The following is a 57,671-nucleotide window of genomic DNA, read 5'->3' on the forward strand; positions in this document are numbered from 1 at the left end:
CTGGTTTGTCCAGTAAAGGGGGTACATATCACAATCGTAGCGCTTTTTTATTTAAGTGATAACTATGACTAACTTGAGATGAAGATAGTCCACTTTCAAAATGTTCAATTGGATTCATTTATTTTTCTTTGTTTTCTATTGTTACCAAAGAATTTCGCATTGAGCGCCCACCGTATCTTGAAAGGATTCGACAGGAGCTTGATTGGTTACAATATAGTCAATAGCATTGTAATTAGATAACTTGAAGTAATGACTCGTATTAAACTTTGAGTGATCCGCAAGTAGTATCGCAACATCAGAATTTGCAATCATCTGTTGCTTAAAAAGTGCTTGACTATGATTAGCTTCATAAGCAGCGAAACGGTCAAGCCCTCGACAGCTCATAAAGCAAATATCAGCATGGAAATTATTGATAAAACCCGTCGCAAAATCTCCCAAAGCCGAGTTTGTTCCATAGCCGATATGTCCTCCGCAGAAGAACAAAGTTATATTTTCATAATTGTTCAACTTACGTGCAATTTCGATCCCATTTGTAATCACACGTAAATTCTGAAGAGTTCCTAAGTGAGGAGCGAGTGTGGCGCACGTGGATGAACTATCGATAAAAATCGATTGGTTATCCGTTAAAAAAGTGGAGGCTGTTTCCGCTATTTGTTGTTTTCCCTGAGTTTCTTCATGGCTTCTGCTATCGTAAGCGTATTCAATATTGTTTGTAGTAACAAGTCGAACTTCACCATGAGATCGAATGATTTTTCCTTCTTTTTCCAATTTAATCAGGTCACGCCTCAATGTAGAGGTGGAGCAGTACATCAACGCTTCCAATTGAAAGGTTGAGATGATTTTCCTTTTCGTTAGAATATCCATAATACGGGACATTCGCTCGAAAGATACCATAATAAAACCCCCTAGTTGAACGTTTTTGAACATTTATGAACAAATTATAGCACAATACTTGAAGGATGTTCAATAGTTCATCCACGTATTGTATCCGCTTTCTTCAGTTGCTAATATATTAATCAGAAAGGGATGATACTATGACTTTTGATGAACAAGTAGTACGCGAACAAATTTGTGATGTGTGTCATAAAATGTGGCAACTAGGATGGGTAGCTGCCAATGACGGAAATGTCTCAGTTCGTATTGATGAGGATACCATCATCGCAACACCAACAGGTATCAGTAAGAGTTTTATCACTCCTGAAAAACTCGTTAAATTAAATATGAAAGGGGAAGTAATTGAAGCCAACGAAGGCTATCGTCCTTCAAGCGAAATTAAAATGCATATTCGCTGTTATGAAGAACGTGACGATGTGAAATCTGTTGTTCATGCTCATCCGCCAATTGCAACTGGATTTACATTGGCACATATTCCATTAGATACTTATTCACTAATTGAAAGTGCGATTGTTATCGGTTCAATTCCAATTACACCATTCGGGGTTCCTTCAACAATGGAAGTTCCAGATGCGATTACACCATACTTACAAGAACACGATGTGATGTTACTTGAAAACCATGGTGCATTAACAGTGGGTAGTGATGTCATTACAGCATACTACAGAATGGAAACATTAGAACTCGTGGCTAAATCAACATTCCACGGAAGAATGTTATTACTAACAAAAGGCATTGAAGAAAAAGAAATCTCAAGAGAAAAATTAGAGCAAATGTTCAAGATGCGCGAAAACTACAAAGTTACAGGACGCCACCCAGGATACAAGAAATACAATCCTGACGGAACGGTTCGTGAAGTGTAGAAGAATAGGAGGAACAAAAATGATTCAACATCCACGCATTGGGATTCGCCCAACTATTGACGGTCGTCGCCAAGGAGTTCGCGAGTCTTTAGAAGTTCAAACAATGAATATGGCGAAGAGTGTCGCTGCTTTAATCGAGTCCACATTGAAATATCCTGATGGACAACCGGTTGAATGTGTGATTTCACCATCAACAATTGGTCGTGTACCAGAAGCAGCAGCATCTCACGAACTATTCAAAAAATCAAACGTTTCTGCAACGATTACAGTAACACCTTGCTGGTGCTATGGTAGTGAAACAATGGATATGTCTCCTGATATTCCACATGCTATTTGGGGATTCAATGGAACTGAAAGACCAGGGGCTGTATATTTAGCAGCAGTTCTTGCTTCTCATGCTCAAAAAGGAATTCCAGCATTCGGAATTTACGGTAAAGACGTACAAGAAGCTACAGATACAGAAATTCCTGAGGACGTTAAAGAAAAAATCTTACGTTACGCAAGAGCAGCTCTTGCTACAGGTTTAATGAGAGATACAGCTTACTTATCTATGGGTAGCGTATCAATGGGTATCGGTGGTTCTATCGTAGATCCTAACTTCTTCCAAGAATACTTAGGAATGCGTAATGAATCAGTAGATATGACAGAATTTACTCGCCGTATCGACCGTGGCATTTATGATCACGAAGAATTCGAACGTGCGCTTAAATGGGTGAAAGAAAACGTTAAAGAAGGATTCGACCACAACCGTGAAGACCTTGTTTTGAGCCGTGAAGAAAAAGATAAACAATGGGAATTCGTGATTAAGATGTTCTTAATTGGACGTGACTTAATGATTGGAAACCCAAGACTTGCTGAACTAGGCTTCGAAGAAGAAGCGGTTGGTCACTACGCTCTTGTGGGAGGATTCCAAGGTCAACGTCAATGGACAGACCACTTCCCTAACGGAGACTTCATGGAAACATTCCTAAACACTCAATTTGACTGGAACGGAATTCGCAGACCATACATCTTCGCAACTGAAAATGATGCGTTAAACGGTGTATCAATGCTATTCAACTACTTATTAACAAACACTCCACAAATCTTTGCGGATGTTCGTACTTACTGGAGTCCAGAAGCAGTTGAACGTGTAACAGGACATAAACTTGAAGGCCATGCTGAAAATGGATTCTTACACTTAATCAACTCTGGTTCTTGTACATTAGATGGTACTGGTCAAGCTACAAGAAACGGTGAGCCAGTGATTAAACCATTCTGGGAATTAGAACAAAGTGAAGTAGATGCAATGCTTGCAAATACTGATTTCCCAGCAGCAAACCGCGAATACTTCCGTGGTGGCGGTTACTCAACTCGCTTCTTATCTAAAGGAAACATGCCTGTGACAATGGTTCGCTTGAACTTATTGAAAGGCGTTGGACCTGTATTACAAATCGCAGAAGGATACACACTTGAATTACCTGAAGATGTACACCATACATTGGATAACCGTACAGATCCAGGCTGGCCAACAACTTGGTTTGCTCCTCGCTTAACAGGTAAAGGCGCATTCAAGTCAGTATACGATGTAATGAATAACTGGGGTGCAAACCACGGTGCTATCACTTATGGACATATTGGGGCTGACCTTATCACTCTTGCTTCAATGTTACGCATTCCTGTAAATATGCATAACGTTGCTGAAGAAGATATCTTCAGACCTAAGAACTGGTCATTATTCGGAACAGAAGATTTAGAATCAGCTGACTACCGTGCATGCCAATTATTAGGACCTATCCATAAGTAATAGAAAGGAGAGACTAAAATGACAAAAACAATTATTTTAGCCTGTGTCGGTGGGTTAACAACAAGTATGCTCGTTGAACGCATTCAAGAAGTAATTTACCGTGATAAATTAGATTACTCATTCTACTCAGTAGGGATTACTGGGATTGATACTCTAAAAAATATTGATGTCTTATTATTAGGACCTCAATTAGCTTATTTAGAAGAAAAAGCAAAAGCTTCACTTCATGTTCCAGTTGCTGTAATTTCAGACGATGACTTTGAAAACATGCGCGGAGAAGAAGTTCTAAAACAAGCGATTGAATTATTAGGTTAAGCCAATGAGCGAGACAAAAAAAGTAGATACGCAACGATTGATGCAACTCATTGTCAAAAGTAGCAAAGTAACGACTTTAGCAATGCAATCCGTTAAGAGTGCTCTTGCAGGTGATATTTCATCTGCAAGAAGCCTCCTTGATGAAGCAAGAGTTAAAGGAGTTGAAGCGCATAATGTTCAAACAGAAATGATTCAGCAAGAAATTAGAGGCGAGGGAGATAGCCCTACACTTCTTTCCGTTCATGCGCAAGATCATTTTATGAACAGCCACTTGCTGCTAGAAGTTGTAGACATCATTGTAAATCAACAAGAACAAATAGAAACGCTAAAAGAGCGTATTACAAAACTGGAACAGGTAGGTGAAATGCATGAGTAATCCAGTTATTCTTGAAATGAAGGGAATTGTGAAATCGTTTGGACCTGTAAAAGCCTTAAAAGGTGTAGACTTCGACCTAAGAGCAGGTGAAGTACACGCACTAATGGGTGAAAACGGGGCTGGTAAATCCACTTTGATGAAAGTTTTGACAGGTATTTACGGCGCGAACGAAGGAACGATTCACTATAACGGAAAACAAGTAGAATATTCAAAGCCAAAAGAGGCTATGGACGATGGGATTGTAATCGTGCACCAAGAGTTGAATATGATGAACCACTTAACAGTGGCTCAAAACATCTTCATCGGTCGTGAAGAAATTAATCAAGGTCTCTTCATCAACGATAATGCCGGAAATAAAAAGGCAAAAGAATTATTCAAATTGTTGAAACTGGATATTAATCCACAAGAAAAAGTGGGAAACTTAACAGTTGGTAAACAACAAATGGTTGAAATTGCCAAAGCATTGTCAATGGATGCTAAGATTATTGTTTTCGACGAACCAACAGCAGCGTTAACAGAATCAGAAATTAATGAATTATTCGCAATTATTGATGACTTACGTGCTAAAGGTGTAGGAATTATCTATATTTCTCACCGTATGGACGAAATTGCCCGTATTACGGACCGTGTAACGGTTATGAGGGACGGGGAATATGTTGGAACTGTAAATACAAAAGAAACTACAAAGGACGAGATCATCGCAATGATGGTTGGTCGTACTATTTACGAAGATCCGAAAGCGGTTTCTGCAGTACCAGAAGGAGCACCTGTTGTATTAGAAGTGGAACACTTAAACTCAGGAAGCCACGTAAAAGATGTTAGCTTTGTGCTTCATAAAGGTGAAATCTTAGGTTTCTCTGGATTAATGGGAGCGGGCCGAACAGAAGTAGCTCGTTTACTATTCGGAGCGGATAAGAAAGATAGCGGAACAATTAAAATTAATGGTAAAGAGGTTGATATTAAAAATCCTCAAGATGCTATTAGAGAAGGTATTGGTTATCTTTCAGAAGACCGTAAACGTTATGGATGTATCGTTGATATGACCATTGCCAATAACACAGTAATGACAAACCTTGATAAGTACATTAAAGGTGGTTTAATTGATGACGGTGAAATTGTGAAAGTCAGTGATGAATTCGTTAAACAATTAAGAACGAAAACACCATCATCGAAACAACTAGTTCGTAACTTATCAGGTGGTAACCAACAAAAAGTTGTTATTGCGAAATGGCTAGAACAAAATAGCGATATTCTAATTTTTGACGAACCAACTCGAGGAATTGACGTTGGTGCGAAAAGTGAAATCTACTCATTAATGAATGAACTAGTAGCTCAAGGAAAATCAATCATTATGATTTCTTCAGAGCTTACAGAAATTTTACGTATGAGCGATCGTATTGTTGTCATGTGTGAAGGACGTAAAACAGGGGAACTTGATATCAGTCAAGCAACTCAAGAACGTATCCTCGCTTTAGCAACGGATCGATAATCGAAGAGAGGTATTGATATGGAAGAGAAAAAGTCCCTATGGACGAAACTGGTACAATCAGTTGGATTACAAAAATTAATTGCATTAATCGCGTTGATCGTGATTTTCACATTCTTTGCAGTCTCAAGTGAATCGTTCCGTTCGTTTGATACAGCGGTAAGCATTTTAGACGCATCTTATTACATTGGTTTCTTAGCAATTGGGGTAACATTCGTTATTATCACCGGTGGTATTGACTTATCAATCGGTACAGTAATGATGTGTTCTGCCATCGTTGGTGGAGTACTCCATACAAAAATGGGTTGGCCATTATGGCTAGCATTGTTGGCAATATTAGTGATTGGGGGTGTATTTGGATTATTCAACGGAATTTTAATTGCGAAATTTGGATTGCCACCATTCATCGCAACACTTGGTACAATGATGATTTCACGTGGTTTAAGCTCAATCGTATCAAACGTACAAAGTGTAACGTTCCCATTACGTGGAACTGGTGAAGGCTGGTACAAAGACTTATTCAGAACGCAAGATAATTTTCCGACCGGGTTGATCGTCTTGATTGTCGTAGCGATTATTGCAGCCATTGTTTTAAACAAAACAAAAATTGGTCGTTACATCTTTGCTATCGGTTCAAATAAAGAAGCTACTAGACTTTCAGGTGTAAACGTTATCAAATGGGAAGGTATGGCTTATGTTATCAGTGGACTTCTAGCAGGTCTAGCTGGTATTGCATATGCTGCAACATATTCAACAATCCTTCCTGGTACAGGGAACGGTATGGAACTTGATGCCATCGCCGGAGTAGTAGTTGGTGGTACTTCACTTGCTGGTGGGGTTGGTTCTGTTGTTGGTACAATCATCGGGGTATTCATTATGTCTGTCTTGAAGATCGGTTTACCATACATCGACTTACAACCACACTATCAATTATTCATTACAGGTTTTGTTGTAATCGTTGCCGTTTACTCAGATATCTTAATCCGCATGAATAAGAAAAAATAAGTTTGATATTGTACACAATGAGTTGGGAAGACTCCTTCTTGGAAGGATCAAAAGGGACATATAAAGGAGAAAACATTATGAAAAAGTCATTCAAATATGCTATTGCAACTCTAGCTTGTGCTTCTGCATTATTAGCAGGATGTACTTCAAATAAATCAAATGCTGATGGTGGAAAAACTCAATCAGGCGGCGACTTCAAAGTAGAAGTAATCGCGAAAGGTTTCCAACATGACTTCTGGAAAGCAGTTAACAAAGGAGCTGAAAAAGCAGCTCAAGAATTAGGGGCTAAAGTTACTTTCGTAGGACCTCAAAATGAAACAGCTATCGCAGAACAATTGGAACAATTAAATAACGCGATCAACAAAAATCCAAAAGCAATCGCTTTAGCTGCATTAGATACTGAAGCAGAATTAGATGCGATTAAACAAGCACAATCTAAAAACATTCCTATTATCGGGTTTGACTCAGGGGTTCCTGGGGCACCAGAAGGAGCAATTAAAGCTACTGCCTCAACAGATAACCATGCTGCTGGTGGTAATGCCGCTGAACACTTATTCCCATTACTAGAAAAGAAAATCGGCGACAAGAAAGTTCGTATCGGGGTTGTTTCTCAAGAAGTAAACTCACTTTCAATCACTCAAAGAACAAGTGGTTTCATTGATAAAATGGTTGAATTATTAAATAAAAAAGGCATTAAAACTGCTGTAACTGGACATGACAAGTTCAAAAACGATGTAAACGAAGCGGATGCAAAAGTTGTAATCGAAGTTCGTGTTCCAGCACAAGTAGATGATGCTGCAGGTAAGACTGAAGCTTCTACAGTTCTTGAAAAAGAAGATACTGTTGCAATCTATGGTTCTAATGAATTCGCTGCAAAAGCAATCATCAATGCTAACGGCGGCTTCAAAGAATCTAAACTTGGCGCAGACAAGATCTTAGCTGTTGGGTTCGACTCAGGTGCATTACAACAAGATGCTATCCGTAAAGGAATCTTCGTTGGTTCTGTAACTCAAGACCCAGTTCAAATTGGTTACCAAGCTGTTAAATTAGCAGTTGCCGCAGCTAAAGGTGAAACAGTGAAAGACGTGGATACTGGTTCTAAATGGTATGACGCTAAGAACATCGATAGCGATGAAATCAAAGCTTTACTATACGAATAAAAAATAGGGATTAGTAATGGAGGAGAAAACATGAGCTTGATTAAATTATTAGCCATTGATTTAGGTGCAAGTTCAGGACGTGTTATGCAGGCGATTTATGACGGACGCTCCCTCCAATTATCAGAGGTTCATCGGTTCAAAAACGAACCGGTGAATCTTAATGATGGTTTGTATTGGAATTTGTTGCACTTGTTTGGAGAAATTAAGCAAGGAATCAAGAAGGCTTCCAAAGATTCGATTCCGATTCGTTCCATCTCTGTTGATACATGGGGAGTAGACTATGCCTATCTAGATCAAAATGGAGATTTGCTCTATCAACCACATTGTTACAGAGATAACCGGATGGGTCGATATGAGGAGTCATTTTATAACGCTATCTCGAAGAAAGAATTATTCCAAAAAACAGGTGTGCAGCCTGCAACCATTAATACGGTCTTACAAATCTACTCAGATTTGCAAGAAAAACCACAACTTAAAAATATCGTTCAACGCGTGTTGTTTATCCCAGATTTAATCAACTACTTACTTTCAGGGGTGCTTTCAAATGAATATACCATTGCAAGTACAAGTGGGTTACTGGATATCTTCACACAAGATTTCTCTGATGAAGTATTTGAACGCTTAGATATTCCACGTAAATGGTTTACAACACCAACGAAGAATGGTGCAGTTTTAAGACAATTATCACCTCGCATCACTCAACAGTTGAAAGTTGATTCATTTGACGTGATTGCAGGAGCTGGACATGATACAGCTGCTGCAGTACTTGCGATTCCATATGAACATGAAAAAGGGACTGTCTTTATTTCATGTGGTACTTGGTCGCTTGTCGGAACGGAATCCGACGAACCTGTTGTAACCGATGAAGCATTTGCCTCGGGACTTACAAATGAAGGATGTTTTGATGGTAAATATCGTCTCTTACAAAACACAACAGGAATGTGGATTATTCAAGAATTACAACGCGACTGGCGCTTACAAGGGGAAGAAGTTGGCTTTGGCGAAATGGTCACATTAGCCGAAGAAGTAACGGACAACCAAACTTGGATTCATCCAAACGACCCAGTTTTCGCTTCTCCTGGAGAAATGGAAACAAAAATTAAAGAATGGTGTAAAGTGAGTGGGCAAAAAGTTCCACAAACGAAAGGTCAAATCGTTCGTGTCGTTCTAGAAAGTTTAGCATTAACTTATCTAGAAACGATTACGCAATTAGAACAATTGACAAAATATGAAATGACAACTGTTCAAATGGTTGGCGGAGGCATTCAAAACAAATTGCTTTGCCAGTTAACGGCAGACTTTACAGGACGTACAGTCATCACAGGACCAATCGAAGCGAGTGCACTTGGAAATATCTTGTCACAAATGCTAACTCTTGGAGTGATTTCAAGTCGCAAAGAAGCACAAGACATTATCAAGGCTTCAGAACCTGTAACGCGTTATGAAAGTCGCGCGATTGCAAATTTAGAAGAAATTCGCTTGAATTTCAATAAAGTGAAGAGAGGAATTCAGTAATGTTAAAACAAATTCCTAAAATTTTAAGCCCAGAACTTGTGAAATATTTAATGGAGATGGGACATGGAGATGAATTGGTACTTGCGGATGCAAACTTCCCAGCTCATCGTATTGGCCAACGAGTGATTCGTATGGACGGACATGGGGTGCCTGTTGCTTTAGAAGCGATTCTACAAGTATTGCCATTAGATACTTACAGTTCATATCAAGCAGGATTAATGCAAGTCGTTCCGGGAGATCCAACTGTTCCGGTGATTTGGGATGAATATAAACTTCTCTTAGAAGAAAGTCACCCAGGAGCAGCAATTAAAGAGTTTGAACGATTTGAGTTTTACGAACAAGCAAAAGACGCCTATCTTGTCATTCAAACAGGAGAAGGTGCCTTGTACGGAAACATCATCTTGAAAAAAGGTGTTTTATAAATTTACTAGTTAGGAGAGAAAAATTATGTCAACATTTTATGTACCAGCAATTAACTTAATTGGAAGAGGAGTCGTTAAAGAAATTGGACCTTACGTAAAAGATCTAGGATATCATAAAGCTCTTTTAGTAACGGATAAATTTATCGAATCAAGTGATATTCTTCCTAAAGTCACAGAACCTTTAAAAGAAGCAGGTGTAGACTTCGTTGTTTACTCTGATGTAGAACCAAACCCTACTTGTAAAAACGTTAATGACGGGGTTGCTGCATTAAAAGAAAATAACTGCGACTTCATCATCAGCTTAGGTGGTGGATCACCTCAAGACTGTGCAAGCTGTATTTCAGTGATCGCTACAAACGGTGGCAAACCACAAGACTACGAAGGATTGCATAAATCTGCTAAAAAAGGATTACCAGTTGTTGCTATTAACACAACTGCAGGTACTTCAGCTGAAATTACAATCAACTATGTAATTACAGACGAAGAAAGAAAAGTTAAAATGGTAATGGTTGATAAAAACAGCCTAGCTTTAATTTCAGTAAATGATCCTGAATTAATGGTTTCTAAACCAGCAGCATTAACTGCAGCAACAGGTATGGATGCTTTAACTCACGCCGTTGAAGCTTTAGTAACTCCAGGTGCTTACGGCGTTACTAAGAAATTATCAATTGGTGCTATTGAATTAATTAAAGAATACTTACCACGTGCGGTTAAAGATGGTCACGATATCGAAGCTCGTGAAGGGATGGTGAACGCAATCTTCTTAGGCGGTATGTCATTCAACAACGCTGGACTTGGTTATGTTCACTCAATGGCTCACCAATTAGGTGCTGTTTACAAACTTCCACACGGAGTATGCTGTGCAATGTTATTACCAATTATCGAACGTGAAAATGCAAAACGTGTTCCAGCTGCATTCCGTGATGTTGCAAAAGCTTTAGGTTTACAAACTGAAGGTAAATCTGATGAAGAATGTGCAGCATACGCTATTAAAGAAATCGAAAAACTCTCTGAAACAGTGGGTATTCCTAAGAAATTAACAGAATTAGGAATTGAAGAAAAAGATTTCGACTTCGACTATCTATCTAAGAATGCGTTAATCGATGCTTGTGCACCTGGTAACCCATTCATGCCAACATTAGAAGAAACAATTGCTATCTACAAAGAATTGTTCTAATTGGTAAAATAAAAATTCGTATAGCTTTTAGACCTAGGAGTATTGTTCCCCCCAGTATTTGGACAATACTCCTTGTTTATTTATGGATAATATTTTATGAAAACGCATAAATTGTGCTTGAAATTTCATTTTAGCTGGTCTAGTATTAAGATATAGAACAAAAATAGGAGGAAATAGAATGATAGGGTTAATTCTTACAGGACATGGGGAGTTTGCAATTGGAGTAGGACACGCTTTAGAAATGATTGCAGGAAAACAAACTGCTTATAAAGTAGTGCCTTTCTTAGAAAGCGATTCAATAGAAACTCTTGAAAATAATCTAAGAGACGCTATGAAAGAGTTGCAAGAGAAAACAGAAGGAATTGTTGTATTTGCTGACCTTTTGGGAGGAAGTCCTTTCAAATCAGCAATGGTAGCTTCAATGGATTTCGAAAATGTTGAGGTTGTTGTAGGTACAAACTTACCAATGTTAATTGAAATCGCGATGTTACGCGAGTTTGCTTCAAGCGCTCAAGATGTAGTGACTCAAAGTTTAACAGCAGGTCGAGAAGCCATTCAACAGGTGAGTCTTCCAACCCCTCAAGATAAAGTGGTCGAAGAAGACGGAGATGGAATTTAATGACAGCAGAAATTATTTTAGTGAGTTCACTGACATTTATCGTTTTTGTTGCTGTTATTTTAGGGGTTTATTATTTCTTCTCTAGAAAGAATATGAAGCGCCAGCAACAATATTTCGAAAAATTGCACGGTGATTTGCAGGTAGGAAAAAGAGTTATTTGTGCAAATGGTCTATACGGGACTGTGAAAAAAATTGATGAAGAAAAGACTGAAGTAGAAATTGCTAAAGGGGTTATCATTACCGTTTCTCGATATGCAATTTCTGAAGTCTTATAAAGGTGAATCTATGAAGTCTTTCTTTGGTGAATTCTATACGGGAAAAGATGGAGAAAAGTATTTTTATTTACCTTTATTAGAGAGTGTTTATAAAATTCCAGATGAGGATTTAGTAACTTTTAACGCGTTTAGACATCGCCTCATTATTGCCTTAGCAATGGGTGCCATTATCTATAGCTTTTATCCGGAGAGTATCCTCCTAAGTATTTTAGCAGCACTGCTTTTTTACGCATTGTCAACAATTGCATATGTTAAAAGTATTTTGCCAAAATATCTTGTGAAAAAAGAGGTTTTTATTTCGGAAATAGAGAAAGAAACAGTAGAGGATTCAACCGTCCCAATTGTTAAAACTTGGATGGTAAGTCTGGTTGGAATACTGATTATTGCTGGAAGTTTCTTTGTATCTGGAGAGATACTGAATCGAATGATAGTAATTGCGTTTGGATTAGTCGTCACTTTCAGTGGAACAAGTGCAATGATTAAAAATACCAAAAAATAATTTTTTCTGAAGCTTGAAGTTCAAGCTTCTTTTTTTATATAAAAAACATGTTAAAAAATGGGGGAATTTAAAACATATCATTCTTTTTTCTATTGAAAGAATGAATGAAAATGATAAAGAAGAAACGATGAAGAAAATATTAAAAATATTTTTTGTTAAACGCTTCCAAAAATGATTAGAATTAGATATAATGAACTTAGCTTTTTATGAAAGGAGAGCGAACAATGCCAAATATTTTATTAACACGAATTGACAATCGTTTAATCCATGGTCAAGTGGCGACTCAATGGTCTTCTTATTTAGGGGCCAACTTATTATTAGTAGCCAATGACAAAGTGGCGGGAGATCCGATGCGTCAAGGGTTAATGGATATGGCTGCTCCTGCTGGTGCACAGACTCGTTACTTCACGATTGAAAAAACGATTAACATCATCGGTAAGGCAGCAGATCGTCAGTTGATTTTCATTATTTGTGAAAATCCACAAGACGTTTTAAAACTAGTAGAAGGGGGGGTACCGATTAAAAAAGTCAACATTGGGAACATGCATATGGCGGAGGGTAAACGTCAAGTTGCAGGTGTTGTCGCAGTGGATGATGCAGATGTAGCTGCATTTAAGAAACTGCAAGAGTTAGGAGTCGAACTTGAAATTCAGAAAGTTCCAACTGAAGGAAAAGAAGACGTATCGAAATTATTTCAATAATTTATATTTATAAAAGGGGTCAATGAATATGCAAGCAAGTTTTATTCAAATTTTATTAGTATTCCTAGTAACGTTTGTAGCTGCGATTGACCAATTTAGCTTTTTAGAATCACTTTATCAACCAATCGTTATGGGTCCTGTGATTGGAGCTATTTTGGGAGATCTCCAAACTGGTTTAATTGTTGGGGGTACTTATCAATTAATGACAATCGGTAACATGCCAGTCGGTGGGGCACAACCACCTAATGCCGTAATCGGTGGAATTATGGCGACAGTTTTGGCTATCAGTCTTAAATTAGATCCAGCTGCTGCAGTAGGTGCGGCTGTTCCATTTGCACTTTTAGGTCAATATGGCGTTACTTTGATTTTTGCTTTAATGTCACCAATGATGGCAGTAGCCGATGGATATGCACATGATGCTAATCCAAAAGGTATTGTTCGCTTGAACTACTTAGCGATGGCTGCTCTTGGGGCTATCTTTGGTCTTGTAGTTGTATTATTCTTTATCGGTGGACAAACAATCGGGGATACTTTAACGAAATCTATTCCTGAATGGTTTATGGCTGGTTTAGGTGCAGCAGGGGGTATGATGCGCTTTGTTGGGTTTGCAATCTTACTTAAAGTAATGGTTTCTAAAGAACTATGGGGCTTCTACTTCTTAGGTTTTGCTTTAGCAAACATTGTTTCTGCAAGTGAAAGCTTAGGTGGCTCTGCATTAGTATTATTAGCGTTTGTTGGTTTTGCAATTGCATACTGGGATTTCCAAATCCATACAAAATTCAAAACAGCTGGTGCTAGCATTGTGAACGATGGAGGTGAAGAAGATGGCATATAATATTCCAGATTCTTATAAAAACCAAACGCCTGCTCCACGCTTAGATAAAGCGACTTTAAATAAAATGGCATGGCGTTCAATTTTCCTACAAGCTTCTTTCAACTATGAACGTATGCAAGCAGCTGGTTGGTTATACGGTATTTTACCAGGGTTAGAAAAAATCCATACAGATAAAGATGACTTAGCGGCATCAATGTCTCATAACTTAGAGTTCTTTAATACTCACCCATTCTTAGTAACATTCGTAATGGGGATTGTATTATCTCTTGAACAAAACAAAGCGGATATCCAAACAATCCGTGCGGTACGTGTTGCGGCAATGGGACCATTGGGTGGTATCGGTGATGCTTTATTCTGGTTCACATTAGTGCCAATTGTAGCCGGTATTTCTTCAAACTTTGCTTTACAAGGAAGCGTTGCTGGACCATTACTATTCTTGGCAGTATTCAATATTGCACAATTTGCAATTCGTTACTGGTTAATGCACTGGTCTTATAATTTAGGAACAGACGCAATTGGTATCTTTACTGCAAATGCCAAAGAATTCACTCGTGCTGCTTCAATCCTTGGAGTATTCGTTGTTGGGGCTTTAACTAGCCTTTACGGTGGTACTAAATTAGGGATTCAAATCGCAAACGGTGAAAAACCAATCGTTATCCAAACAATCTTAGATGGTGTATTACCAAAATTAATTCCACTTGGAATTACTTTAGGACTATATTACTTATTAGCGCGAAAAAAATGGACGCCATTACGTTGTATCGTTCTTCTATTAGTTGCCGGAATCGGTTTTGCGTTCTTAGGATACGTACTAGGAGTTAAATTCTGGGGTTAGTCAGAATACACAAAAAAATAAGCTAGGCATTAAGCCTAGCTTATTTTTTATATTTTTAATTGTGTTTTTTTGTAAGAACTTTAATACGATCTGCAAGAAAGACTGCAATGACTAATTTTCCTAAATCAGGAAGAATGAACGGATATAAACCGAAGCCAAGGATTTGTTGAAGGCTTAGTTCTTGCATCTTAATGCTTAAGAGAACGAAAGTCATATATGGAATTCCGATGACGTAGAAAATGACTTCACCAACAAGTGCGGCCAGAACCCATCCAAAAATATTGTTGATACGGTTTCCAATAAATGAGATGACAGGTGCAGCAACCATAAATCCAATTACAAAACCAAATGATGGAGAAATGAATAATGCAGTACCTCCTCCTAATAAGAAAAGTAATAGGAAGTGAATAAATTGAGCAGCAAATGCAGCAACTGGTGGCAAGAGTAGTGATGACAAAATCACTGTGGCCGTTTGTGCTGAGAATGGTACTGGACCAAGCGGGATTTTTAAGTAGCTAGATACGTAGCAGAGTGCACCAAAAAGTGCAGCAAGTACAATTGTTTGAATTGATAATTTTTTCATGTGTTTAACTCCTAATGATTTAATTTTCTGGGCGAATACTTACTTCGCCATATGATAATGAATGAATGGATCCATCGTCTGTTTGAACGATGAGATGACCGTTATTGTCCACGCTTTTTGCAGTGGCGGGGTATGTTTTCATACCGCTAATGACATTGATTTTCTTTCCGACAATAATCGAGTGAGATTTATACTCTTCCATGAAGTCACGCTTACCCGAATTGATGGCCTCGTAGCATTGATTCCATTCTTTAAGGAAACGAGCTACAAATTCGTTGCGGCTAAAACTTTTGGGAATATCTTGCGGAGAAAAGAGGGAACCGATAATTGGTTTTAAGTCCTCTGGAATAATGGCGTCGTCGATATGCAAATTAATTCCCATGCCAACAATCAACGCATCCACCCTTTGAGCTTCAATATTTGTTACCGCCTCTGTTAAGATGCCAGCAATCTTTTTATCGTGGTAGTAGAGATCGTTTACCCATTTGATTCCGACGGTTTCGTGAATGAAAGATTCTACTGCACGCGTTGCGGCAACAGCCGTAGCGCAAGTGATTAATGAAATACTATCCAAATCACCTTCAGGAAAAATACAGATGCTCATGTATAAACCAGATTTGGGAGGTGAGAGGAAGGTTCTTCCGAGACGACCACGTCCTGCAGTTTGCTCTTCGGCAATAAAAAAGGTTGGAACCCTTTCTCCTGAAGCACCATAATTTTTAGCTAAATCATTGGTTGAAGTGGTTGTTTCAAAGACTTGAATATCCCAATCTTGTAATTGTTCACCTAGATGAGTCCGAATGCCTTCAAGGGTTAACAAATCTGTCTGTCTGGATAATTGATAACCTACTTTTGTGCTTGAGGTAATTTCGTAACCGTCTTTTTTTAATTGCTGAATAGCTTTCCATACTGCGGTTCGAGAAAGTTTCAATTGGTCAGCGATATCTTGTCCAGAAAGGGGTTTGTCTACGGTGCTATATAATAGACGTAAAACTTCCTGTTTAGTACTCATAATAGCCTCCTTTCGTCAATATTCATGTTTTTAAGTGTAACAGATTTCAACTGATTGTCAACTGTATTTTTTATGCAGGTTAACAATTGCTGTAAATGGTTAAAATATAGCAGATTCTTATAGGAACATGGTATAATAACTGAGAAGATTTAGTGAAAGGAATTTTAGTATGAGAAAATTAGTCATTAACGGTGGGAAACCATTAAAAGGTGAAGTGACCATTAGTGGAGCAAAAAATAGTACAGTAGCTTTAATTCCGGCTGCTATTATCGCCGAAGAACCAGTAGTATTAGAAGGTGTACCAGACATCCAAGATGTTGCTGCATTAATTGAGATTTTAAATGATTTTAACGTGAAAACAGAATATGTAGATGGCACATTGACCATTGATCCAACGGAAATGAAATCTATTCCAATGCCAAAAGGAAAAATCCAAAGCATGAGAGCTTCTTATTATTTTATGGGAGCAACTCTTGCGAAGTTTGGAGAAGGTGTGGTAGGACTTCCTGGCGGGTGTTTCTTAGGACCACGACCAATCGATCAACATTTAAAAGGATTCAACGCTTTAGGTGCAAAAGTAGAAGATCATGATGGGGCAATCTATTTATCAACTGATGAAGAAGGTCTAGTAGGTACTAAAATTTATATGGATGTCGTTTCTGTGGGGGCGACCATTAACGTTTTATTAGCCGCTGTTCGTGCTAAAGGAAAAACGATTATTGAGAACGCTGCTCGTGAGCCAGAAATTATCGATGTGGTCACATTGTTAAATAAAATGGGTGCTAATATTAAAGGGGCAGGAACAAGTATGATTCGTGTGGAAGGGGTAGAAAGACTCCACGGATGTAGTCATACAATTATCCCTGACCGCATTGAAGCAGGAACTTATTTATCAGTTGCCGCAGCAGTTGGAGAAGGGGTTCGCGTTAAAAACGTAATTTTTGAACACTTAGAAAGTCTCATTGCAAAGATGGATGAGATGGGCGTCAAGATGGAAGTTGGAGAGGATGATATCTATGTTTATCCTTCTACAAATCTTAAGGCAGTGAATATTAAAACCATGCCGTATCCAGGATTTGCTACAGACCTGCAACAAACGATTACGCCATTATTTATGAAAGCAAATGGGACTGCAATGATTGTAGATACCATTTATCCAAAACGTGTTGGGCATGTTCCAGAATTAAATCGTATGGGAGCCCATGGAAAAGTGATTGAAGATATTATTACATTTGAAGGACCAACGCCTCTAGTAGGTGCAGAAGTTGCTGCAAGTGATCTTCGTGCTGGAGCTGGACTTGTAGTCGCGGGATTAATGGCTGAAGGAACGACTAAGATTTCTAATATTGAACATATTCTTAGAGGTTATTCAAATATTGTTGAGAAACTTCAGGCTCTCGGTGCAGATATTACGATGATTGAAGAATAAGAAGGGACAATATGCCAGAACAAGTAGAAACTGTAACCTTGCAAAGTTTGCAAGAAAAGACTTTAAAAGAGATGTACGGCTTTGCTAAACATTATAAAATTCCTTATTACGGTCAGATGAATAAAAAGGAATTGGCACTTGCGATTATTCGCGCCCAAGAAGAAGCTACAGGATTTTTTCAAGTAGAAGGGGTCTTGGATATTAATCGTGCAGAGGGTTTTGGATTCCTTAGACCCATCAACTACTCAAGTAGCCAAGAAGATATTTACATTTCTTCTTCTCAAATCAGACGCTTTGATCTTCGAAATGGCGATTTAGTGAGTGGAACTGCACGTCCTCCTCGCCAAGGAGAGAAGTTCAATGGGTTGATGCAAGTGGGATTTGTAAATGGAAAAGATCCCGAAGAGGCAAAAGAAAGAGATCATTTCCCAGGACTTACACCACTTTATCCAGAAAAGCAAATGATTTTGGAAACAACAAGAGGGCGAATCGCCTCTAGAATGCTTGATTTAATTTGTCCGATTGGCTTTGGACAAAGGGGCTTGATTGTTGCTCCACCAAAAGCAGGGAAGACCAGTCTATTAAAGGAAATTGCTAATGGAATTACGACAAATCATCCAGATGCTGAGTTGATTATTTTATTAATCGATGAACGACCAGAAGAAGTAACGGATATTGAACGCACAGTAAACGCTGAGGTGGTTTATTCAACGTTCGATCAGCTACCGGAAAATCATATTAAGATTAGTGAATTAGTATTAGAACGTGCTTTGCGACTAGTGGAGGACGGGAGAGATGTCATTATTTTAATGGATAGCTTGACGCGATTAGCTAGAGCATATAATTTAACGATTCCCCCTTCAGGAAGAACTTTAAGCGGTGGGATTGATCCTGCTGCATTCTATCGCCCTAAAAAATTCTTTGGTTCTGCTAGAAATATTGAAGAAGGCGGAAGTTTGACGATTTTAGCGACTGCTTTAGTTGAAACGGGAAGTAGAATGGATGATGTCATTTATGAAGAGTTTAAAGGAACTGGAAATTCAGAAATCCATCTTTCAAGAGAACTTGCAGAAAGAAGAGTGTTTCCTGCGATTGACGTTAAGCGCTCAGGAACGCGTAAAGAAGAAACGTTACTTTCAAAAGAAATCATTGATGTAATATGGAAAGTGCGTCATTCGATTAAAGGTGATGGGCTTGAGACGAGTGAGCAACTAGTGAAACAGTTGAAAGAAACAAAGTCCAATGACGATTTTATTCGTCGATTAAACTTACTAGGTTAATCTAACATCCTCTAAGTTTTTTCTTAGGGGATGTTGTTTTTTATGTCAAACGGAATTTTATTTAGAAAGCTCCTTATGGTAGAATAAAAGAAGGAGTGATATCACGTGAAAAAGAAAAAAGTAATCAAAACAAATGCTGTAAGAATGGTAGAACAAGCCAAGATCCCCTATGTTATTCATGAGTATGATGTAGACACAGCTCATTTAGATGCGCTTCATGCTGCAGACGGAATGGGGATTCCTGTTGAAGAAGTGTATAAAACGATTGTGTTAACAGGAGATAGAACAGGGCATCTAGTTGCTTGTATTGCAGCTCATAAGGAATTAGATTTAAAACAGGTGGCAAAAATTTCAGGGAATAAGAAAGTTGAATTACTATCTCTAGATCAGCTCGAACCTCTTACAGGGTATGTGCGCGGAGGTTGCTCTCCAATCGGTATGAAAAAGAAATTTCCAACTTTTATTGAGGAGAGTGCGATGCAAAATGAGACCATTCGTATCTCTGCTGGAAAGCGTGGTTTGCAAATGGAGTTGGCACCGAAAGACTTACAAAAAATGACGGAAGCAACCTTGTTTAATAATGCTGGTCATGAGGAAATTGATGAGTGATTTAACAATTCTTCACGTGAATGATATGCACTCAAATTTTCATTCGTTAAAAACGCAAACGAATTTTATGAGGGCTAGAAGGAAAGAACTTGAAGAATTAGGTCATACTGTTTGGGCAGTTGATTTAGGAGACTTGATTGATCGAGTTCATCCTCTAGTGGAAGCAAAAAATGGGCAAATTGCGTCTACCCTTTTAAATCAACAAAAAATAGATTTTGTAACACTGGGAAATAATGAAGGGACTGCTTATACTCCAAAAGAACTAGAGGGAGCTTATAAGGAAAAGGATTTTAAAGTCATTATCTCTAATGTGAAGTGGCAATCTACAGGGGAAACACCGCCTTATGCAACTGAAATCCAATTCGAAAAAATTGAACAATGTAGCATTGCAATATTAGGGTTGACAGCCTCCTATCCAGAAAGTTATGAACCGAATGGATATTGGATTGAAGACCCTTTAAAAACGCTTGAAAGATTAGTTCCTAGACTTGCTAGTGAGGGACACCAAATTATCCTTTTATCCCATTTAGGTATTGATTTGGATACCTTGATAGCCGAATCGTATCCAGAAATTCAAGTGATTCTTGGAGCACACACACATCATTTATTTAAAGAAGGAAAAAGGGTAAACCAAACACTCTTAACGGGTGGGTTCAAATATGGTGCTTACATTGGAGAGCTCCATTTAAAAACCGAGAAAGAAAAGCTGATTTCTTTAGAAGAAAGTATGATTGAAGTTGAAACGCTAAAAGAGGATTCTGCCACAGATGAAGGAAAAATCTACCTAGAAGAAGGAATCAAATTACTCAAAGAAAATATTGTTCTTCGTCAGATTCCAGATTATTCAGTAAGAGACTTGGCACAACTTTCCCTTGAAGCCATGATTAGGCAAACAGGGATTCCAATTGCATTTACGTATACTGGTCTCTTCGTGCATGAGTTTAAGAAGGGGGCGTTAACGAAGTTTGATTTACATGACTGTATGCCTCATCCGATTCACTTAAATAAAAGTCAATTTTCTGTAAAAAATTTCAAACAATTACTCCGAGTTTTTGAAGAACAACAACAAGAATTACTAAAAAAAGCTATTCGCGGATATGGTTTTCGTGGTAAACTATTTGGAGAGATCTTATATACTGGTTTTTCTAAAAAGGGTGAAGAAATTATCGTCGATGGAAAAGTTTTAGCAGACGATGAAATCATTACATTTGTGTGCCCAGACCATATGCGTTTTGTTCCTTTTTTCCCGATGATTGAAGAAAAAGGGATCAACCAAATTTTATATCCAGATTTATTAAGAACGATTATTGAAAAAGAATTAATTTTTAAAGAAAGGAACTATCATGACTGAGAAAACCGTAGAGACGCTTTCAGATGAATTGAGTCAAGTTTTGCAAGAAATTGTGACGAATCCTGAAGAAGAACCAAAAAGAGCGGTGGTAGTGGACGAAAAGACAATTTTGGTCGATGAGGTACATTACCAAATCATTGAAGATTATAGAAACGGCTTTAATATTGAAGCATTCAATGAACGATATAACGATATTTTTGAGCGTTATGACTATATTGTAGGGGATTGGGGCCATGAAAAATTACGATTAAAGGGCTTCTTTAAACATTCTCATAAATTAGCAACACCAGATAGAGATATTGATTATTTACAAGAGTATATTTTGGAATATTGCAATTTCGGCTGTCAGTATTTTGTATTAGAAAGAGATCCTGAGGCAAAACACAAACCTGTTCTTGAGGAAGAAAAACCACAACGTCCAAGACGAGAGAGAAATTCTCAAAGAAAACGCCAAAATAATCCAAGACGAGAGCATGTATTTAGTCCAGTAGATTTAGATGCTCCTGCGAGAAATCAACAAAATCGTAAATTCAAAGAGAAATCTCAAAATCGTCAAAAGCGTCGCAATAATGAAACAAATCCGCGCAATAAAAAAGAACAAGATTTTAATCTGAAAGAATTTATTCCAAAAGAGACAATGAAGGAATATGGAGATAAAACGTTTAAACCGAAAACGAAGAAATCAAATTCGCAACATTTCTCAATGAAAGAAGTTGAAAAATCTTCAAGTAGCAAGGTGAAGAAAAGTGTCGTTAAAAATCCTCAGAAAAAAGGATTTCATATTAGAGAGAACCAACAAAGAGGGAAATAAATGTATAAAGCGTATTTTATTGATTTAGATGGAACTATGTATAAGGGGAAAGAACGTATTCCCACTGCAGAAGCTTTTATTAAAAGACTACAGGAAGCCAATATCCCGTTTTTATTCGTAACAAATAATGCGACGAAAACTCCTGAACAAGTGGCTCAAAACTTGCGTGAAAATTATGGAACAAATGTTGAAACAGCTGAAGTGTATACGAGCGGCGTTGCTGCTGTAGATTACATAAAATCGCACTACCCAGTGGAGCGTATTATGGTAATCGGAGAAGAAGCAATTAAGAATCAAGTAAAAGCAGCTGGCTTTACACTGGATTCAGAAAATCCTGAATTAGTCCTACAATCTTTAGATCGAAATGTTACTTATAAAGATTTAGAGAAAGCGACTTTAGCTATTAGAGGTGGAGCAACTTATATTGTTACAAATATCGATTCCAATTTACCGAGTGAAAAAGGCCCTGTTCCTGGTTCAGGAGCAATAACAGGATTCTTAAAAGTAGCTACCCAAGTGGAACCGATTGTTATTGGTAAACCTAGTAGTATCATTATGGAATCAGCATTAGACTATCTTAATACGAAGTTCCCTAACTCACATTTTTCAAAAGAAGACATTGCCATGGTTGGAGATAATTATCAAACAGATATTCAAGCAGGTATTCAATATGGAATGGATACAATTATGGTCTTAACTGGATTTTCTACAAAAGAAACATTGTTGAACGTAGAGGAACAACCAACCCATTTAGTAGAGGATTTGAGTAAATGGAACATTTAATGAGACCTTATCGAGTTCAAAAATGGGGGATCGCTACTGCTCTATTTTTATTCTGGTTAAGTTTAGGAATTACCTTTGTGATCTTTTTCGAACCTCTATACCATTGGTCCATTCAGTGGTTTGGAGTAGAAAAAATGACTGGATACAGTGCAGATGTTCTTAAAACAAATTATCATGAACTGATAGGATATTTGACGAATCCATTGAATGATTCACTGGTGATGAGTAATTTTACGAGTTCTCAGCAAGGATTATTTCATTTTTTTGAAGTCAAAAGGCTATTCTTTATTAATTTTGCGATATTCCTTTCATCTGGTTTAGTCAGCTTTTTTGGAATTCGGTCCTTAAAACAAAGGCGTCTAACATGGCTTTTGAGAAGGCCAATTCGGTGGCTAGTTCTTGTTCCGATTTTCGTTTGTGTTGGTATTGCAAGCTTTTTTAATACATTGTTTATTAAATTTCATGAGCTCTTTTTTAACAATGATGCTTGGATTTTTGATCCCAAGAAAGATCCTATTATTTTAGCTTTGCCAGAAGAATTTTTTATGGTTTGCTTTATTGTGGTCTTTAGCATATTACTACTCGGGTTATTGGGAACCAATGTATTGATTAAAAATTTAAAAGAAATCTAGTCTTTTTATACGAGAAGTGACCTTTTATCGAAGGTTGCTTCTCTTTTTTTATAAAAATATTCATTTTTGGAAGCACTACTCATGAAAAAATGATATGATAGGGATAGCGAATTTTTTAAGGATTGGGGGAATGAATCAATGAAATTATCGATTGTAATTCCATTTTATAACGAAGAAAATATGATTCAAAAAATGTATGATGCTTTAGTAAAAGAAATTAATCAAATCACACAAGCTGAATTTGAATTAATTTTTATTAACGACGGGAGTAAAGATCGTACTTTTGAGAAAATGCTGGCCATTGCAGATGCAGATTCTCGCGTAAAATACATTAGTTTTAGTAGAAATTTTGGTAAAGAAGCTGGGACGATAGCAGGTCTTGAATACGCAACTGGGGAAGCTGTGATTTTAATGGATGGAGACTTACAACATCCTCCTGCACTATTACCTAAGATGATAGCGGCTTATCAAGAAGGCTATGATGTTGTTAGCGCGAGACGTACACGGACAGGAGAGAAACCGCACCGTACGTTTTTAGCAAAACATTTTTACAAATTAGCCAATAAGATGATGGACATTGAATTAATGGATGGAGTATCAGAATTCCGTTTATTCAGTCGTAAAGCCGTTCGTGCCATTTTATCTTTACAAGAATATAACCGTTTTTCTAAAGGAATTTTTTCTTGGATTGGCTTCAAAGAAAAAGTAATTGAATATGAAAATCAAGTACGTACAGTGGGAGAAACCAAGTACTCATTGAAGTTTTCGTTGAATTATGCTATTCAAGGGATTTTATCTTTCAATGACAAACCATTGCGAATGTGTATTAACTTAGGTCTTTTCTGTTTAATGATTTCAGTCGCTTATGTATTGTGGTCATTTGTACAATATTTTGTAGCCCCTGACACGATGGTTAGTGGATATTTCACAACTATTTTTTCAGTAGTTCTTTTTGGAGGAATTCAACTGATTTCTATCGGCGTGTTAGGTGAATACATTGGAAAAATTTATTACGAAGTTAAAAAACGCCCTCATTATCTTGTGGATCAAACCAACATGACACAGAAAGGAGAGCAAAATGACAACTAAGAAAAAAGTCTATTTAGCTAGTTTCCTAGCTCCGATGCTAATTATGCTCGTAGCTTGGATCATAGATGGATTTTTCCCTTTTGGTGCTAAATCATTAATGGCGGTTGATTTTAATGCACAATATATTGGTCTCTATGCCTATTTTAAACATTTATTTTTAAATGGAGATTGGAGCAGTTTTTTCTATTCGTTCTCTAAGTCGATTGGAGGAGGAATGCTTGGAATTTGGGGATTTAATTTATTGAGTCCTTTTAATTTTCTGTTTCTATTGTTTTCTGAAGAGAATTTCCAATGGGTTGTTCCTGTGACCATTGCCTTACGTTATGGAACGATGGGTCTAACAATGACGCACTTTTTAGTAAAGCGATATGATGGCTTAAAGAAAAAAGCCTATTTATTACCAATTGTAGCGACAATCTATGCATTAAATGGGTTTAATGTTAGTTATCAAATGAACCCTATTTTTTACGATGGTATGATTGTCTTGCCACTTGTATTAATCGGAGTTGAACAAGTTTTAGATAATGAATCTCCTAAGGGCTATATTGGAATGCTTGCTCTTGCATTGTTTGTTCATTTCTATATGGGCTATATGACCTGTATCTTTGTGGTGATTTATGCATTCTTTTATATTATCCGCTCTAAAGAGTTTACGAACTTCAAAATTACGTTTGAACGTTTGTTGAAATTAGCGAGTGCTTCCATTATTGCAGTAGGGATGGTTGCAGTCATTCTATTGCCGATTATTATTAGTTTAGTTTCTACAAAAGGTGGATTACAAAGCTCCTTAAAATTTGAATGGACTTTGCAAATCAATCCTTTAGAAATTTTGGCTAAATTATTTTTAGGGGCTTTCGACAATGAATCGTGGCCAGCTGGACCAAACTTGCCAAATATTTATGTTGCAAGTTTAGGTATTTTAGGGACTATTTACTATTTTGTTTCTAATAAAATTACAAAATGGGGCAAGATTGCTGCAGGATTTGTGTTAACGATTTTCCTCATTTCATGTGCCCATGAGTTTACAAGTAAATTATGGCATATGGGTCAAAACCCGGCCGGATTCTTCTATCGTTTTTCATGGATTATTGCTTTCTTCTTGATTTATCTTTCTTATTTAAGTTTAAGAGAAATGGAACGTTTTACTCCAAAAGAAGCGAGTATTTTATTTGTCGGTATGGCCATTATTTTTGTGATTGTTCAGTATCAAACTCATTCATTCTTGACGGTTTGGCAACGCATAGCCACAATCGGAATTTATATGATTATCCTTCTTGCTTTATTCTGGACAAAGGTAAAGAAACCATGGGTCGTTATTGCAGCTCTCACGGTGGTTGAACTGACGGCAAATGCGGCTATTGTTCAGTCTAGAGTGGGGTATACAGATGCCTATAAGTATCATGATGCGGTACTTCAATTAAAAGAGGCGATTAATCCGATTAGACCAGATCATTCTGATTTTTATCGTATTAATAAATCATTTAATTTAAGTAAAAATGATCCATTTATGGTGGACTATCCAGGCTTATCTGTATTTAGTTCTAACTTAGAAAATAGTACGAGAGATTTATTTGACCGATTAGGAAATAACGGGATTAATGCTACCACTTATTATCAAGGAACGCCTTTCCAAGATGCGCTATTCTCTGTGAAATATTTAGTGGCTCCAAAACCTGTATATACGAAGGAATATCCGGATACCTCTAAAATGTATGTATTTGGAAATATGGTAACCAGAAAAGATATTACGACTAAAGAACCTGTGTTTGAAGCAATTAGAACGATTACTTATCAAGGTGGTCCAATTTTACCAATTGCATTTGGAGTGAATGATGATACGACGAAGGTTAAACTTGAAAATCATCAACCTATTCAAAACCATAATAAAATTGTTCAAGCAATGGGACAAACGAGTGAGTCTTACTTAACGATTCTAGCTGCCAATGATGTGCAATTAGAAAATATGGAAGTGTTTGATTCTTCAAAACCTGAAACGTATCGACGAATTGATTCTTCAAAACCAGGAAAAATTACGTATCATTTAGTTCCTCAGTCTTCTGAAGACTATTGGGTATCGATTCCTCAGATTCTTTCTCATTCGAATAAAAATAACGTTAGAATTTTGCTGAATGGAAATAGTTATGATTTCCAAAATAAATTCCAACAAGCACAATTAATTCAAATTGCTCACAACTCACTTGGAAAAGCAGTAGATTTGACGATTGAAATTGATTCGAATGAAGAATTTAACCTTTCAGGCTTACGTCTAGCAAGAACGAACGGCACTTTAGCAAATCGCATTATCGAAGAACGACAACGCCAAGGTTTAAAAGTAGAACACTGGAATCAAAGTAATTTTAAAGGAACTGTAAATATTACGGATGATAGTACTTGGATGATGACAAGTATTCCATATGATAGAGGATGGACAGTGAAGGTAGATGGAAAAGTAGTTGGAACTAAGAAAATTTGGGATAGTTTATTAGCCTTTCCAATTACTTCTGGTGAACATACTATTGAGATGACCTATTTACCAGATGGCTTTATGGCAGGATTAATCATTTCTATTTTCTCTATCGTAATTTACGGAGTTGCAATTTATAAAAAGTGGATTTAATCCAGTAGGAGTAGACTGTAATGACAATTTCAAAATTGAAATTAAAGTATAGTTCGTTATTTCTTATTCCATTTATATTGATGTTGGGGGTCTTCCTATGTTTAGGTTTGACCCCTTTTTCAAAAAGTTCTATTCATAGTGGAGATTTTCTTTCTCAATACTTTCCATTATATATAGGATTACATAAAATGTTTTGGAATGGCGATTTTAGCGGACTGTTTTGGTCATTTGAAAAATCATTAGGAGGAGCAATGCCGAGTGTGTGGGGATTTAATAGTTTAAGTCCGTTCACTTTTTTATATGTGCTTTTTCCTATCTCGAGTTTTCATGTCATCAGTTATATCATTCCTTTAATTCGTTTTGGAGTTATGGGAGTGGTATTTGGTTATTTTATAGAGAAAAAATATCAAGCTGTATCGAAACGATACTGGCTTGCAGTTGGATTATGTACTTCTTATACTTTAAGTGGTTTTATCATTTCTCAGCATTATAATCCTAATTTTTTAGATAATTTGGTTTATGTTCCTTTTATCTTTTTGGGGATTGAGGATATTTTCCATGGAAAGAAATCCATAAAACTTCCCGTATTTTTAGCACTGAGTTTGATTACCAATTTCTATACAGGATATATGATGTGTCTTTTGATTATTCTATACACAATGTATATCGCTTTTTCTGAAGAACAATCATGGAAAGAAACTTTTGCAAAAATCATGCGAGTAGCTCTTTTTTCTCTCATTGGAGTAGGGATGGCTGCTTTTTGGCTATTGCCTGTTTTCAGTGCATTATTAGAAAGCAAAGCCAGCGCTAGTAGTACATTTGAATGGTCCTTTAAAGCGGTTAATGACTTAGTTTCAATGAGTCAAAAATTTATCGTAGGATCTTTCGGGGAAAAAGAATGGGGAGATCCGCAAGCACTTCCTCAGCTATTTGTCGGGAGTCTAGGATTGTTTGGGTTGTTCACCTTTTATGCCTGCAGGGAAATTACCTTAAGGAAAAAAATCATGGCGTCCATTGTGCTAGTTGCAATGATATTGTCTTTTCATATTCAAGGGTTAGATCAAATTTGGCATATGGGACAAAGACCAGTAGGCTTCTATTTTAGAAACTCTTGGATTGCTAATTCGTTTCTATTTGTACTTGCTTCAGAGAGCTTAATGAAATGGAAGGCTGAATTTAATTGGACTCATGTAATAGTGACATCTGTCGGATTTGGGAGTATCCTAGTTGCTTCGTTGATGACTTCTCTAAAAATTGTGGATGCCTCACAAAAAATACTCGCTTTCGTCATTTGGACAATCGTTTTAATGATTGTTTTTATTCCAAAAATCAATATTCGAAGAAGATATCAGCTATTGAGTGGAATTGTGTTGTTTGAACTCGCTTTAAACGCCTTTATGGGCTTAAGAAGGGTTCCTTATTTTGTCAGTCGCGATAGTATACAAGAGCAAATGACATTAGCCTCCAAGTTTGACGAAAAATATGGACAAACTCGCCATGATTTTCAGCGGATGGAAATTCATAAAGGACTTTCCTATGCCAATTTTCCGATTGCGTTTGGCTACAATGGGGGTTCTCATTTTACTTCTAGCTTAGAGTATTCGTTGATTCAAAAGTTGGGACAATTAGGCTTAGCTACTTCTCAATCAGTCGCTAATTATAGCAATCGAAATGTCATTCTCGATTCCCTCCTTGGTGTTTCTAGAATGATGATGACAGGAGATGAGAAATCGGCTTTTCCTGATATGAGAGGCCTGTATTTAAAAGAAGATACCTTTGAAAAATATACGGTCTATAAGAATCCATATGTTTTCTCCTTAGGCTTTTTAACCAATGAATCGACGGCTAGAAATGTTCGCTTCAATCAAAATGCTCCGGTTTCGAATCTCAATCAGTTATTGGAAGTCATTGGATTAAATTCGACTTCAGCTCTCAAGGAAATCACTATCCCTAAACCGATTGTTAAAAATCTAAATCAGTCTGGAGAAAAGTTTACGGCGATTAATGAGGAGGAAGAGACACAAATCCAATGGACGATACCGATGAGTCCAAATAAACTTTATTTTGTTCAAATCCCTGTATCGCAATCAGGAAATATTAATAAATCTAAAGCGATGCTTGACGGGACGAACTATTCTTATGAAGTTCGCTTCCATTCGAATCAGCTTTGGTCAATTGGGAATGGGAATCTTGCTTCATCCTTAAATTTTTCTTTTGAAAAAGGAAAGGTCAAAGAATGGAATGTTCAAGATGTTAAATTTTATGAACTGGATATTCCAACACTTGCAAATGCTTTAGAACAAACCAAAAAAGAAAATTCTATAACGATTGATTCTTACTCTAATTCGACTGTTAAAGCACATGTAACAGTTACAGATTCGAATCAAGGATTTGCGACCTTTACGATTCCTTATCATTCTGGATGGAGTGTATTGGTTGATGGAAAAAAACAAGAGGTGAAAAAATCATTGGACTTGTTTATGGGCGTGACACTGACTAGAGGTGAACATGAAATTGTTTGGGCTTATGATCCGCCAGGGTTGAAAATCGGAAGTCTCATTTCCATATTATCAGTCTGTGTACTAATTTTTCTTTTAAAATACAGTCAAATGGATACTTCGAAGTAAGGCGACAACATCAGAAATAAGAATTATTTCTGATGTTGTTTTTTTTAGTGTCTTTATAGAATCTTATCTTTGAAATCCGCTCAAATTCATGGTTATAATGGCCTGTTATTAAATTGTATGAGAAGAGGAGGGAGGAAGATGTTTTTGGATGCAACCACTTTAGGGCAAATGGTTTTATCAAAAGAAATTAGCCCACTAGAATTAGTTGAAGAGTCTATTCAAAAAGCTACATTATTGAATCCTTCCTTAAATGCTATCGTTTATACACAATATGAGGAAGCCATAGAAAAAGCAAAACGTTTTTCTTTAAAAAATCAACCTTTTGCGGGAGTGCCCCTCTTTCTAAAAGATCTAGGACAAGAGCAAAAAGGGAGTATTTGTACCTATGGCTCACGTTTATTCAAAGATATAAAAAGTACGCAGACAGATAACTTTGTCAAACGCTTAGAAAATCTTGGGTTTATTATTTTGGGACGTACGAATACGCCGGAGTTCGGCTTTAAGACAGTGAGTGACTCCTTGTTACATGGTCCCGTTCGAAATGCGGTGAATCTTGATCGAAACGCAGGAGGTTCTAGTGGCGGGGCAGCAGCGGTTGTAGCAAGTGGAATCACGCCGATTGCTGCAGCAAGTGATGGCGGTGGTTCAATCCGAATTCCCGCAAGCCATAATGGTTTGATTGGACTGAAACCTTCCAGAGGGCGTGTGATTGCAGGTCCAGGCTCATATCGTAGCTGGAATGGTGCAACGGTTCATTTTGCGTTGACGAAAACGGTCCAAGATACGAGAAATTTATTATTCCACCTGCAAGAGTACCAAATGGAAAGCCCGTTCCCGTTGCCGAAACTAAGCGCCAAGGAACTTTATCTACCAGATAAGCTAAAACCTTTAAAAGTATCCGTATTATTGCAGTCACCTGTTGGAGAAGAGGTCTCTAAGGATTCGGTGGATGCGGTGATGAAGATTGCGAATTTCTTTGAGAATCATGGGCACTCTGTAACGCTTCTTCAAAAAGATCCAGTCGACGGTATCGCTTTGCAAAAAGGTTTTTATATTATCAGTGCGGTTGAAACAGCGTTGATGTTCCAAAATATTGAACGCCAGATTGGACGTCAAGTAACGCGAGACGATATGGAACTGATGACATGGGCGATTTATCGTAGTGGACTGGATATTTCAGGAATGGAATATTCAAAAGTAGCATCCAGTTGGGATAGTTATGCTTATCAGATGGCGCAGTTACACGAGCAGTATGATTTGCTGTTATTGCCAACGGTTGCCAAGCCCGCGCCGAGTCTAGTTCCGTATGAATTATCTGCTGATTTACAATCCAAACTTACTCGCATTGATGATTTTACAAAAGACCAAAAGCAGCAACTAATCTGGGAAATGTTTGAGGAGAGCGTAGCCGATACGCCGTTTACGCAGCGATTTAATATTACAGGCCAACCCGCAATTAGCTTGCCAGTTCACCATACTAAAGACGGACTTCCAATTGGTGTGCAACTCGCTGCTGCAAAGAGAAGAGAAGACCTTCTCCTACAAATTGCAGAATGGTTTGAGCAAGGACAATTATTACAAGTAACAAAACAGTAGAAAGAAGTGAAAGTGTGATAGAAACAGAAGCTTTATTTAAGCCTTTCAAATTAAAAAAAGGAGTCACATTGGACAATCGATTTGTGCTTTCTCCAATGGTGACGAACTCTTCAACGAAAGAAGGTCATATTACAGAGGATGATTTAAAATATGCCGAGCGTCGTGCACATTCAGCGGCCCTTCAAATTACAGGGGCGGCTTACGTGAATAAGCAAGGACAGCTTTTTGAGTATGGATTTAGCGCAGCCTCCCTCGATGATATCGAAGGCTTAACTAAACTAGCTAAAGCGATGAAATCAGGTGGAGCTAAAGCTATCCTGCAATTAACGCATGCAGGACGTTTTGCAAGCCATGCCTTAAATCGTGACCGCTATGTGTATGGCCCAAGTGCGATGACATTACAATCGCCGTTCCCTCATGAAGTGAAAGAATTAACTGTAGAAGAAATTCATGGCATTATCGAAGATTATCGCCGTGCTGCACAAATTGCTATTCAGTCTGGATTCGACGGGTTAGAAATTTCATCGGCACAACGACTACTTATCCAAACCTTCTTCTCAACTTTCTCTAATGAGCGTACAGATGAATATGGCTGTAAGACGTTGGAGGACCGTTCGAGAATCGGGATGGAAGTGTTAACGGCGGTTCAAGAAGTGATTGATGAATATGCCACAGATGATTTTATTTTAGGTTTTAGAGCGACGCCTGAAGAAACGCGCGGAAATCAAATTGGATACACTGTGGATGAGTTTCTTGAGTTCTTCGAAGAGGCGCTAAAAAAAGTGAACATTGACTACTTAGCTATTGCAAGCTGGGGACACGATGTCTTCAGAAATAAAGTTCGTGCCAAAGGGCCACATCAAGGCGAACTCGTTAATAAAGTCGTCTATGAACGCTTAAAAGGTCGAGTAGCAGTGATTGCTTCAGGAGGCATTAATTCTAAAGAAAAAGCCCTCGAAGCATTAGAAAATGCAGACTTAGTCGGTCTTTCAACACCATTTATCACGGATCCAGAATTTGCCATGAAGATTCAAGAAGGCAACGAATCAGAGATTCAATTAACGATTAAACCAGAAGCCCTTGAAGCATTAGCGATTCCAAAGGCGGCTTTCAAAGATATCGTACCTTTAATGGACTTTGGAGAGTCACTTGAAAAAGAAGCCAGAGATTTCTTCAGAGGCCTTGAAGCGAACTACGAGGGGAGAGAGACAGGTGAAAATTAGTCTGTTAGATTACGGCCTCGTAGATGAAGGGAAGACGAGTAGAGAGGCTATTCGTGAAACGCTGGAGTTGGCGCAATTAGCAGACGAACTTGGATTTCATCGTTTCTGGGTGAGTGAACATCATAATGTGCCAGCACTCTCGATTTGTGCTCCAGAAGTGGTGATTGCGTACCTTGCCAGCCACACGAAGAACATCCATATTGGTTCGGGTGGAATCATGGGTTTGCATTACTCACCCTATAAGGTGGCGGAAATCATGTCAACGCTAGAAGGACTATTCCCAGGGCGTGTGGATATCGGTCTTGGTAATTCGCCAGGTACGCCGCTTGTAGGTCGTCACCTAGAGTCGCATTATTCTAAAGAACAATATGCCGAATGGTTAGAAAAGCTCCAACAGTATTTGAATGAAGCTCGTCGTAAAGGTGTGGTCGTTCCAGAAGCTGAGAATGTTCCTGAACAGTTCCTTCTTGGGATGGGAGGTCAGTCGATTGAGTCTGCGGCCTCTCTAGGGTTGAGTTTTGTGTATGGTGTATTTCCATATATTCCTCAAGACCCTGTGGAGTTGGCGAAAAGTCTTTCCGAGAAATATCGCAGCAACTTTAAAGCAGGAACACATAGCAAACCAAGTAACTTTGTACTAGCGGTATTTGTGGTTATTGCAGACACGAGTGAAGAAGCCGAAGAGATGGCGAAACCATTAGATTTATGGATGCTTGGAAAACAGGATTTTACGGAGTTCCATACCTTCCCAACCCAAAAAGATGTAGAAGAATATGAATTCACACAGCGGGACCATGAGAAAATCGCAAGCAACCGCAGTCGACTCATCGTGGGAAATCCACGTGAAGTTTACGAGCAAATGGAGGCGCTAAGAGCAGTCTCTAATCCTGACGAGCTCTTATTTATTCCACTCGTCGGTTCAATTGAAAAGAGAAAACGTTCAGTGGAATTACTCGCTGAATTATATAAAGGAGAACAATAACATGAGAAAATTTGCAAACTTTTTATGGATTGATAAAGAAGGAGAAAACTACACAATTCGTATGACTCCAGAACTTCAAGATGATGTCGGTACGATTGGTTTCGTTCAATTTAACATGGATGACCAATTAGAAGCTGAAGACGAAATCTTAAGCTTAGAAGCAAGTAAAACAGTGATGTCCATTGTGACTCCACTGGCAGGGAAAGTCGTAGCTAGAAACTTAGCCGCAACAGAAGATCCTAAATTATTAAACTCTGAAAAACCAGAAGAACACTGGTTAGTGACATTAACGGACGTTGATGAAGCAGCATTCTTGGCATTAGAAGATGAATAATCATAAAGAAGAGCAGTTGCTCAGGAAAATGATTGAGTTTTTGGCGCAGGAAGCAGGAGAATCCCTTGAAGTTGAAGGGAAAACGGTAGAAGAGTTGAAGACACTTTGGCGAGGGTTTGTAAATGTAAGGCAACCTAAAGGGTCGCCTGCAGAATATGTCACTTTTGAGAATGAGTATTTACAAGAATACCATGCTCCAAGAGTGCAGACATTAGCAGATTGCCTATCAACACCAAATGATCAAATCAAACTCTATTATGGGGATTTATGTGAACTGAAAGTCGATGCGATTGTGAATGCGGCGAATAGTGAGATGCTAGGATGTTTTATTCCAAACCACCGCTGTATCGATAATGCCATTCACACTTTTTCAGGCATTCAACTTCGCTCCTTTTGTCATCATTTAATGGAGGAACAAGGGAAGAAGGAGCCTGTTGGAAAAGCAAAAATCACTCCAGCATTTAACTTGCCATCGAAGTACATCATCCATACAGTAGGCCCCTTCTTGCCTCCAGGGAAAAAAGTAACGCCGCTTCGTGAACAATTACTTGCGGGTTGTTACAAGAGTTGTCTGGAAGCCGCAAGAGAAGCCGGACTTACATCGATTGCTTTTTGCGGGATTTCAACAGGAGAGTTTGGATTTCCAAAAGAACCTGCTGCGCGTATTGCCATGGATACCGTGAACAAGTGGTTGCAGGACACGTCTTCAACAATGACCGTTGTCTTTTCAACCTATACCAAGGAAGACCAATCGATTTATCAGAAATTATTATCAGGAGAACAGTAGAATGACGAAATGGAATGCATTACAAAAAGAAAGAACGACTGAAGCTAGTCTACTGGCGGATTTATTCCAGGAAGCGGATGCTATTGTGGTTGGTATCGGTGCTGGGATGTCGGCAGCAGATGGATTCACCTACATTGGCAGTAGATTCGAAGACGCTTTTCCTGATTTTATCGAGAAGTATCAATTTTTAGATATGTTACAGGCGAGTCTATTTCATTTTCCAAGTTGGGAAGAGTATTGGGCGTTTCAAAGTCGTTTTATCGCGCTCAACTACTTGGATCAACCTGTGGGACAATCATATGTTGAACTATTAGAAATGCTCAAAACAAAACCATATCACATCATCACAACGAATGCCGATAATGCGTTTTGGGTAGCCGGGTATGACAAAGAGAAGGTTTATCATATTCAAGGAGAGTATGGGCTTTTCCAATGTAGCCAGCACTGTCATCCAAAAACCTATCAAGATGATGCATTAGTTCGCAAGATGATTGCAGAACAAAAGGATATGAAGGTTCCATATGAACTGATTCCGTTCTGTCCAGAATGCGGAGCACCGCTTGAAATTAATAAGCGTAACGCTGAAAAAGGAATGGTGGAGTCAGCAGATTTCTTTGAACAAAAGGCACGCTATGATGCGTTTTTAGAAGAACATAAAAACGATAAGGTGCTCTTTTTAGAAATCGGAGTGGGTTTTACAACGCCGCAATTTATCAAAACGCCTTTCCAAAAATGTGTACAAGCTAATCCAAATGCCTTGTTTGTAAGTATGAATCATAAGCATTACCGCATTCCCCTGGCGCTAAGAGAGCAAACCGTACAATTGTCAGAAAACATTGCCTCATTAATCCATGGGACCTATCAAGAGCTTAAAGGAGAATAAACGATGTATTTAATCGAACCAATCCGTGACGGAAAATATGTAAAAGATGGAGCAGTAGCGCTTGCGATGCAAGTGTATGTACAAAATAATGTTTTCTTAGATGATGATATTTTGTTCCCATATTACTGTGATCCTAAAGTAGAAATTGGAAAATTCCAAAATACAATTGCCGAAGTGAACGAGGAGTATTTAAAAGAAAACAATATTCTTGTTGTTCGCCGTGACACTGGTGGCGGTGCTGTATATGTGGACTCTGGTGCAGTGAATATATGCTATTTAATTCAAGATAATGGAATCTTCGGGGATTTCAAGAGAACGTATGAACCAGCAATTAAAGCCTTACACGAACTCGGCGCAACAGCTGTCGAACAAACAGGTCGTAACGACTTAACGATTGAAGGCAAAAAAGTATCTGGTGCTGCGATGACGATTAGTAATGGTCGTGTATACGGTGGTTTCTCGCTCTTATTAGACGTGGACTATGATGCGATGGAAAAAGTCTTGAACCCAAATAAGAAGAAATTACAATCTAAAGGGATTCAATCTGTACGTGCGCGTGTCGGAAGTATTCGCCCATATCTTGCTCCAGAGTATCAAAACGTGACGGTAGATGAGTTCAAAAACTTAATCACTTGTAAGATTTTAGGAATTAATTCGATTGATGAAGCGAAACGTTATGTATTAACCGAGGAAGATTGGAAAGAAATCGATGAACTCACAGCTTCTAAGTATAAAAACTGGGAATGGAATTATGGCCAATCTCCTCAATATAGTGATTACCGTGATGGCCGTTTTGCATGCGGAACGATTCAATGCTACCTAGAAGTAGAACAAGGGCGAATTTCAAATTGCCGTATTTACGGAGATTTCTTCGCTAAAGGAAATGTTCAAGAAGTCGAAGAAAAACTAAAAGGCGTTCGTATGGTGAAAGAGGACTTAGTAGAAGTCTTAAGTGCCATCGATTTAAGAAACTACTTTGGCGCAGTCACTGCAGAAGAATTTGCTGGACTCGTTTTAGGAGAATAAAAATAGAGTGATACCGTATACGGTATCACTCTATTTTTATAGAAAAGGATGAAGCATAACGCTTCATCCTTTTTGCTTGATTAGTCTAATTCTTCTTTTGCTGGAATGCTGTGTGCTAGACGGCTTGCTGCAGCGGCCGCGATAGCTCCTACTAAGTCGTCTAAGAAGATGTTTACTTTACCAGTTGATTTATCATCTAAGTTTTTAAGAATTCCTGGTTTTACTTTGTCGATATAACCATAGTTTGTAAATCCGATAGAACCATATACGTTCACAATCGATAACGCTAAGATTTCATCGACCCCATATAGAGGCTCGTCTTCAGATAAGACATCGTTTAATAATGGATGTAATTTCTTTTCCTCAGCAAGTTTATCCATTTCAATTCCGGTAATGACAGCATTTTGTACTTCACGTTTCTTTAAAACACTGAGAACATTACTTAGGCATTCTTCCTTTGTCAAACCTGGTACATATTTTTCTTGTAAGAAATAAACTAAATCAGCAATTTGTTCTATGTCTACACCACGTTCAGATAACAATTCTAAAGAACGTTCGTGTAATTCTTTTGGGCTTTTCATAAAAATCCTCCTTTTTATTAATTATGAAACCCTTTTAAAAAGAGTAGCTTTTTATTTTAACACAAAAAAGAAAAACGCCCAAATGAATTGAGCGTTTTTTTGAAAATTTGTAAACGGTTAGAACATGGATGAACTGTGAATCGTGCTTGGTCGACTATTTGGGTTCACATACGTCATCGCAGCATTAATGGCAACAGGCGCTTCACCAAATCCAGTAGCGATGATTTTTACTTTGCCATCATATGTTGCGATATCTCCAACAGCAAAGACACCAGGAAGTGTGGTTTCCATTTGGCTATTTGTCACAATACAGTTTCTTTGAACATCAAATCCCCAGTTTTTCATGCCCCCGATAGAAGAAGAGAAGCCGTAGTTCACAATGAAATCGTCAACAGGAATTTCGATTTGATCTTCGCCTTTAGCGTGTTTTAGTACAACGGATTGAATTTTCTCACCATTTCCGATTATTTGCTCAGGAAGATAAGGGGTTAAGATTTCAACGCTTGATTCTTCTAGTTGTTTTACGCTATGTTCTTGCGCTCGAAACTGAGGGCGACGATGAATGATAGAAACCTTTTTTGCGATGGGTTCTAAGGCAAGCGCCCAGTCTACAGCAGAGTCTCCACCTCCACAGATAGCAACAGTATGGTCTCTAAAGCGTTCTAGGTTATTGACAAAATAATGTAAATTTTTACCTTCGTAATGTGAAGCTTCGTCAATTTCTAGTTTTCTTGGTCGAAAGGCTCCGTTTCCGCAAGCAATAATTACCGTTTTTGCTAAATGGGTTTGTTTTGAAGTAATCACTTCATATCCAAACTCAGTTTTGTTTAATTCTAAAGCTTCTTCTTCTAAACAGTACTGAGTACTTGGGAATCTTTCTAATTGTGCTAATAAGTTTTCAATTAATGCTCCTGCTTGGATTTCAGGAAAAGCAGGGATGTCGTAGATTTTTTTTTCAGGATATAACATCCATGGTTGACCGCCTAATTCTGGTAAACTCTCTATAATTTTAACAGAAGCTTGGCGTAGACCAGCGTAAAAAGCGGTGAAAAGCCCGACAGGCCCACCGCCGATAATAATAATATCAACAATCTCTTGAGTCACTTTGTACCTCCGATTAATAAAACATTCTTAAAATAAAGGCCATTATAATTCCTGTTAATACTCCGGCAAAGACCTCTACTGGTTTGTGACCTAAATACTTTTTAATGATTAATTTTTTATTTTCTTCCGTATCGAAAATATTGATGGGATCATCTTCCGATTCAATTTCAACATGCTTTAGTGCACTAGATTCTTCTCGTAATTGTTCTTCATATAATTTTTGCAATAAAATCCCTTGTTCACCGCTTTGTCGTCTTACCGCCATTGCATCGAACATCACGATTAAGCCAAAAGTAGTGGCAATAGCTACTAAAGGAGAAGTGAATCCATATTCGATAATTAGAGCAGTAATCAAAGAACTAACTGCTGCAGAATGAGAGCTAGGCATTCCACCAGTACTCGTTACTAAAGAAACATGAGCATCTGGTTTCTTTGAAAAATAGGCAATAGGAAATTTAACAAATTGTGCAAACAGAATCGAACAAATAGAAGCGACTAATGGATAATTCTGAAATATTGTCATTCAACTACACTCTTTCTTTTTTTATACTAATCTACTATACCATGAATTCATCAAAATCACTAAAGAAAATTTATAGAATGAAATGATTTTTTTCTTAAGTTTTGTAGAAAGGCTAAATTGCACCTGTTTGGCTTTTGTGGTTTAATAGAAGAGGTTAGATGAGCAATTCATCATTAAGAAGTAAAAGGAGATGGAAGAATGAGTCAATTTCCACAACTAAATGAATTAAATACAAGTAATCCACTTGTAACGGTGCATACAAATCATGGAGATTTCAAATTGGAATTATTCCCTGAAATTGCACCTAAAACAGTAGAAAACTTTGTGACACACGCTAAAAATGGTTATTATAACGGAGTGATTTTCCACCGTGTTATTGAAGATTTCATGATTCAAGGCGGAGACCCAACTGGTACAGGGATGGGTGGCGAGTCGATTTATGGCCGTACTTTTGAGGATGAATTTTCAAGAGAAGCGTTTAACTTGTATGGAGCCCTTTCAATGGCGAATGCGGGTCCAAATACAAATGGGTCACAATTTTTCATCGTTACAGCAAAACAAGTACCCGCTCAAATGTTAAAACAATTAAAAGATGGCGGCTGGCCTGAAGAAATCGTTGAAGAATATGCTAAAATTGGTGGTACACCATGGTTAGATCATCGTCATACTGTATTTGGACGCGTTGTTGAAGGAATGGACGTTGTTCTTGATATCGAAGGCGTTAAAAGAAATGGACAAGATCGTCCACTTGAAGATGTAGTGATTGAATCCATGGAAGTAAACGCGTAGGGGGGTCCTATGAGTAAAACTTTTAGAATTGGTGACATCGTTACTGCAAAAGTAACAGGTGTACAAAATTACGGAGTTTTCTTAGAGCTAGACGAAGATACGCAAGGATTGATTCATATTTCTGAGTGTAAGCATGGATATATGGATAATGTGCATGATTTTGTGAAAGTAGGACAGGAAGTGACAGCGAAAGTCATTGACGTTGATGAATTCTCAAATAAGATTAGTTTATCGATTCGAGCACTTGAAAAATTAGATGTACCGGACTTTCCACAGCGCATTAAGAAAAATCGCAAACGTTACACTCCATCGATTGGTTTTTCTAGCTTAGCCAAGAAACTACCAATATGGATCGAAGAAGCTCAAGAAAAATTTGTAAAAGATAAAAATAAGAGTTAATAGATTCGCTTTCTAAACAATCTATTTGACGAATATTAAAAATTTTAAGGAGGCATTCAAATGGGACATATTTCATTTGATTATTCAAAAGCATTAGGTTTCTTTAATCAAGAAGAAATCGATCACTTGCAATCTACTGTGACTGCATTAGATAAAGACTTGAGAGAAGGATTAGGAGCAGGAAACGACTTTACAGGTTGGATTAACTTACCTCGCGACTATGACAAAGAAGAATTTGCTCGTATTAAAGCAGCTGCTAAAAAGATTCAAGAAGAATCTGAAGTATTAGTGGTAATCGGTATCGGTGGTTCATATTTAGGAGCGCGTGCAGCGATTGATTTCTTAAACCACGCTTTCTATAACTACTTACCAAGCGATAAACGTAAAACTCCTCAAGTATTATTTGCAGGAAACAGCATTAGCTCAACTTACTTACAAGGCTTAATCGACTTAATCGGAGACCGTGATTTCTCTGTGAACGTGATTTCTAAATCTGGTACAACAACAGAACCAGCGATTGCTTTCCGTGTATTCAAAGATTTATTAATTAAAAAATATGGTAAAGAAGAAGCTGTAAATCGTATTTACGCTACAACTGACCGCGCTCGTGGAGCATTAAAATCTGAAGCAGATGTGGAAGGATACCAAACATTTGTGATTCCAGATGATGTCGGTGGACGTTTCACAGTATTAACAGCTGTAGGATTACTTCCAATCGCAGTTACAGGTGCAGATGTAGATGCATTAATGCAAGGGGCTGAAGATGCACGTGTGGCATACAGCTCATCAAACTTAAAAGAAAACGAAGCTTACCAATACGCTGTAGCACGTAATGTGTTATACCGTAAAGGAAAAGTGACAGAGTTACTCATTAACTACGAACCAACATTACAATACTTCTCTGAATGGTGGAAACAATTATTTGGTGAATCAGAAGGGAAAGACTTCAAAGGAATTTATCCTTCAAGCGCAAACTTCTCAACTGACTTACACTCACTAGGACAATACATCCAAGAAGGTCGTCGTAACATCTTCGAAACAGTTATCAAAGTGGGTAAACCAAATGAAGAAGTAACAATTCCTGAAACAGAAGAAGATTTAGATGGATTAGGATACTTACAAGGTAAAACAATGGACTTTGTAAATACAAAAGCTTTCCAAGGAACATTACTTGCTCATACAGATGGTCAAGTTCCAAACTTTGTAGTGAACATTCCTGATATGTCAGCTTACACATTAGGACACTTAATCTACTTCTTCGAAATCGCAGTAGGTCTTTCAGGTTACTTAAATGGCGTTAACCCATTTGACCAACCAGGGGTAGAAGCATACAAGAAAAACATGTTTGCTTTACTTGGAAAACCAGGTTTCGAAGACTTAGCAAAAGAATTAAACGAACGTCTATAATCGACTTACCGCATTCTCATATTGAGGGTGCGGTATTTTTGTATGTTTTTGGGTGATGGATGTAAAAAGAACTTGCGACAATATCGGTTTTGAACTAACATAGGTCTTACAAGAAGTGTTGGAGGAAAAAGATGAGAGTTATTGGATTAACAGGCGGGATTGCTAGCGGCAAATCAACCGTTTCGAATATATTCAAGAACGCGGGCATTCCGATTATCGATGCAGATGTCGTCGCAAGAAAAGTTGTTGAAAAAGATTCAGTAGGACTGATGTCTCTTACAAAACGATTCGGAAATTCTATTTTACTAAATGATGGTTCATTAGATCGAACGCAATTAGGCAGAAAAATGTTCAGTGATGCTTCCGTTTTGAAAGAGGTCAACGATTTGCTTCAACCTCTGATTAGAACGGAAATTGAACTTCAAATACAAGAGGCGAAAAAACAAAACACCCCGCTCCTTATTTTAGATATTCCGCTGTTATTTGAGATGCATTATGAGACTCTCTGTGATGACATAATCGTAGTGGCTGTTTCAGTAGAAACTCAGATTCAACGCCTAAAAAATCGCGATGGATTATCTAAAGAGGAAGCTCTAAAGAGAATCGAATCTCAAATGTCTTTAGAAGAAAAGGTTCAAAAGGCGGATATCGTTTGGACTAATGAAGGGTCCATTGAAGAATTAGAAGCTAGAGTTCATCAGTGGCTACTCGAAAATTTCCGACAAAAATGATATAATTAATCTAATAAGCACAAAAAGGAGAGGTGTTTTTTATGCAATGTCCAAAATGTAAAAATAATGGTTCTCGTGTAGTAGATAGTCGTCCGGCAGATGATGGACGTTCGATTCGTAGAAGAAGAGAGTGTGAAGAATGTGGCTACCGCTTTACGACTTTTGAACGTTTAGAAAAAGCACCATTACTTGTCATCAAAAGAAATGGCAATCGTGAAGAATTTAGTCGTGAAAAATTATTAAATGGATTAGTTCGTTCAGCTGAAAAACGTCCTGTATCATTGGGACAGTTAGAAACCATTGTCAATGAAATTGAGCGTTCGATTAATCAAGAAGGGGAAAATGAAGTATCCAGCACTTTAATTGGAGAAATGGTCATGGATCATTTATCTAAAATTGACGATATTGCTTATATTCGTTTTGCTAGTGTGTATCGTCAGTTTACAGACCGAAAAATGTTCTTAAAAGAATTAGAACGCATGTCTTTTGAAATGGACAATAAAGATTAAAGAAAGGAATTGAAGGAATGCAGTCAAAAGAATTTCCGTGGTCCAAATATAAACCAATGGACGGAATTTTAGTGATTCAACCGGTTTGGATTACTGAAAGAGAAATACAATTTTTAATGCAATTATATGCTCCGTTTATTGGAAAAGAAGCCACACTTTTGTATGCTACTTTATACGGTGAATTATCTCCATCTGCGTACCAGAGCGAAGTATTCTCAATTTCTGAATTACTGTCCATGACAAACTTGGGAATGCCAGATTTTCATTTAGCAAAATCTAGACTAGAAGGCATAGGACTGTTGAAGACCTATCATAAGGAACCTACTGCTTCTCGTCCTCAAACGTATACGATGGAATTGCTAGCGCCAACTTCTCCAAGACTCTTTTTTAAAGATGCGCTTCTGTCCACTTTACTATTGAATCAAGTGGGGAATCATCGGTTTGAAAAGTTGAAGCAAAGATTTTTAGCTGCTAACGTAGGAGATTTAGGAGATTCAACAAGCGCTCAATTTGAAGAAGTGTACCGACTTCCTTACAATATGGAGTCATATACTAGAAATCTCTCTCAAGAAAAAAGAATGGTGATGGATGTAAAACAACAATCACCAATGGAATTTTCATCTGAGGTCGATTGGGAACTGATTGAAGGACTGTTGAAGACGGAATTTGTTGATTTGGATTCTTTAACGAAGGAAGTCAAAAGAATCGTTGATGTATTGTATAAAGCGTACGGATTTTCAGAATCAGAAATCGCTCAATTCCTAGTGATTGCTTCAGATTTATCGACTAAAGTGATTGATGAAGAATTCTTACTGAAATTAGGTCAAGAAGCCGCCCAAAATAAGGTGAACCTAATGAGAGAAAAGGAAGAACATTTTGTCTCAGAAGAAATGAAAGAAAAATCTGAAACGTCTGAAGAAGTCTCTTCGGTAGAAGATGATGCAATCGGAATGTTAATTCAAGCAGCAAAAGAATTATCCCCAATTGATTTTGTCTCCAGTATTAAGACGCAGAAAAAAGGGTATGTTTCTAAAGCGGAGAGACAATTAATTTTTGATCTTGTCTCCGTGAGTGGTTTGCCAAATGAAGTGTTGAATATTTTATTCCACTATGCGCTAGTTCAGTTGGATCATGCGACGCTTGCAAGGAACTTTGTAGATGCGATTGCTAACGACTGGGCGACCAAAGGAATTCAAAGTGCGAAAGAGGCGATAGATGCTGTAAGGAACCGTGATTTACAAAGAGAGGTTAAGCGGAAACAGCAATTGCATAATGCGGGTAAGAATAACTACAGAAAAAATAGTGGTTATCAAGAGCAATTACCAGAGTGGGCGAAAGAATCCAAGGCTCGGGAAAAACAAACGACTACACCAAAAAAGAGTCAACCAGAACAAGTTTCAAATGATTTGGCCGATCAAATTGCAAAATTAAAAACAAGTCAACAAAAAGAACAACAATAATGGAGGTGACCACAATGGAAGGTTTTAAAGGATTATTAAATCAAAGAGAGGCGGATCAAAAGATTCCTAATTTAAAAGCCATCGAGGAAAAAATTTATTCTGATGAAGATGTCAAATCTTTTTTAGAGCGTCAAAAAAATGAATTAGATCCGCAAGCCGTTCGTAAAGGAACCTCTGCGTTGTTAGAATTCATTATGGAAAGAGATGCAAGAAAAAATCAACAAGCTGTAAAAGCTCCAGGATTAGAACCATCACTTGAAGTGCATAATGGTTTTATTTTAGTAAATTATAGTCGGACTGAAGAAGCGATTCGCCAGGAAAGAGAACGCAAACGTAGACGATTGATTCATTCGATTAATATGCCGAAAAATATCGCAGAAGCACGTTTCTCAGATACGGCGCTTACGCCAGAACGACAAGATGTCATTGGGGAATTATTGAAATTCATCGAAGGATACAAACCAGAGGGTGCCAATTATCAAAAAGGTTTATACTTAGCAGGGCCTTTTGGAGTTGGAAAGACTTATATGATGGGAGCATTAGCGAATGAATTGTCTGAACATGGGATTGAGACGACTTTAGTCAATGTTCCAACTTATAGTTCAGAAATTAAACAAGCGATTGCGACAAATTCGGTTGAATCAAAACTAATGACGATTAAAAACACACCTATTTTAGTTTTAGATGATATCGGTGCCGAAATGAATAGTGCATGGTTTAGAGATGAAGTATTGATGGTGATTTTACAACACCGTATGTTGCAAGAATTACCAACGTTCTTCACATCGAACTTCACGATGGATGAGTTAGAAGTGCATTTTGCTCATTCAAATAAAGGAGACCAAGAACTTCTTAAAGCAAAACGTCTCATTGAGCGGATTCGTTTCTTAGCAAAAGAATATTTTGTAGATGGGATTAATCACAGAAATCCATCTTAATTAAAATGCTTGAAAATAAAATAGATTAGTGGTTAAATACTAATGAACTAAATATTTTGAAAATGATGAAAAAGACAAGAAACTATCTCTTGGTTACATTTTAGAGAAAAGTGGGTTGGTGCAACACTTTATCCGGAATAGTTTTACCACTTTTGAATCCTTGCTTGAAATGAGTAGAGTAAGGCGTATCGGAGCGTTAGTCCGTTTAAGATTTGTCAATGAGAGACAAATGAATTTGGGTGGAACCACGTAGAGAATGACGTCCCATAGTTTGCAGTAGTAAACTATGGGACTTTTTGTTTGATTTAAAATTTTCAAAAGGAAAGAAGGAAGAAAATGTCAATGATTAAAATTACTTTTCCAGATGGTGCCGTTAAGGAGTTTCCAAAAGGAATTACAGTAAAAGAAATTGCCGAAAGTATTAGTAAAAGTTTAGCGAAAAAAGCATTAGCAGGTAAAGTGAACGGAGAATTAGTAGACTTTGACCGTTCTATTGAAGAAGATGCTTCTATCGAAATCGTTACACCAGACCACGAAGATGCATTAGGAATCTTACGTCACTCAACAGCACACTTATTAGCACACGCATTAACTCGCTTATACCCAGGAATTCACTTCGGGGTAGGACCAGCAATCGAAACAGGATTCTACTACGATACGGATATGCCAAATCAATTAACAGAAGATGCTCTTCCAGAAGTGGAAGCAGAAATGATGAAAATCGTTAAAGAAAACTACCCAATCGTTCGTCGTGAAGTAAGCCGTAAGGAAGCACTAGAAATCTTCGCAAACGACCCTTATAAAGTAGAATTGATTAACGGTTTACCTGAAGATGAAACAATCACTGTTTACCAACAAGAAGACTTCGTTGACTTATGTCGTGGTATCCACGTTCCTTCAACTGGACGTATCCAAGTCTTCAAATTATTATCACTTGCTGGAGCTTATTGGAGAGGTGACTCTAACAATAAGATGATGCAACGTGTTTACGGTACAGCATTCTTCGATAAAGCAGACCTAAAAGAATTCTTGAAAATGCGTGAAGAAGCAAAAGAACGTGACCACCGTAAATTAGGGAAAGAATTAGACTTATTCATGATTAGCCAAGAAGTAGGTTCAGGCTTACCATTCTGGTTACCAAAAGGAGCTACAATTCGTCGTACAATCGAACGTTATATCGTGGATAAAGAAATTAGTCTTGGATACCAACATGTGTATACTCCAGTTATGGCTGATGTAGGTCTTTACAAAACTTCAGGTCACTGGGCTCACTATCAAGAAGATATGTTCCCACCAATGGATATGGGCGATGGCGAATTATTAGTATTACGTCCAATGAACTGTCCTCACCACATGATGGTTTACAAAAACCACATCCACAGCTACCGTGAATTACCAATCCGTATTGCTGAATTAGGAATGATGCACCGTTATGAAAAATCAGGTGCCCTATCTGGGTTACAACGTGTACGTGAAATGACTCTTAACGATGGACATACATTCGTTCGTCCAGACCAAATTAAAGACGAATTCAAACGTATCTTAGACTTAATCCGTGAAGTGTATAGTGACTTCAACGTTAAAGACTACCGTTTCCGTTTAAGCTATCGTGATCCTGAAGATAAACATAAATACTTCGATGACGATGAAATGTGGAACAAAGCAGAAACAATGTTAAAAGAAGCAATGGATGAAATGGGATTAGAATACTTCGAAGCTATCGGTGAAGCAGCATTCTACGGTCCTAAATTAGATATTCAATTCCGTACAGCAATGGGATTAGAAGAAACAATGTCTACAATCCAATTAGACTTCTTATTACCAGAACGCTTCGACTTAACTTACGTTGGGGAAGATGGAGATAACACTCACCGTCCAGTAGTTATCCACCGTGGAGTTGTATCTACTGCAGAACGTTTCGTAGCTTACTTAATCGAAGAGTACAAAGGCGCATTCCCAACTTGGTTAGCTCCAGTTCAAGCAACAATCATTCCTGTAAGTGTGGAACATCATTATGATGCTGCACGTGAGTTAAAAGAAAAAATGGCTCGCTTAGGAATGCGTGTGGAACTTGATGACCGTAATGAAAAAATGGGGTACAAGATCCGTGCATCTCAAACTCAAAAAATTCCTTATCAATTAGTAATTGGGGATAAAGAGGTTGAAGAAGGTACTGTAACGGTTCGTCGTTATGGTTCTAAAGAAACTAAATCAATGTCTATCGAAGCGTACTTAGAATACGTACAACGCGAGATTGCAAACTTCTCTCGCCCGCTTGAAGACTAATTTTTCAAAGGCTCGTAGCAATACGAGTCTTTTTTGTGCTTAATAATAAAACCGAAGGTTTTGATTTATGGCTAGGTGGTTTAAGAATAGGATGAGTGCTACTTTAAAAATATAGGGAATTTGTATTTTTTATTGTGGTCTCGTTCTTTCGAATCAATGAGGATGTCTTCATAAAAGCTATAATGAGATACCGGTTCGAGCCGAGGTCTCTCAGCTTGGGAGTAAGACAGAAGAAAAAATGAACTCACGGTGTGAGTTCATTTTCCTTCGTAGTCTTACCCCCGCAAGGATGATTAGGATTAAGCAAATCATGAATGATCCAGCTTAATCCAATCATCTACTGCGTCTATTTAAAAAACAGTTAATTTATAATGATGCAACTGCTTTTATAGAATCCGCATGATTCTTCAGAACGAGTTTTAAAATTTAATTCGTATTTTTTATAAGGTGAACTATGCTTCTTAGACCGCCATAAATCAAAATGCGGATAAAAAAAGACGAGTCTTACGAAAAATTAGTTATCGCTAAAATTGGAGCGTCAGTTGCTGCTTTTTTATGGAGCGCTCGCTGGGGATTCTGAAACCGAAATAGTGGGATGGGATGTTTGACAAATTTAGGTTGCAAAGTTAAGATAAATGTATTGGTAGATCTCTCCGCGGATGGAGGGACTTTTTTTATGCATATATACAATTGATTGAGAAGGAGAGTTTTGATGGTAGTTGAAGAAAAACAAAATCCGTTAGGGTATGAGAAAATTAGTACACTGGTTCGAAAAATGGCGATTCCGGCGATTGTCGCGAATGTGGTGAACGCTCTTTATAATATTGTTGACCAAATTTTTATCGGGCAAGGGGTAGGATATTTAGGGAATGCGGCTACGAATATTGCCTTTCCAATTACGACTATCTGTATGGCGATTGGATTAATGGTAGGAATTGGTGCTGCCTCGAACTTTAACTTGGCACTTGGGCGAAAAGAAGATAAACATGCGCGTGAAGTGGCAGGAACTGCAGTTGTGTTACTTTTAACAGCTGGATTAATGATTATGAGCATTGTACTCTTGTTCTTGCAACCTTTACTGAATTTATTTGGTGCAACCGATCAAATTTTAGGGTATGCCAGTGAATATGCTGGTATTACGGCGCTGGGGATTCCATTCTTTATGTTTTCAATTGGGTTTAATCCACTCGTTCGTGCAGATGGTAGAGCAACATATTCTATGATGGCGATTATTATAGGAGCGTTGCTGAATACAGTGTTAGATCCGTTATTTATCTTTGGATTTAATATGGGGATTGCTGGAGCTGCTTGGGCAACGGTAATCAGTCAAATCGTTTCTGCCCTTGTATTAGTAGCGTACATTCCACGGTTTAGATCGGTTCATTTTGAGAAGGGCGATTTTAAATTATCATTTGAAGATGTAAAAGTCATTGCATCTCTTGGGTTAACCTCGTTCATCTTCCAAATTTCCGCGACCATTGTCCAAATCACATCGAACAACTTACTTCGTTCATACGGGGCACAATCAGTTTACGGTAGTGATATTCCGATTGCGGTTGGTGGTGTTGTAAGCAAAATCTTCGTTATTTTCATTGCAGTTGTGATTGGGTTAAATCAAGGAGCACAGCCGATTTTAGGATTTAACTATGGTGCAAAAAAATATTCACGTGTCCATGAAACGATGAACTTGCTATTAAAAGTCACTTTAATTTTATCGACAATACTATGGATATTATTCGAAGTTTTCCCACTCCAACTCATTCAAATGTTTGGAAGCGGGGACGCTCTCTATTATGAATTTGGCGTTCGATATGCGCGTGCTTACTTATTCTTTACTTTCATTAATGGGATAACCATTATTGTGACAACATTTTTCCCTGCAATCGGAAAAGCGAAATTAGGGGCAATTTTATCTCTTACACGTCAATTATTTGTTCTACTTCCAGTGATGCTTCTTCTTTCAACTTTGTTTGGTGTTGATGGACTGATTTTCTCAGGACCTGTATCGGATTTCATTTCATTCATAATTTGTATCTCAGTTTATCTTAATCAAATGCGCAAAATTCCAAAGGTGGACGAACTTTTGGTATAATGGTAAGAGGTAACGGAAGGGGTATGATTTATGGAATGGTCTAAATTACTATCAACAAAACGTATTTCTGGGAAAAAAGCGACTCACCGCAATGAGTTTGATGATGATTACAAACGGATTGTAACGAGTCCGGCTTTTAGACGTTTGCAAGATAAAACGCAGGTATTTCCTTTAGAAAGACTTGATTTTATCCATACGAGACTGACGCACTCATTAGAAGTTGCTATGGTGGCGAGGTCCTTGGCTAAAGAAATTGTGATTCTATTACAGGAAGAAGTTAAAAAGCAACCTGATAGCAGTCGTCAAGAAATGATTGATAGACAAGAAGATGTCTTGAAAATTGTTGAATGTGCGAGTTTAGTTCATGATTTAGGAAACCCTCCGTACGGACATTTTGGAGAAGATATTATCCGTCAATGGTTTAAGAAAAATCTTCCTAATATCTTGAGAGAACGAAGTGATGTTGCTGATGAGTTTTTATCAAGTCCATATGTAAATGATTTTTATCGTTTTGAAGGGAATGCTCAATCCCTACGCATTGTTTCGAAACTTCATGATTTTAAAGGAAAATTTGAAGGTTTGGATTTAACAGTGGCTACTTTAAATACGATTTTAAAATATACTTACCCCTCTTCTTATAAAAAAACAAAGGAAATAACTTCTAAGAAAGTTGGGTATTTCTATTCAGAAGAAGATGCGTTTAAAACAGTGACGGAAATTACGGGAACAGGCACTAATCGACATCCACTGACCTTTATTTTAGAAGCAGCAGATGACATTGCATATTTGGTTGCAGATATGGAAGATGCGATTGGAAAAGGCGTGATTTCTTTTAGAGATGTGCGAGAATTTCTACTAGCTAATTTGAGTAATGATGCATATAACGCACCACATTCCGTTCATACTCGTGAAATATTAACGACTATCGATGAAGAAGTTTTCAGTGTGAATCGTTTCTTTGTGGATTTACGAGATAAATTAATCGATGGAGCACGTCATAATTTTGTGAATCATTATGATGAAATTATGGAAGGAACGTTTAACCAAGATTTATTCAAAAATTCTTGGGCTGAAGATTTATATTTCATCCTTCGAAAACTTTCTGAAGAACAAATTTATGATCATAAAGGGATTTTGAGACTAGAAATTGCTGGCTATACGACGTTGACCTATTTATTAGATAGTTTCGTGCCTTCTTTAGTTGCGTATGACACGAATCGCCAATTAGACTATGTAGAATTGAAGAAGATTGGTATCATTTCTGAAAGTCAGAGACGCTCGTATCATTATTTTGCTAAAGGAAAGAGTGAAGTAGAAAAATTATACTTACGTCTTCTTTTAGCAACAGACTTTATATCAGGGATGACAGATAGTTATTCACATCGCCTCTATTTAGACATGGTTGGAATCTAAATCAGCAAAAAGACCATATATGATCTTTTTCGGCTCAATATAAAAAAAGAGTACCGCTAATGAAATTGCTTCATTAGCGGTTTTTGATTGCTTCCGTTAATTAAATGAGGGTCGTTTTTTCTCCACAGGGATACTAATTTCAACAAAGTTATCTGCATGGATAATATCAAGGCCATCAGGTTCCATATGGAACAAACGATGAACGACAAATTCAATTTCAACATCTTTAATGCGTCTTTTTTTATTTAAGATGACAATATCACGGTGAGTGGCAGCGTCAGCATAGAAAACAGTTGTTTGGCCAAGAGAGTATACTTTGATATAGAAAGCATCCGTGTTAGCTAACTGTTCATTGACAAGTTGAGAGTGAGAATTAGTAATATCAATAAGTTTCATTTCAGACACAGCCTCCTTTATTTATGTCGAATATTAATATTATTATACAGCGTTTTTAATATTATTTCATCTCTCTTTTTTTGAAAATTTAATTTTTTTGAAAAAGGATGAATAGCTTGCTCTCAGTAAGATGAAAGTGCTTTTAAAAAATATATTGAAATAGTTGTTAAAATCGAAAAAAAATGGTAACCTTATTAAATGAAAGGGTTGTATTTTTGAGGACTACATGCTCTCGAATGTACATTTCTTAAAACAAAATTTACTTTCAAAGGAGACTTTCAATATGGAAAAGAAAGAATATCATGTAATCGCAGAAACAGGAATCCACGCTCGCCCAGCAACTTTATTAGTTCAAACAGCTAGCAAATATAGTTCAGATATCCAATTAGAATACAAAGGAAAATCTGTTAACTTAAAATCAATCATGGGCGTTATGTCATTAGGTGTTGGCCAAGGTGCTGACGTAGTGATTACTGCTGAAGGTGCTGACGAAGCAGAAGCATTAGCAGGAATTGACGAAACAATGAAAAAAGAAGGATTAGCTGAATAATATGAAACCAACATTACAAGGGATTGCTGCTAGTGATGGTATCGCAATTGCCAAAGTATATACTTTGACTGAACCTGATTTAACAGTGACAAAAGTGACTGTAGAAGATTCAGAAAAAGAAGTTTCACGCTTGGATGATGCATTAGCAGCGTCAATCAAAGATGTCGAATTAATCAAGGAAACAGCTTTAAAAAACTTAGGTGAAGAAGAAGCACAAGTATTCGATGCTCACTTAATGGTTTTAAGCGATCCAGAATTAATTGGACAAGTAAAAGATAGCATTACATCTAACAAAGTTAATGCGGAATCTGCATTAAAAGAAGTAACAGATATGTTTATTTCTATTTTTGCAGGAATGGAAGATAACCCTTATATGCAAGAACGTGCTGCGGACATTCGTGACGTATCTAAACGTGTCTTAGCTCACCTTTTAGGCGTTAAAATTCCTAGCCCAGCAACTATCAAAGATGAAGTGATTATCGTAGCTGCCGATTTAACACCGAGCGATACAGCTCAATTAAATCGCCAATACGTAAAAGCTTTCGTTACTGATATTGGTGGACGTACTTCTCACTCAGCGATTATGGCGCGTTCTTTAGAAATTCCAGCAATCGTTGGTACTAAAGAAGTGACTTCAATTGCTAAAGACGGAGATATCATTATCGTGGATGGTTTATCAGGGGATGTATTCCTTAACCCATCTGAAGAAGTGGTTGCTGAATACCGTGCTAAAGCTGAAGCATTTGCGGCTCAACAAGCTGAATGGGAAAAATTAAAAGATTCAAAAACTTACACTAAAGATGGCCATCAAGTTGAATTGGCTGCAAACATTGGTACACCAAAAGACTTAGAAGGTGTTGTAAACAATGGTGCAGAAGGTGTTGGTTTATACCGTACAGAATTCTTATACATGGATTCTCACGAAATGCCAACAGAAGAAGATCAATTTGAAGCTTACAAAGCTGTTTTAGAAGGCATGAATGGAAAACCTGTTGTCGTTCGTACAATGGATATCGGTGGGGATAAAGAGTTACCATACTTACCATTACCACACGAAATGAACCCATTCTTAGGATATCGTGCTATTCGTATTTCATTAAACGAACCTGAAATGTTCCGTACACAATTACGTGCATTATTACGTGCATCTGTATACGGTAAATTACGTATCATGTTCCCAATGATTGCGACATTAAATGATTTCCGTGGTGCTAAAGCATTATTAGAAGAAGAAAAAGCTAAATTAATCGCAGAAGGTGTTGAAGTTAGCGACGATATCCAAGTAGGTATCATGATTGAAATTCCTGCAGCGGCAGTTTTAGCTCACCAATTCGCTAAAGAAGTGGACTTCTTCAGTATCGGAACAAACGACTTAATCCAATACACAATGGCTGCTGACCGTATGAACGAACGCGTTTCATACTTATACCAACCATATAACCCATCAATCTTAACGTTAATCAAACACGTAATTGATTCAGCACACAAAGAAGGCAAATGGGCTGGAATGTGTGGGGAAATGGCTGGAGATCAAACAGCTGTGCCTCTATTAGTAGGTCTTGGATTAGATGAGTTCTCAATGTCTGCGTCAAGTGTTCTAAAAACACGTAGCTTAATTTCTAAATTAACATTAAGCGATATGCAAGCATTAGCAGCTAAAGCGATTAATGAATGTGCAACTGTTCAAGAAGTTGAAGCATTAGTTGAAGAAGCTGTATCAAAAATCTAATAAATAGATAGCCTGAACACCTAAGGGGAACCTTAGGTGTTTTTTGTTCAGCGAAATATCTAAGAAAGTATTAAAACTTTTAAATGTATTTTAAGGGGGATATTCTTCAGCATAGGAATGTGGTATACTTTCCTAGAAGAAACAGAGGATAGGAGTTTAAGAGGGATTATCATGAAAAAAAGAATTGAGAACTGGGTCAAAAAGTTAGACTCACTAGTTGGATGGACACTGTTATTTTATGTCATCATTACATGTATTATCCTGTATAGTATTTTTACTGATTTTACGAATGCGACAGATTTTATATATAATGCTTTCTAAAAAACTGAAAATAGCTGATTAAAGTTGAATTTTGAAGCTATTTTCAGTTTTTTTGCGTTGATTGGGAGTAGAAAGCTTAGTATAATACAATCATTAAGACTAGAGGTGACAATATGAAAAGAGAAAAAACTTTTCAGATGGTATTAAGTGCGATGTTTATTGCCATTATTATTTTGCAAAGTTTTGTACCATTTTTAGGGAACTTACCCTTATTTATTTTAGATATTACCATTATCCATATAACGGTTATTGTTGGAGGGATTGTATTAGGACCTAAAGCAGGATTCCTTCTTGGGTTCGCATGGGGATTCAGTTCCTTTTTACGTGCGTTTACTTCAGGAAATGCAGTAACTTTTATGATATTTACAAATCCTTTCATTTCAATACTTCCAAGGTTGTTAATGGGAGGACTCATTGCCTTGTTTTATCATAAAATGAGCAAAGTAATTACTTATGACAAATTAAGAATGGCTTTGTCAGGATTTTTAGGAAGCCTGATGAATACCATTTTAGTTTTAGGACTGATTTATCTATTGATGGCAGGACAATATGCAGAATTAACAGGAAAGACGGTAGCTGAATTGCCTCTTGTACTTATGGGGATTGTAATGTCAAATGGGATTGCAGAAGCGATAGCGGCGTCTATTATGACACCGATTATTGCATCTGTTTTACTATCGGTTTCTAAGAAAAGAGGATAGTGTATGTGGAAGGGTAAAAACGTAACCGTCTTTGTAACAGGTGGCATTGCCGCGTTTAAAGCTGCAACACTCGTCCGCTTGTTTGTAAAAGCAGGGGCAAATGTTGAAGTAGCAATGACGAAGAGTGCGTGCGAATTCATCACACCATTAACATTTCAAGTGTTAACGAAGAATAAAGTTCACATCGATACCTTTGACGAAGATGAAGCGAATAAGGTTCAACATATTCATTTGGCGGATCAGACAGATGTGGCTATAGTTGTACCTGCAACGGCCAATACGATTGCGAAAATGGCTAATGGAATTGCTGATAATTTCGTTACAAGTACTTTACTAGCAACAACTGCTCCTATTTATGTAGTTCCAGCGATGAATGAACATATGTGGGAAAATCCAGCAACGGTTCGAAATGTGAAGCAACTTGTTGAAGATGGCAAGTCAGTGATTGAACCTGCAACTGGATTTTTAGCTGAAGGCTATACTGGGAAAGGACGTTTACCGGAACCTGAAGAAATTTTTGAACAAATCACTTTTCTGGAAAGCAAAAGAGTAAGTAAGTCTCCTTTGAAAGGGAAGTCAGTATTAATCACTGCAGGCGGAACAAAAGAAAGAATTGATCCAGTTCGCTATATTTCAAATGATTCTTCTGGGAAAATGGGCTATGCATTAGCGAGAGCTGCTGCCGTTTTAGGAGCCGAAGTTCAGTTGATTTCAACCACAAAGCAATTAAAAGTTCCTTACGGCGTTCAAGTGACTTATGTAGAAAGCGCACTTGAGATGCATGATGTAGTCACACATCTGTTTCCCAAAACAGACATTGCTGTGATGGTAGCTGCAGTATCGGACTACTATGTGGCCAATCGTTTAAATCAAAAAATAAAAAAACAACAAAATGAATTAGGATTGACGCTAGAGTTGCTAGAAAATCCAGATATTTTAAAAAAATTAGGTCATTCAAAACGAGAAGAACAAATAGTTATCGGTTTTGCAGCAGAAACGACGAATGTGCTTGAATATGCAAAAGCAAAATTAGAAAAGAAAAAAGCAGATGTCATTATTGCCAATGACGTCTCAAATTCTCGTATCGGTTTTAATTCGGACAGTCACCAAGTCACTTTGTTAACAAAAGATGGACATATAGTGAATCTTCCAGAAAATTCTAAAGAAGAATTGGCTTTAAATATATGGGAAAGCCTTCTTGAAGAAAAAATTATTCATTAAAGTAGAAAATTTAATAAATAATGATTGAAACTGAAAATGTCGAATAGATATTTTCAGTTTTTTGTTTTCAAAATTTTACGATTAATTTATTCAAGATTAATAGAGAAATTTACCTCAAAAGAAGAAAGTATGGTATAATAGGAAAGGTTATCTAGGCATGAGGGGAGAAGTTATGGAAGAAAAAAATTCTTTGCCAGAATTTATGAGGAATGAACTCGTAATTAACAAACAAAAAGAACTTCGACAGAAAAAGGGGTATTTAATTTCAAAACGAATTTTTGATATAGTAGTGTCCTTGCTACTTCTAATTCCTTTATCAATTGTATTTATCATCATTGCAATTGCGATAAAATTAGAAGATGGAGGACCGGTATTTTATAGACAAGAGCGGGTCACTACCAATGGACGTATTTTTAAAATCTTTAAATTTAGAACGATGATTTTAAATGCAGATAAAGTAGGACCATTAGTTACTCAAGATCATGACCCACGAATTACAAAAGTAGGACGTCGTGTAAGAAATTATCGCTTAGATGAAGTGGCACAGTTGCTGAATGTACTTATTGGAGACATGTCTTTTGTAGGGGCTAGACCTGAAGTTCAAAAATATGTTGATGCATACACTCCAGAAATGCAAACAACACTCTTATTGCCAGCCGGAGTTACTTCATTAGCCGCTATTGAATTCAGACATGAGGCTGAAAAAATTGCAAAGTGGACAGAGCAAGGGTTGAGTGTGGATGAAGCATATATCCAGCATATCCTGCCTGAAAAAATGCAATACAATATTGATTATTTAAATGAATGTAGTTTAAAAAAAGATATTGCAATTATGGTAAAAACTGTGATTGCTGTTTTAAAATAACTTGGAGGGAACAACATGAAAGTTAGAAATATTCCATTTTCACCACCTGATATTTCAGAAAAGGAAATTAATAATGTAATCGAGGTATTAAAGTCTGGTTGGATTACAACTGGGCCAAAAACAAAAGAATTTGAACGTCAATTAGCAGAGTTTATGGGGACAGAAAAAGTGGTTTGCTTAAACTCAGCAACAGCTGCTCTAGAATTAGCGTTACGTGTACTAGGCGTTGGACCTGGAGATGAAGTGATTGTTCCAGCATTTACGTATACGGCTTCTTGTAGTGTGATTGAACACGTTGGAGCAACACCAGTAATGGTGGATATCCAAGAAGACCATTTTGAAATGAATTATGATGCTCTTGAGGCTGCAATTACTGAAAAAACTAAAGTAGTTATTCCAGTAGAATTAGCAGGTGTCCCATGTGATTATCGTCGTATTTTTGAAGTGGTTGAATCTAAACGAAGCTTGTTTAAGCCAAAGACAAACTTACAACGTCACTTCAATCGTATTGTTGTCGTTTCTGACTGTGCGCATGCGATTGGAACGACCCGCGATGGTGTTTCTGTAGCTCAGTTAGCAGACTTTGCATCCTTCTCATTCCATGCCGTTAAAAACTTAACGACTGCTGAAGGTGGATGTATTACTTGGAATCCAGCAAATGAATTGGATTCTGAAGCGATGTATAAAGAATTCCAAGTATACTCATTACATGGACAAACCAAAGACGCTTTAGCAAAAATCAAACCAGGTTCTTGGGAATATGACATTGTCATTCCAGGATATAAATGTAATATGGCCGATGTAATGGCGGCTATTGGGTTAGGTCAATTAGAACGTTATCCTCAATTGCTAGAGCGTAGAAAAGAAATCGTTCGTCAATTAGATGCTGGATTAGCAGTTGATTCACGTATTCAAGTACTACAACATGAAGGTGAAAACTATCAATCTTCACGTCATTTATATATCACACGCATTAAAGGGGCTTCCTATGATCAACGAGGCGAGATTATTATTAAAATGGCTGAACGTGGAATTTCATGTAATGTTCACTATAAACCACTTCCTTTATTAACAGCTTATCAAAATATGGGCTTCAAAATGGAAGATTATCCAAATGCTTACTGCTTCTTTGAAAATGAAGTAACTTTACCGTTACACGGACTACTAAGTGATGAGGATATTGACTATATTGTTCAAAATTATTTAGAAGTAATTAAAGAAGTGCTTGGACAATAAGAG

The 57,671-nt window shown here is 37.5% G+C and carries 56 protein-coding genes and 1 other annotated feature; of the genes, 49 read left to right on the forward strand and 7 right to left on the reverse strand.

Annotated features, from left to right (window positions below):
* Positions 1–141: 141 nt before the first annotated feature.
* Positions 142–894: a DeoR/GlpR family DNA-binding transcription regulator gene (locus HMPREF3103_RS05235; protein WP_039849118.1), complete on the reverse strand. Its 753-nt coding sequence runs from the start codon at positions 892–894 to the stop codon at positions 142–144.
* 140 nt (positions 895–1,034) lie between these two features.
* Here HMPREF3103_RS05235 and HMPREF3103_RS05240 point away from each other — a divergent pair, with 140 nt between their 5' ends.
* The 16 genes from HMPREF3103_RS05240 (at position 1,035) to HMPREF3103_RS05315 (ending at position 14,763) form a co-directional block, all read left to right on the forward strand.
* The gene (locus HMPREF3103_RS05240; protein ID WP_070437948.1) at positions 1,035–1,757 is read left to right on the forward strand and encodes a class II aldolase/adducin family protein; all 723 of its coding nucleotides are present in this window, start codon (positions 1,035–1,037) and stop codon (positions 1,755–1,757) included.
* A 19-nt stretch (positions 1,758–1,776) separates the two neighbouring features.
* On the forward strand, positions 1,777–3,543 hold the full coding sequence (locus HMPREF3103_RS05245; protein ID WP_070437951.1) for an L-fucose isomerase: 1,767 nt from the start codon (positions 1,777–1,779) through the stop codon (positions 3,541–3,543).
* An 18-nt stretch (positions 3,544–3,561) separates the two neighbouring features.
* On the forward strand, positions 3,562–3,858 hold the full coding sequence (locus HMPREF3103_RS05250) for a PTS sugar transporter subunit IIB (protein ID WP_005606903.1): 297 nt from the start codon (positions 3,562–3,564) through the stop codon (positions 3,856–3,858).
* A gap of 4 nt (positions 3,859–3,862) precedes the next feature.
* The gene (locus HMPREF3103_RS05255; protein WP_070437954.1) at positions 3,863–4,234 is read left to right on the forward strand and encodes a PTS lactose/cellobiose transporter subunit IIA; all 372 of its coding nucleotides are present in this window, start codon (positions 3,863–3,865) and stop codon (positions 4,232–4,234) included.
* Positions 4,227–5,723 (forward strand): sugar ABC transporter ATP-binding protein, encoded by a 1,497-nt coding sequence (locus HMPREF3103_RS05260; RefSeq protein ID WP_005606899.1) that lies wholly within the window; start codon positions 4,227–4,229, stop codon positions 5,721–5,723. Before HMPREF3103_RS05255 ends, HMPREF3103_RS05260 begins: the two co-directional genes overlap by 8 nt.
* 18 nt (positions 5,724–5,741) lie before the next feature.
* The gene (locus HMPREF3103_RS05265) at positions 5,742–6,725 is read left to right on the forward strand and encodes an ABC transporter permease (RefSeq protein WP_005606897.1); all 984 of its coding nucleotides are present in this window, start codon (positions 5,742–5,744) and stop codon (positions 6,723–6,725) included.
* Between the two features lie 77 nt (positions 6,726–6,802).
* Positions 6,803–7,885, forward strand: coding sequence for an ABC transporter substrate-binding protein (locus tag HMPREF3103_RS05270; RefSeq protein WP_039849115.1), 1,083 nt, complete (start codon positions 6,803–6,805; stop codon positions 7,883–7,885).
* Between the two features lie 30 nt (positions 7,886–7,915).
* Positions 7,916–9,400, forward strand: coding sequence for a rhamnulokinase (locus HMPREF3103_RS05275; RefSeq protein ID WP_070437957.1), 1,485 nt, complete (start codon positions 7,916–7,918; stop codon positions 9,398–9,400).
* Positions 9,400–9,822, forward strand: a complete 423-nt coding sequence (locus tag HMPREF3103_RS05280; protein WP_070437960.1) for an RbsD/FucU family protein — start codon at positions 9,400–9,402, stop codon at positions 9,820–9,822. Before HMPREF3103_RS05275 ends, HMPREF3103_RS05280 begins: the two co-directional genes overlap by 1 nt.
* 25 nt (positions 9,823–9,847) lie before the next feature.
* The gene (locus HMPREF3103_RS05285) at positions 9,848–10,999 is read left to right on the forward strand and encodes an iron-containing alcohol dehydrogenase (protein WP_070437963.1); all 1,152 of its coding nucleotides are present in this window, start codon (positions 9,848–9,850) and stop codon (positions 10,997–10,999) included.
* A gap of 178 nt (positions 11,000–11,177) precedes the next feature.
* The gene (gene agaF / locus HMPREF3103_RS05290) at positions 11,178–11,618 is read left to right on the forward strand and encodes a PTS galactosamine/N-acetylgalactosamine transporter subunit IIA (RefSeq protein ID WP_070437966.1); all 441 of its coding nucleotides are present in this window, start codon (positions 11,178–11,180) and stop codon (positions 11,616–11,618) included.
* Complete coding sequence (gene yajC / locus HMPREF3103_RS05295) at positions 11,618–11,893, forward strand: preprotein translocase subunit YajC (protein ID WP_005606888.1); 276 nt, start codon at positions 11,618–11,620, stop codon at positions 11,891–11,893. The genes agaF and yajC overlap by 1 nt, the downstream gene beginning before the upstream one ends.
* 10 nt (positions 11,894–11,903) lie before the next feature.
* Entirely contained in the window at positions 11,904–12,392 is a 489-nt protein-coding gene (locus HMPREF3103_RS05300) for a hypothetical protein (RefSeq protein ID WP_148128811.1), read from the forward strand.
* A 224-nt stretch (positions 12,393–12,616) separates the two neighbouring features.
* The gene (agaV, locus tag HMPREF3103_RS05305; protein WP_005606885.1) at positions 12,617–13,093 is read left to right on the forward strand and encodes a PTS N-acetylgalactosamine transporter subunit IIB; all 477 of its coding nucleotides are present in this window, start codon (positions 12,617–12,619) and stop codon (positions 13,091–13,093) included.
* Between the two features lie 28 nt (positions 13,094–13,121).
* Positions 13,122–13,928 (forward strand): PTS mannose/fructose/sorbose/N-acetylgalactosamine transporter subunit IIC, encoded by an 807-nt coding sequence (locus HMPREF3103_RS05310; RefSeq protein WP_039849113.1) that lies wholly within the window; start codon positions 13,122–13,124, stop codon positions 13,926–13,928.
* On the forward strand, positions 13,918–14,763 hold the full coding sequence (locus HMPREF3103_RS05315; RefSeq protein WP_070437973.1) for a PTS system mannose/fructose/sorbose family transporter subunit IID: 846 nt from the start codon (positions 13,918–13,920) through the stop codon (positions 14,761–14,763). The genes HMPREF3103_RS05310 and HMPREF3103_RS05315 overlap by 11 nt, the downstream gene beginning before the upstream one ends.
* A gap of 55 nt (positions 14,764–14,818) precedes the next feature.
* Here the strand turns inward: HMPREF3103_RS05315 and HMPREF3103_RS05320 are convergent, their stop codons facing one another.
* Positions 14,819–15,346 (reverse strand): biotin transporter BioY, encoded by a 528-nt coding sequence (locus tag HMPREF3103_RS05320; protein ID WP_070437976.1) that lies wholly within the window; start codon positions 15,344–15,346, stop codon positions 14,819–14,821.
* Positions 15,347–15,365: 19 nt separating this feature from the next.
* Positions 15,366–16,358: a biotin--[acetyl-CoA-carboxylase] ligase gene (locus tag HMPREF3103_RS05325; RefSeq protein WP_070437979.1), complete on the reverse strand. Its 993-nt coding sequence runs from the start codon at positions 16,356–16,358 to the stop codon at positions 15,366–15,368.
* A 169-nt stretch (positions 16,359–16,527) separates the two neighbouring features.
* On the opposite strand from HMPREF3103_RS05325, the gene HMPREF3103_RS05330 reads away from it, so the two are divergent.
* From HMPREF3103_RS05330 to HMPREF3103_RS05410, 17 genes are all read left to right on the forward strand, one after another.
* The gene (locus HMPREF3103_RS05330; protein ID WP_070437982.1) at positions 16,528–17,787 is read left to right on the forward strand and encodes a UDP-N-acetylglucosamine 1-carboxyvinyltransferase; all 1,260 of its coding nucleotides are present in this window, start codon (positions 16,528–16,530) and stop codon (positions 17,785–17,787) included.
* 11 nt (positions 17,788–17,798) lie between these two features.
* Complete coding sequence (gene rho, locus HMPREF3103_RS05335; protein WP_070437985.1) at positions 17,799–19,067, forward strand: transcription termination factor Rho; 1,269 nt, start codon at positions 17,799–17,801, stop codon at positions 19,065–19,067.
* 105 nt (positions 19,068–19,172) lie between these two features.
* Positions 19,173–19,676, forward strand: coding sequence for a Cys-tRNA(Pro) deacylase (ybaK, locus tag HMPREF3103_RS05340; protein WP_070437988.1), 504 nt, complete (start codon positions 19,173–19,175; stop codon positions 19,674–19,676).
* Positions 19,669–21,027 (forward strand): bifunctional metallophosphatase/5'-nucleotidase, encoded by a 1,359-nt coding sequence (locus HMPREF3103_RS05345; protein ID WP_070437991.1) that lies wholly within the window; start codon positions 19,669–19,671, stop codon positions 21,025–21,027. Before ybaK ends, HMPREF3103_RS05345 begins: the two co-directional genes overlap by 8 nt.
* Positions 21,020–21,838 (forward strand): YutD family protein, encoded by an 819-nt coding sequence (locus tag HMPREF3103_RS05350; RefSeq protein WP_070437994.1) that lies wholly within the window; start codon positions 21,020–21,022, stop codon positions 21,836–21,838. The genes HMPREF3103_RS05345 and HMPREF3103_RS05350 overlap by 8 nt, the downstream gene beginning before the upstream one ends.
* Positions 21,839–22,621: a TIGR01457 family HAD-type hydrolase gene (locus HMPREF3103_RS05355; protein ID WP_070437997.1), complete on the forward strand. Its 783-nt coding sequence runs from the start codon at positions 21,839–21,841 to the stop codon at positions 22,619–22,621.
* Complete coding sequence (locus tag HMPREF3103_RS05360; protein ID WP_005606868.1) at positions 22,609–23,253, forward strand: TIGR01906 family membrane protein; 645 nt, start codon at positions 22,609–22,611, stop codon at positions 23,251–23,253. The genes HMPREF3103_RS05355 and HMPREF3103_RS05360 overlap by 13 nt, the downstream gene beginning before the upstream one ends.
* 138 nt (positions 23,254–23,391) lie before the next feature.
* Positions 23,392–24,342 (forward strand): glycosyltransferase PgfS, encoded by a 951-nt coding sequence (locus HMPREF3103_RS05365; protein ID WP_005606866.1) that lies wholly within the window; start codon positions 23,392–23,394, stop codon positions 24,340–24,342.
* A complete protein-coding gene (locus HMPREF3103_RS05370; protein ID WP_049555753.1) occupies positions 24,332–26,959 on the forward strand; it encodes a YfhO family protein in 2,628 nt (875 codons plus the stop codon). Before HMPREF3103_RS05365 ends, HMPREF3103_RS05370 begins: the two co-directional genes overlap by 11 nt.
* 20 nt (positions 26,960–26,979) lie before the next feature.
* Positions 26,980–29,586, forward strand: coding sequence for a YfhO family protein (locus HMPREF3103_RS05375; RefSeq protein ID WP_070438000.1), 2,607 nt, complete (start codon positions 26,980–26,982; stop codon positions 29,584–29,586).
* A 138-nt stretch (positions 29,587–29,724) separates the two neighbouring features.
* Complete coding sequence (locus HMPREF3103_RS05380) at positions 29,725–31,182, forward strand: amidase (RefSeq protein WP_070438003.1); 1,458 nt, start codon at positions 29,725–29,727, stop codon at positions 31,180–31,182.
* A gap of 14 nt (positions 31,183–31,196) precedes the next feature.
* Entirely contained in the window at positions 31,197–32,405 is a 1,209-nt protein-coding gene (locus HMPREF3103_RS05385; protein WP_070438006.1) for an NADH-dependent flavin oxidoreductase, read from the forward strand.
* Entirely contained in the window at positions 32,395–33,387 is a 993-nt protein-coding gene (locus HMPREF3103_RS05390) for an MsnO8 family LLM class oxidoreductase (RefSeq protein WP_070438008.1), read from the forward strand. The genes HMPREF3103_RS05385 and HMPREF3103_RS05390 overlap by 11 nt, the downstream gene beginning before the upstream one ends.
* Before the next feature lies 1 nt (position 33,388).
* Entirely contained in the window at positions 33,389–33,721 is a 333-nt protein-coding gene (locus tag HMPREF3103_RS05395) for a glycine cleavage system H family protein (RefSeq protein ID WP_039849108.1), read from the forward strand.
* Positions 33,714–34,508 (forward strand): protein-ADP-ribose hydrolase, encoded by a 795-nt coding sequence (locus HMPREF3103_RS05400; protein ID WP_070438011.1) that lies wholly within the window; start codon positions 33,714–33,716, stop codon positions 34,506–34,508. Before HMPREF3103_RS05395 ends, HMPREF3103_RS05400 begins: the two co-directional genes overlap by 8 nt.
* Before the next feature lies 1 nt (position 34,509).
* Positions 34,510–35,391, forward strand: coding sequence for an SIR2 family NAD-dependent protein deacylase (locus HMPREF3103_RS05405; RefSeq protein WP_070438014.1), 882 nt, complete (start codon positions 34,510–34,512; stop codon positions 35,389–35,391).
* Between the two features lie 3 nt (positions 35,392–35,394).
* Positions 35,395–36,417 carry a lipoate--protein ligase gene (locus tag HMPREF3103_RS05410; protein WP_070438016.1) on the forward strand — a complete coding sequence of 341 codons (1,023 nt, stop codon included), beginning with the start codon at positions 35,395–35,397 and terminating at the stop codon, positions 36,415–36,417.
* A gap of 80 nt (positions 36,418–36,497) precedes the next feature.
* On the opposite strand, the gene HMPREF3103_RS05415 is transcribed toward HMPREF3103_RS05410, so the two are convergent.
* From HMPREF3103_RS05415 to HMPREF3103_RS05425, 3 genes are all read right to left on the reverse strand, one after another.
* Positions 36,498–36,998: a phosphatidylglycerophosphatase A family protein gene (locus tag HMPREF3103_RS05415; protein WP_070438018.1), complete on the reverse strand. Its 501-nt coding sequence runs from the start codon at positions 36,996–36,998 to the stop codon at positions 36,498–36,500.
* A gap of 117 nt (positions 36,999–37,115) precedes the next feature.
* Positions 37,116–38,102, reverse strand: a complete 987-nt coding sequence (locus HMPREF3103_RS05420) for an NAD(P)/FAD-dependent oxidoreductase (protein WP_070438020.1) — start codon at positions 38,100–38,102, stop codon at positions 37,116–37,118.
* A gap of 13 nt (positions 38,103–38,115) precedes the next feature.
* Positions 38,116–38,625 (reverse strand): divergent PAP2 family protein, encoded by a 510-nt coding sequence (locus HMPREF3103_RS05425; protein WP_005606846.1) that lies wholly within the window; start codon positions 38,623–38,625, stop codon positions 38,116–38,118.
* A 198-nt stretch (positions 38,626–38,823) separates the two neighbouring features.
* Here HMPREF3103_RS05425 and HMPREF3103_RS05430 point away from each other — a divergent pair, with 198 nt between their 5' ends.
* The 10 genes from HMPREF3103_RS05430 (at position 38,824) to HMPREF3103_RS05475 (ending at position 50,649) form a co-directional block, all read left to right on the forward strand.
* Positions 38,824–39,414: a peptidylprolyl isomerase gene (locus HMPREF3103_RS05430; protein ID WP_070438022.1), complete on the forward strand. Its 591-nt coding sequence runs from the start codon at positions 38,824–38,826 to the stop codon at positions 39,412–39,414.
* Positions 39,415–39,423: 9 nt separating this feature from the next.
* Positions 39,424–39,813 (forward strand): CvfD/Ygs/GSP13 family RNA-binding post-transcriptional regulator, encoded by a 390-nt coding sequence (locus tag HMPREF3103_RS05435; protein ID WP_070438024.1) that lies wholly within the window; start codon positions 39,424–39,426, stop codon positions 39,811–39,813.
* A 60-nt stretch (positions 39,814–39,873) separates the two neighbouring features.
* Positions 39,874–41,220 (forward strand): glucose-6-phosphate isomerase, encoded by a 1,347-nt coding sequence (locus tag HMPREF3103_RS05440; protein ID WP_070438026.1) that lies wholly within the window; start codon positions 39,874–39,876, stop codon positions 41,218–41,220.
* 131 nt (positions 41,221–41,351) lie between these two features.
* Positions 41,352–41,951 carry a dephospho-CoA kinase gene (gene coaE, locus HMPREF3103_RS05445; RefSeq protein ID WP_070438029.1) on the forward strand — a complete coding sequence of 200 codons (600 nt, stop codon included), beginning with the start codon at positions 41,352–41,354 and terminating at the stop codon, positions 41,949–41,951.
* A 41-nt stretch (positions 41,952–41,992) separates the two neighbouring features.
* Complete coding sequence (gene nrdR / locus HMPREF3103_RS05450; protein ID WP_005606839.1) at positions 41,993–42,460, forward strand: transcriptional regulator NrdR; 468 nt, start codon at positions 41,993–41,995, stop codon at positions 42,458–42,460.
* Between the two features lie 17 nt (positions 42,461–42,477).
* Positions 42,478–43,920 (forward strand): DnaD domain protein, encoded by a 1,443-nt coding sequence (locus HMPREF3103_RS05455; RefSeq protein ID WP_070438031.1) that lies wholly within the window; start codon positions 42,478–42,480, stop codon positions 43,918–43,920.
* Between the two features lie 14 nt (positions 43,921–43,934).
* Positions 43,935–44,858: a primosomal protein DnaI gene (gene dnaI, locus HMPREF3103_RS05460; protein ID WP_168132828.1), complete on the forward strand. Its 924-nt coding sequence runs from the start codon at positions 43,935–43,937 to the stop codon at positions 44,856–44,858.
* A gap of 56 nt (positions 44,859–44,914) precedes the next feature.
* Positions 44,915–45,128 (forward strand) — a binding site (T-box leader).
* Between the two features lie 72 nt (positions 45,129–45,200).
* Entirely contained in the window at positions 45,201–47,144 is a 1,944-nt protein-coding gene (gene thrS, locus HMPREF3103_RS05465) for a threonine--tRNA ligase (RefSeq protein ID WP_070438313.1), read from the forward strand.
* A gap of 712 nt (positions 47,145–47,856) precedes the next feature.
* Complete coding sequence (locus HMPREF3103_RS05470) at positions 47,857–49,236, forward strand: MATE family efflux transporter (RefSeq protein ID WP_070438037.1); 1,380 nt, start codon at positions 47,857–47,859, stop codon at positions 49,234–49,236.
* 30 nt (positions 49,237–49,266) lie between these two features.
* Positions 49,267–50,649, forward strand: a complete 1,383-nt coding sequence (locus HMPREF3103_RS05475) for a deoxyguanosinetriphosphate triphosphohydrolase (RefSeq protein ID WP_049555020.1) — start codon at positions 49,267–49,269, stop codon at positions 50,647–50,649.
* A gap of 96 nt (positions 50,650–50,745) precedes the next feature.
* Here the strand turns inward: HMPREF3103_RS05475 and HMPREF3103_RS05480 are convergent, their stop codons facing one another.
* A complete protein-coding gene (locus HMPREF3103_RS05480; RefSeq protein ID WP_005606827.1) occupies positions 50,746–51,045 on the reverse strand; it encodes a DUF1827 family protein in 300 nt (99 codons plus the stop codon).
* Between the two features lie 283 nt (positions 51,046–51,328).
* Here HMPREF3103_RS05480 and HMPREF3103_RS05485 point away from each other — a divergent pair, with 283 nt between their 5' ends.
* From HMPREF3103_RS05485 to HMPREF3103_RS05510, 6 genes are all read left to right on the forward strand, one after another.
* Complete coding sequence (locus tag HMPREF3103_RS05485; RefSeq protein WP_039849104.1) at positions 51,329–51,595, forward strand: phosphocarrier protein HPr; 267 nt, start codon at positions 51,329–51,331, stop codon at positions 51,593–51,595.
* A gap of 1 nt (position 51,596) precedes the next feature.
* On the forward strand, positions 51,597–53,324 hold the full coding sequence (ptsP, locus tag HMPREF3103_RS05490) for a phosphoenolpyruvate--protein phosphotransferase (protein WP_070438039.1): 1,728 nt from the start codon (positions 51,597–51,599) through the stop codon (positions 53,322–53,324).
* Positions 53,325–53,758: 434 nt separating this feature from the next.
* Positions 53,759–54,346 (forward strand): ECF transporter S component, encoded by a 588-nt coding sequence (locus HMPREF3103_RS05495; protein ID WP_005606819.1) that lies wholly within the window; start codon positions 53,759–53,761, stop codon positions 54,344–54,346.
* A 3-nt stretch (positions 54,347–54,349) separates the two neighbouring features.
* Positions 54,350–55,567: a bifunctional phosphopantothenoylcysteine decarboxylase/phosphopantothenate--cysteine ligase CoaBC gene (gene coaBC / locus HMPREF3103_RS05500; RefSeq protein ID WP_070438042.1), complete on the forward strand. Its 1,218-nt coding sequence runs from the start codon at positions 54,350–54,352 to the stop codon at positions 55,565–55,567.
* 172 nt (positions 55,568–55,739) lie between these two features.
* Positions 55,740–56,432, forward strand: coding sequence for a sugar transferase (locus tag HMPREF3103_RS05505; RefSeq protein ID WP_210384823.1), 693 nt, complete (start codon positions 55,740–55,742; stop codon positions 56,430–56,432).
* A gap of 15 nt (positions 56,433–56,447) precedes the next feature.
* Positions 56,448–57,668 (forward strand): DegT/DnrJ/EryC1/StrS family aminotransferase, encoded by a 1,221-nt coding sequence (locus HMPREF3103_RS05510; RefSeq protein WP_070438045.1) that lies wholly within the window; start codon positions 56,448–56,450, stop codon positions 57,666–57,668.
* The last annotated feature ends 3 nt before the right edge of the window (positions 57,669–57,671 follow it).

Source organism: Granulicatella sp. HMSC30F09 (genome assembly GCF_001806915.1).
Classification (GTDB): Bacteria; Bacillota; Bacilli; order Lactobacillales; family Aerococcaceae; genus Granulicatella; species Granulicatella adiacens.

Bases quoted from the DNA above. Each gene is read 5' to 3' on its own strand.
- HMPREF3103_RS05235 (WP_039849118.1), bottom strand. From the start codon at position 894: ATGGTATCTTTCGAGCGAATGTCCCGTATTATGGATATTCTAACGAAA.
- HMPREF3103_RS05240 (WP_070437948.1), top strand. From the start codon at position 1,035: ATGACTTTTGATGAACAAGTAGTACGCGAACAAATTTGTGATGTGTGT.
- HMPREF3103_RS05245 (WP_070437951.1), top strand. From the start codon at position 1,777: ATGATTCAACATCCACGCATTGGGATTCGCCCAACTATTGACGGTCGT.
- HMPREF3103_RS05250 (WP_005606903.1), top strand. From the start codon at position 3,562: ATGACAAAAACAATTATTTTAGCCTGTGTCGGTGGGTTAACAACAAGT.
- HMPREF3103_RS05255 (WP_070437954.1), top strand. From the start codon at position 3,863: ATGAGCGAGACAAAAAAAGTAGATACGCAACGATTGATGCAACTCATT.
- HMPREF3103_RS05260 (WP_005606899.1), top strand. From the start codon at position 4,227: ATGAGTAATCCAGTTATTCTTGAAATGAAGGGAATTGTGAAATCGTTT.
- HMPREF3103_RS05265 (WP_005606897.1), top strand. From the start codon at position 5,742: ATGGAAGAGAAAAAGTCCCTATGGACGAAACTGGTACAATCAGTTGGA.
- HMPREF3103_RS05270 (WP_039849115.1), top strand. From the start codon at position 6,803: ATGAAAAAGTCATTCAAATATGCTATTGCAACTCTAGCTTGTGCTTCT.
- HMPREF3103_RS05275 (WP_070437957.1), top strand. From the start codon at position 7,916: ATGAGCTTGATTAAATTATTAGCCATTGATTTAGGTGCAAGTTCAGGA.
- HMPREF3103_RS05280 (WP_070437960.1), top strand. From the start codon at position 9,400: ATGTTAAAACAAATTCCTAAAATTTTAAGCCCAGAACTTGTGAAATAT.
- HMPREF3103_RS05285 (WP_070437963.1), top strand. From the start codon at position 9,848: ATGTCAACATTTTATGTACCAGCAATTAACTTAATTGGAAGAGGAGTC.
- agaF (WP_070437966.1), top strand. From the start codon at position 11,178: ATGATAGGGTTAATTCTTACAGGACATGGGGAGTTTGCAATTGGAGTA.
- yajC (WP_005606888.1), top strand. From the start codon at position 11,618: ATGACAGCAGAAATTATTTTAGTGAGTTCACTGACATTTATCGTTTTT.
- HMPREF3103_RS05300 (WP_148128811.1), top strand. From the start codon at position 11,904: ATGAAGTCTTTCTTTGGTGAATTCTATACGGGAAAAGATGGAGAAAAG.
- agaV (WP_005606885.1), top strand. From the start codon at position 12,617: ATGCCAAATATTTTATTAACACGAATTGACAATCGTTTAATCCATGGT.
- HMPREF3103_RS05310 (WP_039849113.1), top strand. From the start codon at position 13,122: ATGCAAGCAAGTTTTATTCAAATTTTATTAGTATTCCTAGTAACGTTT.
- HMPREF3103_RS05315 (WP_070437973.1), top strand. From the start codon at position 13,918: ATGGCATATAATATTCCAGATTCTTATAAAAACCAAACGCCTGCTCCA.
- HMPREF3103_RS05320 (WP_070437976.1), bottom strand. From the start codon at position 15,346: ATGAAAAAATTATCAATTCAAACAATTGTACTTGCTGCACTTTTTGGT.
- HMPREF3103_RS05325 (WP_070437979.1), bottom strand. From the start codon at position 16,358: ATGAGTACTAAACAGGAAGTTTTACGTCTATTATATAGCACCGTAGAC.
- HMPREF3103_RS05330 (WP_070437982.1), top strand. From the start codon at position 16,528: ATGAGAAAATTAGTCATTAACGGTGGGAAACCATTAAAAGGTGAAGTG.
- rho (WP_070437985.1), top strand. From the start codon at position 17,799: ATGCCAGAACAAGTAGAAACTGTAACCTTGCAAAGTTTGCAAGAAAAG.
- HMPREF3103_RS05345 (WP_070437991.1), top strand. From the start codon at position 19,669: ATGAGTGATTTAACAATTCTTCACGTGAATGATATGCACTCAAATTTT.
- HMPREF3103_RS05350 (WP_070437994.1), top strand. From the start codon at position 21,020: ATGACTGAGAAAACCGTAGAGACGCTTTCAGATGAATTGAGTCAAGTT.
- HMPREF3103_RS05355 (WP_070437997.1), top strand. From the start codon at position 21,839: ATGTATAAAGCGTATTTTATTGATTTAGATGGAACTATGTATAAGGGG.
- HMPREF3103_RS05360 (WP_005606868.1), top strand. From the start codon at position 22,609: ATGGAACATTTAATGAGACCTTATCGAGTTCAAAAATGGGGGATCGCT.
- HMPREF3103_RS05365 (WP_005606866.1), top strand. From the start codon at position 23,392: ATGAAATTATCGATTGTAATTCCATTTTATAACGAAGAAAATATGATT.
- HMPREF3103_RS05370 (WP_049555753.1), top strand. From the start codon at position 24,332: ATGACAACTAAGAAAAAAGTCTATTTAGCTAGTTTCCTAGCTCCGATG.
- HMPREF3103_RS05375 (WP_070438000.1), top strand. From the start codon at position 26,980: ATGACAATTTCAAAATTGAAATTAAAGTATAGTTCGTTATTTCTTATT.
- HMPREF3103_RS05380 (WP_070438003.1), top strand. From the start codon at position 29,725: ATGTTTTTGGATGCAACCACTTTAGGGCAAATGGTTTTATCAAAAGAA.
- HMPREF3103_RS05395 (WP_039849108.1), top strand. From the start codon at position 33,389: ATGAGAAAATTTGCAAACTTTTTATGGATTGATAAAGAAGGAGAAAAC.
- HMPREF3103_RS05400 (WP_070438011.1), top strand. From the start codon at position 33,714: ATGAATAATCATAAAGAAGAGCAGTTGCTCAGGAAAATGATTGAGTTT.
- HMPREF3103_RS05405 (WP_070438014.1), top strand. From the start codon at position 34,510: ATGACGAAATGGAATGCATTACAAAAAGAAAGAACGACTGAAGCTAGT.
- HMPREF3103_RS05410 (WP_070438016.1), top strand. From the start codon at position 35,395: ATGTATTTAATCGAACCAATCCGTGACGGAAAATATGTAAAAGATGGA.
- HMPREF3103_RS05415 (WP_070438018.1), bottom strand. From the start codon at position 36,998: ATGAAAAGCCCAAAAGAATTACACGAACGTTCTTTAGAATTGTTATCT.
- HMPREF3103_RS05425 (WP_005606846.1), bottom strand. From the start codon at position 38,625: ATGACAATATTTCAGAATTATCCATTAGTCGCTTCTATTTGTTCGATT.
- HMPREF3103_RS05430 (WP_070438022.1), top strand. From the start codon at position 38,824: ATGAGTCAATTTCCACAACTAAATGAATTAAATACAAGTAATCCACTT.
- HMPREF3103_RS05435 (WP_070438024.1), top strand. From the start codon at position 39,424: ATGAGTAAAACTTTTAGAATTGGTGACATCGTTACTGCAAAAGTAACA.
- HMPREF3103_RS05440 (WP_070438026.1), top strand. From the start codon at position 39,874: ATGGGACATATTTCATTTGATTATTCAAAAGCATTAGGTTTCTTTAAT.
- coaE (WP_070438029.1), top strand. From the start codon at position 41,352: ATGAGAGTTATTGGATTAACAGGCGGGATTGCTAGCGGCAAATCAACC.
- nrdR (WP_005606839.1), top strand. From the start codon at position 41,993: ATGCAATGTCCAAAATGTAAAAATAATGGTTCTCGTGTAGTAGATAGT.
- HMPREF3103_RS05455 (WP_070438031.1), top strand. From the start codon at position 42,478: ATGCAGTCAAAAGAATTTCCGTGGTCCAAATATAAACCAATGGACGGA.
- dnaI (WP_168132828.1), top strand. From the start codon at position 43,935: ATGGAAGGTTTTAAAGGATTATTAAATCAAAGAGAGGCGGATCAAAAG.
- thrS (WP_070438313.1), top strand. From the start codon at position 45,201: ATGATTAAAATTACTTTTCCAGATGGTGCCGTTAAGGAGTTTCCAAAA.
- HMPREF3103_RS05470 (WP_070438037.1), top strand. From the start codon at position 47,857: ATGGTAGTTGAAGAAAAACAAAATCCGTTAGGGTATGAGAAAATTAGT.
- HMPREF3103_RS05475 (WP_049555020.1), top strand. From the start codon at position 49,267: ATGGAATGGTCTAAATTACTATCAACAAAACGTATTTCTGGGAAAAAA.
- HMPREF3103_RS05480 (WP_005606827.1), bottom strand. From the start codon at position 51,045: ATGAAACTTATTGATATTACTAATTCTCACTCTCAACTTGTCAATGAA.
- HMPREF3103_RS05485 (WP_039849104.1), top strand. From the start codon at position 51,329: ATGGAAAAGAAAGAATATCATGTAATCGCAGAAACAGGAATCCACGCT.
- ptsP (WP_070438039.1), top strand. From the start codon at position 51,597: ATGAAACCAACATTACAAGGGATTGCTGCTAGTGATGGTATCGCAATT.
- HMPREF3103_RS05495 (WP_005606819.1), top strand. From the start codon at position 53,759: ATGAAAAGAGAAAAAACTTTTCAGATGGTATTAAGTGCGATGTTTATT.
- coaBC (WP_070438042.1), top strand. From the start codon at position 54,350: ATGTGGAAGGGTAAAAACGTAACCGTCTTTGTAACAGGTGGCATTGCC.
- HMPREF3103_RS05505 (WP_210384823.1), top strand. From the start codon at position 55,740: ATGGAAGAAAAAAATTCTTTGCCAGAATTTATGAGGAATGAACTCGTA.
- HMPREF3103_RS05510 (WP_070438045.1), top strand. From the start codon at position 56,448: ATGAAAGTTAGAAATATTCCATTTTCACCACCTGATATTTCAGAAAAG.